The sequence below is a fragment of the Pseudoalteromonas luteoviolacea NCIMB 1944 genome (assembly GCF_001625565.1).
GTDB classification, from domain to species: domain Bacteria; phylum Pseudomonadota; class Gammaproteobacteria; order Enterobacterales; family Alteromonadaceae; genus Pseudoalteromonas; species Pseudoalteromonas luteoviolacea_F.
The window spans coordinates 1-48,130 of sequence record NZ_AUXS01000023.1; the positions used below are offsets into that span (position 1 = coordinate 1).

At 44.2% G+C, this 48,130-nt stretch carries 35 protein-coding genes; 15 read left to right on the forward strand and 20 right to left on the reverse strand.

The genetic code is table 11. The annotated features are described in order from the left end of the window. Nucleotides 1-278 precede the first annotated feature (278 nt). From N483_RS08795 to N483_RS08815, 5 genes are all read right to left on the reverse strand, one after another. A complete protein-coding gene (locus N483_RS08795; RefSeq protein ID WP_023400250.1) occupies nucleotides 279-3,419 on the reverse strand; it encodes an efflux RND transporter permease subunit in 3,141 nt (1,046 codons plus the stop codon). Between the two features lie 16 nt (nucleotides 3,420-3,435). Then, the gene (locus tag N483_RS08800) at nucleotides 3,436-4,602 is read right to left on the reverse strand and encodes an efflux RND transporter periplasmic adaptor subunit (RefSeq protein WP_023400251.1); all 1,167 of its coding nucleotides are present in this window, start codon (nucleotides 4,600-4,602) and stop codon (nucleotides 3,436-3,438) included. Between the two features lie 89 nt (nucleotides 4,603-4,691). Then, the gene (locus tag N483_RS08805; RefSeq protein ID WP_023400252.1) at nucleotides 4,692-7,094 is read right to left on the reverse strand and encodes an ABC transporter permease; all 2,403 of its coding nucleotides are present in this window, start codon (nucleotides 7,092-7,094) and stop codon (nucleotides 4,692-4,694) included. 14 nt (nucleotides 7,095-7,108) lie between these two features. Next, on the reverse strand, nucleotides 7,109-7,825 hold the full coding sequence (locus N483_RS08810) for an ABC transporter ATP-binding protein (RefSeq protein ID WP_052027399.1): 717 nt from the start codon (nucleotides 7,823-7,825) through the stop codon (nucleotides 7,109-7,111). A gap of 17 nt (nucleotides 7,826-7,842) precedes the next feature. Continuing rightward, the gene (locus tag N483_RS08815) at nucleotides 7,843-9,090 is read right to left on the reverse strand and encodes an efflux RND transporter periplasmic adaptor subunit (protein WP_023400254.1); all 1,248 of its coding nucleotides are present in this window, start codon (nucleotides 9,088-9,090) and stop codon (nucleotides 7,843-7,845) included. A gap of 655 nt (nucleotides 9,091-9,745) precedes the next feature. Between N483_RS08815 and N483_RS08820 the strand changes: the two genes are divergently transcribed. Continuing rightward, on the forward strand, nucleotides 9,746-11,557 hold the full coding sequence (locus N483_RS08820; protein WP_023400255.1) for a PKD domain-containing protein: 1,812 nt from the start codon (nucleotides 9,746-9,748) through the stop codon (nucleotides 11,555-11,557). A gap of 73 nt (nucleotides 11,558-11,630) precedes the next feature. On the opposite strand, the gene N483_RS08825 is transcribed toward N483_RS08820, so the two are convergent. The 6 genes from N483_RS08825 to N483_RS08850 all read right to left on the reverse strand — a co-directional run bounded on the left by N483_RS08825 (nucleotide 11,631) and on the right by N483_RS08850 (nucleotide 20,546). Then, a complete protein-coding gene (locus N483_RS08825; protein WP_023400256.1) occupies nucleotides 11,631-14,468 on the reverse strand; it encodes a TolB family protein in 2,838 nt (945 codons plus the stop codon). A gap of 65 nt (nucleotides 14,469-14,533) precedes the next feature. After that, entirely contained in the window at nucleotides 14,534-14,776 is a 243-nt protein-coding gene (locus tag N483_RS08830) for a hypothetical protein (RefSeq protein ID WP_023400257.1), read from the reverse strand. A 102-nt stretch (nucleotides 14,777-14,878) separates the two neighbouring features. Further along, nucleotides 14,879-16,162: a sensor histidine kinase gene (locus tag N483_RS08835; RefSeq protein WP_023400258.1), complete on the reverse strand. Its 1,284-nt coding sequence runs from the start codon at nucleotides 16,160-16,162 to the stop codon at nucleotides 14,879-14,881. Beyond that, on the reverse strand, nucleotides 16,152-17,543 hold the full coding sequence (locus N483_RS08840; protein WP_023400259.1) for a sigma-54-dependent transcriptional regulator: 1,392 nt from the start codon (nucleotides 17,541-17,543) through the stop codon (nucleotides 16,152-16,154). The genes N483_RS08835 and N483_RS08840 overlap by 11 nt, the downstream gene beginning before the upstream one ends. A 59-nt stretch (nucleotides 17,544-17,602) precedes the next feature. Then, entirely contained in the window at nucleotides 17,603-18,454 is an 852-nt protein-coding gene (locus N483_RS08845) for a D-hexose-6-phosphate mutarotase (protein ID WP_023400260.1), read from the reverse strand. A 133-nt stretch (nucleotides 18,455-18,587) separates the two neighbouring features. Next, on the reverse strand, nucleotides 18,588-20,546 hold the full coding sequence (locus N483_RS08850) for a methyl-accepting chemotaxis protein (protein WP_023400261.1): 1,959 nt from the start codon (nucleotides 20,544-20,546) through the stop codon (nucleotides 18,588-18,590). A gap of 161 nt (nucleotides 20,547-20,707) precedes the next feature. On the opposite strand from N483_RS08850, the gene N483_RS08855 reads away from it, so the two are divergent. The 3 genes from N483_RS08855 to N483_RS08865 all read left to right on the forward strand — a co-directional run bounded on the left by N483_RS08855 (nucleotide 20,708) and on the right by N483_RS08865 (nucleotide 24,144). Next, entirely contained in the window at nucleotides 20,708-21,946 is a 1,239-nt protein-coding gene (locus tag N483_RS08855) for a hypothetical protein (protein ID WP_023400262.1), read from the forward strand. Between the two features lie 359 nt (nucleotides 21,947-22,305). Beyond that, nucleotides 22,306-23,547 (forward strand): carbohydrate porin, encoded by a 1,242-nt coding sequence (locus N483_RS08860; RefSeq protein WP_023400263.1) that lies wholly within the window; start codon nucleotides 22,306-22,308, stop codon nucleotides 23,545-23,547. A 207-nt stretch (nucleotides 23,548-23,754) separates the two neighbouring features. After that, nucleotides 23,755-24,144, forward strand: coding sequence for a YbaN family protein (locus tag N483_RS08865; RefSeq protein WP_023400264.1), 390 nt, complete (start codon nucleotides 23,755-23,757; stop codon nucleotides 24,142-24,144). A 42-nt stretch (nucleotides 24,145-24,186) separates the two neighbouring features. Here the strand turns inward: N483_RS08865 and N483_RS08870 are convergent, their stop codons facing one another. Beyond that, entirely contained in the window at nucleotides 24,187-26,427 is a 2,241-nt protein-coding gene (locus N483_RS08870; protein WP_023400265.1) for a TonB-dependent receptor domain-containing protein, read from the reverse strand. Between the two features lie 216 nt (nucleotides 26,428-26,643). Between N483_RS08870 and N483_RS08875 the strand changes: the two genes are divergently transcribed. From N483_RS08875 to N483_RS08885, 3 genes are all read left to right on the forward strand, one after another. Continuing rightward, nucleotides 26,644-27,084, forward strand: a complete 441-nt coding sequence (locus N483_RS08875; protein ID WP_023400266.1) for a DUF4920 domain-containing protein — start codon at nucleotides 26,644-26,646, stop codon at nucleotides 27,082-27,084. A gap of 8 nt (nucleotides 27,085-27,092) precedes the next feature. Continuing rightward, nucleotides 27,093-27,647, forward strand: a complete 555-nt coding sequence (locus N483_RS08880) for a PepSY-associated TM helix domain-containing protein (RefSeq protein ID WP_023400267.1) — start codon at nucleotides 27,093-27,095, stop codon at nucleotides 27,645-27,647. Between the two features lie 144 nt (nucleotides 27,648-27,791). Next, nucleotides 27,792-28,253, forward strand: a complete 462-nt coding sequence (locus N483_RS08885; RefSeq protein ID WP_023400268.1) for a DUF1842 domain-containing protein — start codon at nucleotides 27,792-27,794, stop codon at nucleotides 28,251-28,253. Here N483_RS08885 and N483_RS08890 read toward each other — a convergent pair. The 5 genes from N483_RS08890 to N483_RS08910 all read right to left on the reverse strand — a co-directional run bounded on the left by N483_RS08890 (nucleotide 28,243) and on the right by N483_RS08910 (nucleotide 33,209). Next, nucleotides 28,243-28,662 (reverse strand): carboxymuconolactone decarboxylase family protein, encoded by a 420-nt coding sequence (locus N483_RS08890; RefSeq protein WP_023400269.1) that lies wholly within the window; start codon nucleotides 28,660-28,662, stop codon nucleotides 28,243-28,245. The genes N483_RS08885 and N483_RS08890 overlap by 11 nt on opposite strands. Before the next feature lie 106 nt (nucleotides 28,663-28,768). Further along, on the reverse strand, nucleotides 28,769-29,260 hold the full coding sequence (gene lspA, locus N483_RS08895; RefSeq protein ID WP_023400270.1) for a signal peptidase II: 492 nt from the start codon (nucleotides 29,258-29,260) through the stop codon (nucleotides 28,769-28,771). A gap of 81 nt (nucleotides 29,261-29,341) precedes the next feature. Further along, nucleotides 29,342-31,036, reverse strand: coding sequence for a methyl-accepting chemotaxis protein (locus N483_RS08900; RefSeq protein ID WP_023400271.1), 1,695 nt, complete (start codon nucleotides 31,034-31,036; stop codon nucleotides 29,342-29,344). 39 nt (nucleotides 31,037-31,075) lie between these two features. After that, nucleotides 31,076-31,492 (reverse strand): BLUF domain-containing protein, encoded by a 417-nt coding sequence (locus N483_RS08905; RefSeq protein WP_052027397.1) that lies wholly within the window; start codon nucleotides 31,490-31,492, stop codon nucleotides 31,076-31,078. A 73-nt stretch (nucleotides 31,493-31,565) separates the two neighbouring features. Then, nucleotides 31,566-33,209, reverse strand: coding sequence for a methyl-accepting chemotaxis protein (locus N483_RS08910; RefSeq protein ID WP_023400273.1), 1,644 nt, complete (start codon nucleotides 33,207-33,209; stop codon nucleotides 31,566-31,568). A 222-nt stretch (nucleotides 33,210-33,431) separates the two neighbouring features. On the opposite strand from N483_RS08910, the gene N483_RS08915 reads away from it, so the two are divergent. Together N483_RS08915 and N483_RS08920 are read left to right on the forward strand one after the other, a co-directional pair. Beyond that, nucleotides 33,432-35,546, forward strand: a complete 2,115-nt coding sequence (locus N483_RS08915; RefSeq protein WP_023400274.1) for a TonB-dependent receptor plug domain-containing protein — start codon at nucleotides 33,432-33,434, stop codon at nucleotides 35,544-35,546. After that, nucleotides 35,536-36,051 carry a TlpA family protein disulfide reductase gene (locus N483_RS08920; RefSeq protein WP_023400275.1) on the forward strand — a complete coding sequence of 172 codons (516 nt, stop codon included), beginning with the start codon at nucleotides 35,536-35,538 and terminating at the stop codon, nucleotides 36,049-36,051. Before N483_RS08915 ends, N483_RS08920 begins: the two co-directional genes overlap by 11 nt. Here the strand turns inward: N483_RS08920 and N483_RS27230 are convergent. After that, the gene (locus N483_RS27230) at nucleotides 36,048-36,218 is read right to left on the reverse strand and encodes a hypothetical protein (protein WP_023400276.1); all 171 of its coding nucleotides are present in this window, start codon (nucleotides 36,216-36,218) and stop codon (nucleotides 36,048-36,050) included. The genes N483_RS08920 and N483_RS27230 overlap by 4 nt on opposite strands. A gap of 463 nt (nucleotides 36,219-36,681) precedes the next feature. Here N483_RS27230 and N483_RS08925 point away from each other — a divergent pair, with 463 nt between their 5' ends. Further along, nucleotides 36,682-38,214, forward strand: coding sequence for a PAS domain-containing hybrid sensor histidine kinase/response regulator (locus N483_RS08925; protein ID WP_023400277.1), 1,533 nt, complete (start codon nucleotides 36,682-36,684; stop codon nucleotides 38,212-38,214). Nucleotides 38,215-38,226: 12 nt separating this feature from the next. Further along, a complete protein-coding gene (locus tag N483_RS08930) occupies nucleotides 38,227-38,994 on the forward strand; it encodes a substrate-binding periplasmic protein (RefSeq protein ID WP_023400278.1) in 768 nt (255 codons plus the stop codon). A 127-nt stretch (nucleotides 38,995-39,121) separates the two neighbouring features. Here the strand turns inward: N483_RS08930 and N483_RS08935 are convergent, their stop codons facing one another. Next, nucleotides 39,122-42,760, reverse strand: coding sequence for a LamG-like jellyroll fold domain-containing protein (locus tag N483_RS08935; protein WP_023400279.1), 3,639 nt, complete (start codon nucleotides 42,758-42,760; stop codon nucleotides 39,122-39,124). Nucleotides 42,761-43,097: 337 nt separating this feature from the next. On the opposite strand from N483_RS08935, the gene N483_RS08940 reads away from it, so the two are divergent. Continuing rightward, nucleotides 43,098-43,970: a DUF417 family protein gene (locus N483_RS08940; protein WP_023400280.1), complete on the forward strand. Its 873-nt coding sequence runs from the start codon at nucleotides 43,098-43,100 to the stop codon at nucleotides 43,968-43,970. Here the strand turns inward: N483_RS08940 and N483_RS08945 are convergent. Next, nucleotides 43,933-45,546, reverse strand: a complete 1,614-nt coding sequence (locus tag N483_RS08945; RefSeq protein ID WP_023400281.1) for a diguanylate cyclase domain-containing protein — start codon at nucleotides 45,544-45,546, stop codon at nucleotides 43,933-43,935. The two genes, N483_RS08940 and N483_RS08945, sit on opposite strands and share 38 nt — an antisense overlap. A 223-nt stretch (nucleotides 45,547-45,769) precedes the next feature. Between N483_RS08945 and N483_RS08950 the strand changes: the two genes are divergently transcribed. The 3 genes from N483_RS08950 to N483_RS27675 all read left to right on the forward strand — a co-directional run bounded on the left by N483_RS08950 (nucleotide 45,770) and on the right by N483_RS27675 (nucleotide 47,679). Beyond that, on the forward strand, nucleotides 45,770-47,167 hold the full coding sequence (locus N483_RS08950) for a DEAD/DEAH box helicase (protein ID WP_023400282.1): 1,398 nt from the start codon (nucleotides 45,770-45,772) through the stop codon (nucleotides 47,165-47,167). A 268-nt stretch (nucleotides 47,168-47,435) separates the two neighbouring features. Then, complete coding sequence (locus N483_RS27670) at nucleotides 47,436-47,519, forward strand: transposase (protein WP_080672626.1); 84 nt, start codon at nucleotides 47,436-47,438, stop codon at nucleotides 47,517-47,519. Beyond that, on the forward strand, nucleotides 47,488-47,679 hold the full coding sequence (locus tag N483_RS27675) for a hypothetical protein (RefSeq protein WP_023400283.1): 192 nt from the start codon (nucleotides 47,488-47,490) through the stop codon (nucleotides 47,677-47,679). The genes N483_RS27670 and N483_RS27675 overlap by 32 nt, the downstream gene beginning before the upstream one ends. Nucleotides 47,680-48,130 lie beyond the last annotated feature (451 nt).

A 48,130-nucleotide genomic window follows, 5' to 3' on the forward strand; every position in this document is an offset into this window, starting at 1 on the left:
GTCAAAGTGTCAAAGTGTCAACATGGCTTGGTTCATACGGTGCAATAACATGCTTGTAGAAACGTTTATATTATAGTGCCGCCACAAAGTCAGCCATAACTGCCACCCCTTGGGTCTGGAAATATAGTGGCTTTATACCAACTCAAATTTAACATGCTGAAAAATTAAAAATATAATTTTTGACCACAATAGGAACAAAGGCCGTAATCATATTTTTGGGCAGAACACACAAACAAAAAAGCCCAGCATCAAGCTGGGCTTTACCATCACATTTCAATTTATGTAATTGGCTGAGTTGAGTCTTTCTTAAAGCGCTTAAGCTTACGGAACAACTTTGCAAACACACTCTTAATATCAACCAGAATAATGTACAAACACGGTACCAATACCAAGGTGATCACAGTTGCGAATAGCACTGCAAAACCAAGTGAAATCGCCATCGGGATAACAAACTTCGCCTGCAAACTAGTTTCAAAGATAATAGGGGTTACACCTGCAAATGTGGTGATAGAGGTCAAGGTGATCGCTCTAAAGCGCGCACACCCAGCTTCAATAACCGCATCCTTTAAAGCCACACCTTCTTTTCGCACTTGGTTGACATAATCGGTCATGACAAGCGAGTCATTGATCACAACCCCCGCGGCCGCAATTAAACCAAAGGTCGACATCATGCTCATATCCAAACCATTAAACCAGTGGCCCCAAATGGCGCCAATCAAGCTAAATGGAATAACCGACATGATGATCAGAGGTTGTGAATAACTCTTCAAAGGCACTGCCAGCAAAATATAAACTATCATCATACCAGCAACAAAGAAGAGCTTTTGCTCATCCGCTTGGGCCTGAGTTTCCTCCACTGAACCTCCTAGCTCAGACTTAATTCCTGGAAATTGACTTTGTAAATCTGGTAGTAACTTTTTGCGGATATTATCAACCACAACAGAAGGTTCAATGACTTGCTCATCAATACTACCGTAGACGTATACGGTGCGATAACCGCCTTCACGTCGAATAAAACTAACGCCTGGTTTTTCAGTGAATTCAACCACATCACCAAGAACAACTTCTTTCCCTTGCGGCGTCTTCACTAACGCATACTTAAGAGAGGCAATCGCTTCTCGGTCAAGTTCAGGGTAGCGCACCATAACACGGATTTCTTCACCATCTCGAAGCACGCGCTGGGCTTCACCACCATAAAAGCTATTACCTATTTGATTTGCGATATCAGCAAGGTTTAGCCCCAAGTCATAAGCCACTGGTTTCAGCGTTAACTGAACTTCTTTGCTCGGCGGGTCGATAGTCGAACTGATATCAAACAGGCCTTTCTCTTGCTGCAACATAGAAATAAACTGCCTGCCTGCGGCATTCAAGGTGTCAATATCAGGACCATAAAGTAAATAGCCAAACTCACCATCACCAGCGCCAAAATCATTCACATCATCGATCACTAGTAAAGATTTCACACCGGCAATGGTTGGCATGTTTTCACGCCATCTACGAGAAAGTTCAAACGCGTCAAACGGACGAAGATCTTCATCAACCAATACTGCGAGTACAGACCCTTCACTGCGCCCTTCATTCCAAACAAGAACATCTTTTAGCATTTTTTGCCCATATTCTTGTTCAATCTCTCTGTCTACTTCGAGCATCATTTGTTCAACTTTCGTCACCGCAGATAAAGTTTGCTCATCAGATACATTGTCATTAAGCAAAATTTTAACCATTGGAAAGTCATGAGGCACTTTAGGGAGTGGAATAAATCGCACTTGGCTCGTCGTAATAAGTGACATACTGATCAGGAACACAGCGATAAAGCCAGAGAACACAGTCCAGCGCCACTCCACACACTTTTCTACAGTACGGCGATATGGACCATTCACAAATTCAAAAAAGCGTTTGTTAAATTCCGCTCGCCAGCTGTTTTCGCGCATTGGCTTAAATTTGGTGTGTGCAAGGTGAGCAGGCAAAATCCACTTAGACTCGATCAAACTAAATACCAAGCACAAAATAACCACAATAGAAATGGATTTAAAGAAAGCGCCCTGGGGACCTGTAGACATGACCATAGGTGCAAATACCGCCATGGTTGTCAAAACACCGAAAGTTGCAGGGGTAGCAACACGCTTTGCCCCTCGCACAACGCTATCTACACTAGGGCCACTGCGCTCCACCTCTGTATAGGAGGACTCTCCTATGACAATGGCGTCATCGACGACTATCCCCAGTACCATAATAAATGCGAACAAAGATACAATATTGATGCTAATACCAAACACCGGCATCAACATAATCGCGCCAAGGAAACACACAGGTAAACCTATCATTACCCACAATGCCAACTTGAAACGCAGGAAAATAGACAGCATGATGGCAACAAGAAAGGCCCCTTGCAGCATATTCTTTTTCATCATTTCTAATCGCGCATCTAGGTAGTAAGTCATATCAACAATGGGCGTTAACGTTACACCTGCGGGTAAAGTACTATTTTTTGCTTCAATGTAGGCATGAACCGTGTTTGCTATTGGGATCATGTTTTGGTCTTTAGTTGCTTTCACAGATAGAAAAGCAGCATTGACACCATTTTGTTTAAAGTAGAATTCACCTTCAACAAATTCATCTTTGATCACCGCAACATCTTGGAGGTAAACTTTTGCACCATTATCACCGACCTTGACTGGAATACGTTTAAACTCATCACCACTGTACTTTTGATTTTCGACACGGACAGAAATGATGCCAGCTTCAGTTCGGATCTGACCTGCCGACATATTGGCAGAATAACGCTGAATCGAATTACTGATGTCGTTTATAGTTAAGTCATAGCGTCTAAGCGTATCAGGATCTATCTCAATGGCGATTTCATACTCTGGAGTATTGCGTTCAACCAAAGACACATTGGATAGCTGCAGCAGTTCGTCTTCAATTTCTTTTGCCAGAGGCTTAAGTTCCGTAAGTGGAATATCCGCTGCCAACGCCATCTGAATGACATCTTGACGAAACTCTCTCAATTGGACTCGAACAGGCTCCATATCGCCCGGAAAGGTGGCAATACCGTTAACTCTTGTCCTGACTTTTTCAGTCACTTCATTTAGGTCAGCGTCAACATCAATATCTAACACCACACTGCCACTGCCGCGAGTAGCACGATATACACCTTTGTCGATTTCAGTAACGTCTTTAATCGCTTCTTCAATCTTAATTAAAATACTCTCCTCAATCTCTTGGGGAGATGCACCTGGGTATACAGCACTCACTGATATTTTATTAATTTCCTGACTAGGAAACATCTGTCGCTGGATTGTCATATAACTCACAACCCCCATGATCAAGATAAATATCATCATCAAGTTTGCAGCGACAGGATTATGCGCAAAGTATGCGATTAACCCTTTTTGGGAAGTTCTTATTTGCTCACTCATAGTTCATTCCCTGCTGTTACAGCTTTCCCACGTTGTCAGAATCTCCATCTGCATCTTCAGAGCCAGCAACCTTTACAGCCATGCCGCGCTGCGGGTACTCTGGTAGGGTTACAACAACTTTATCATTGTTGGATAGCCCTTCTCCGACCAAGTAATATGTGCCTTCTTCACGGATCACTTGCACAGGGCGAGGCTCGAGCTCCGCTTCCTCATTTAGTAGCCAAACCGTTTGATTGTTCACTAGCTCCTGAGGTAGACGATAGATTTGACGAAGTGTTTTGCCTTGAAACTGCACTTGTACATAAGTGCCAAACTTAATCGCAGGTGCATTGCTTATCAGTCCATATGGGTCTTCAATTCTAACCACTAGGCTACTCATCCGCGTTTGCTGATCAACGATACCTAAATCGCGATGAATGACAGCTTCGCGAGTAAAGCCATTAACGCCTCTTTGTGTCAAAGTTGCCTTAAGTCCAGAAACTTGTTCAGGTAGGAAAATAGAGTCAAAACCCGCGATAGGAATTACAATTTCTGCTTGCTCAATATTATTTAATTGTGCAACCGGACTACCAGTGCTGACAAACTGACCAAGACCCACTTCTCTCGATACGATCAATGCATTAAAAGGTGCAACAACTTCACAGTTATCAAGATCACGCTGCGCCCTTTTAAGTGCCGCTTTGGCCGATTTCACCGCAGCTTTAGCACTCATCAGCTGAGGCTTTCGCAAGAATAAGTCAGTATGCTTTTTATTGGGGAAACGCTTTGCTTCATCAGCGGCCACATCAGCCAGCGCTTGCTCTTCAATCAATTTAGCCTGCGCACTCGATAGTGACGCTTCCGCTTGCAGTACTGCCGCTTGGTAATTGTCTTTTTCAATACGCAGCAGAACATCGCCTTTGCTTACCACGCCACCTGTGACAAATTTAGGGTGCCAATATTCAATTTCACCAGAAACTTGCACGGAAAGCATGGTTTGTTCAAGCGGTGTGACTTCACCATAACTATTGATTAAAACCTGATGATCTTGCGCTTGCAGCGCTTCGACTTCTACAATGGGACGAGTATCCACTGCACTAGAATCATCGTCGTTTTTGGCCACGGCATTAATGCCCTTAAACCCAATGATCCCTATACCCAACGCGACGAAGGGTATTATCCACTTCAGTATTCTTGCTTGCATGACTGTACCTATTGATAATTTCCTAGCGCTATATTATCAAGATTTCTCATCCCTAGGGTGTGACATTTGTAAGAATCTGTTACAACTTCTCAATAATTTTTCAACTGCCCGTAAAGGTGATAAATATCTATAATAAACAACACTATAAACAAGACAGAAACAGAGAATAAGTAACAGAGCAACAAAGTATAGGTCACGGTGGGTAATAAACTTACCAAACCTAGGATTACACTTGTTGCGATTAAGAGCGCTCCAGTAAAATGAACTAGTCTAAATCGAACTTGTTCCTTTATCAGTTGCTTTCGTGTGGCACCAACTTGCTGCTTAATCAGCAATAGTGGCTTTTGCATTAAAGCGATGTTGCCCAAAAGCCCATACAGCCCCACCAGCACTTGCATCGTCATTAAAAAGCTTAGTCCAAGGCCGCAATAAAAGCTCAATACCGCTACTTTATTCAATTGTGCCAAATCCGCATCCAAAAACGCCACATCTTGAATTCTCTGTGTACTCGCTTGCTGCTGTAATACTTCGCTTAGCTCCTGCTTGTCCATTGTTTGCCCGGGCTTAAACTTGATCACCATATTGCACTCGTAAAAATCATGGGGGTAGTAAATGGTAGCGGGGGTCCCCTGCGCATGGCTGTAGATGTTTTCCACGATACCCACCAATTTGATTGGCAGAGCGTCTCGTCCGTACAAAGTCATGCCTATATCATCTAGATCAATTCCAAGCTTAGTTGCCGCTTGTCGATTAATGATGACCGATTGACGAGTATCGCTATCCGCAGTGACAAATGCCTTGCCTGCCAACAAATGCAAACCCAAAAGTGAAAAGTAATCTTCCCCCACCAGCTGAGATTGCATTGTCTGTTGCACCTCAGCGTCCGGTTGAGTGCCTATCACAGCCAAATAGCTTGTATCCAATGGACTAATGCTACTTAAAGACACCGATGCAATTTTTGGGTGTGCTAGGAGCGCTTGTTTATTAGATAAAAAAAGCTGTTTGCGAGCTGAAACAGCCTGTTCATCATGCAGCCAAGAGGTTTGATGACGGGTAACAAATACAACTTCTTTAGCATTCAAACCCGAGGGCATGCCCAGTTTGTTACCAAAATATATCGCGGTCCACAGGCCAATACATAAGACGACCAACCCGACACTAAGCTGGGTGATCAAAACCGAGGTGCTGAACCACTGTGGAAGCTGTTTTGCTTGACCTTTACCTGAGCTCTGTAAATTTTGATAGAGGCTGGAAAAAGAGAGTTGTTTAAATCCAAAAGCTGCAAACCCTCTGGCAAAAAGCAGCGCAATACCCGCAACCATCAAATAGTGAACAATATGCAGTTCTAACCAATCAAGGTGTGCCACTTCTTGTTTGCCAAAGCGCTGAATTGCTGCCACTCCCAGCTCAGCCAAAACCAGTGCGAACATTGCCGACAACAAAAAGAGCGCACTCAATTGCCAGCGATGTGCAGTTCGTAAGGTATCCAATTGCGCCCCCAACACCGTTTTCAACACCCATTGCGCCTGCTGCTTTTTTATATCTAACAAGTAAAAGGTCAGTAAGTTAACCAGTGTGATCAACAAAAAGGCCACACCACTTAACAACAACCATCGACTTGTCTGTTGCAAATCACCCTTAAGATATTGCTGTAACGGTATGTACTCAAAGTGCAGCTGATTGCTGATCGCACTACCAAAATCTGTTATGCCTGCGCTAAATTGTTCATTCAAATACACTGAAATACCTGCTGCCATCACAGTAGCAAGAGATTCGCTTCTAGTTCGTCCAACCAAAAAGGTGTTGTAGCGCACAGTAATATGCTCTCGCAATAGGTCGGTGTTATCAATCGCATGTGCAAATGACACAAATACATCTGTATGGCGGTTTGGCATATACAGTTGTGGCTCTGTGCGGTCACATGCCACAACCCCAACAACATGAAAGACTTGCTGATCAAGCTCCAAACTATATGGCAGGCTTGAGGTCAGTGCGCTCTGAGCTAATAGCGCTGGTATATAGCGTTCGACAAAACATTGACTGACTACCACTTCGGGCGCTGTTACGCCATCTTGCTGCTGTTCGCTAAAATATCTTCCCTGTATCAGTGTTTGCCCAAACAAGTTAAAAAACTCATTAGAGGTGTAAGTCATATTCAGCTTGGGTTGCTGCACATGATCCATATATAGCGCTTCCCCATAGTAAATCGGAGCCGCCATGGAAAGAGCAGAGTCCTGACTGGCTATGTGCTGTGCCGCAATGTTAGATAGCGCATTGCCCATCACTTGTTCGCCTTTTTGATTTGTCATGCTGCCACGTAACCACACCAATGATTCATCTTGTGCATAGGGTAACGGGGCATAGGCATGCCAAGTAATCAAGCCAACAAGGGTGCCGCCAGCCAGCGCACTGGCCAACAACACCACAAACAACACTGTAAATTTTGTCTTTTTAAATAGCTCTGAAATCGAGCTGAAGTTTTCTTTCCACATCAATGTCACTTCCGCTACAAGGGTCCATACATGCTTATCTCAGTCTGTGGCGCTGTATAACCACAACCCAGTAACTCGCCATCAAACAGTTTCACTTGGCGTGATGCCATATCTGCATAACGCGGATCGTGGGTAACCATGCAAATGGTGGTGCCCTGTTGATGTAGCTCACCAATTAAACCCATTACGGCATCACCGCTTTTAGAGTCCAAGTTTCCGGTTGCCTCATCGACCAATAAAATACTTGGTTGCGTCACAAGCGCACGCGCAATGGCCACCCTTTGTTGTTGACCACCAGACAATTGGCCGGGAAGATGCTGAACGCGATGAGAAAGACCCACCTTTTCTAAACACAACATGACTCTTTGTCGGGTCTCCTGCGCGCTGAGCTTGGGCACGCGATAACGCAGCGGTAGCGCCACGTTATCAAATACCGACATCGCATCTACCAAGTTAAAAGATTGAAATATAAACCCAATATGTAAGTTTCTTAGCGCCGCAGCTTGGTCAAATGTTAAATTATCCACCGGTTGTCCAGCCAACCAATAGCGTCCTGTCGACGCTGGCTCTAGCAAGCCCATAATCGACAACAAGGTAGACTTCCCGCATCCAGATGGGCCTGAGATGGATACAAACTCACCTTGCTCTATTGAGATATTGATATTTCTCAAAGCATGAGTTTGAAAGTCCTGTGTTTCGAATACCTTTCCAATCTCCTGCATTTCAATCATATTTTGCATCTTCACTCCTATTGAATAACCACGGCTTGTGCCTGTTGCGCATAACTACTGAGATCAGATATGACTACGGAGTCTCCGACCTTTAACCCACTTTTTATTTCGATGTAGCGACCACTTTGTTGACCGAATTTGACATCAACCAACTCGGTTTTCCCCCCCTCTAATACGCGGTACAAAGTTGCCTTTTTGGCTACCTCTCCAACAGGGCTTCGCACATAAAGTGCGTCTTCTATGGTATCGACGACAATTGACGCTCTAATACTTTGCATTGGCCTCAGTTCTGTATCACCCAATTTTACTAAGCTGACCTCCACTATCACATTATGCGCGGTAATGACTGGGTCAATACGTGTTACTTTACCGCGCAGCACTTGCGCCGCAGCAAATACCTTGACCCACTGACCCACTTGTATATTTGCCGCCTGAGATTGGTTCACTTTTAGCTCAGCCTTCAAAGCATGCTGGCTGCCAATTGTTGCGACATGCGCGCCTCTTTCAACTCGAGCACCTAACTCAAGTGGCATCACCTCTATCACTCCCTGCTCGGCGGCGACAATGGCAAGTTGCGCAACCTTTGCGGCCAATAGTGCCTGCTCCTGTCTTGCTAACTCAACCTTTTCTTGCGCAAGTGCTGTGGCACTTAAGTGCAGTGCATGCAATTGCTCAATGCGTTTTTTTGCATGCGCGACTCGCGTTTGCAAACTACCTAGCTGCGCTTGAGTTTCAAGAAAAGATAACTCTGAAATAATACCGCGATCCGCCAAATTTTTTTGCGCTTGAAATCGAAAAGATAAAGTTGCCAACTCTCCTTCCAATTCACCCAATCCTGACTGCTCTAACAAGCGCTCACGTTGCTGCCGCAAATTCAATTGCAGCTTGTCTGCTTTAGCTTCAATGAGTTGCTGCTGTGACCGCTTAAATTCCAATGAGAGATCCGGATTTTCCATCTTTGCAATCACCGTACCCACCTCAACTACACTGCCTGCTTTGTTGACTACCTCAGTGACAATACCAGCACTGGCAGCGGTAATGATGTGTCGCTGTGCACTTTGCAACTTACCAAATGCATCCACTTCAATGTCTAACGCGCCTGCTTTTACTGTTGCAATCGTTATGTCACTCCGTGGCAACTGCGTTGCCAGCCCAATATCCAACTGCATTAACAACCAGATCATCAATAAACAGGCGATAACACCCAAGCTCTTATGGCGTTTAAAGAAAGGTTGCCTGATAGGCTTTGGTACTTGAATATCCATCTATGCTTCTCGTTACTTGTTACTTTCTCGTATCAAGGATGACACGGGCCTAACTCCCTGTGAGCGAAATACATGCCAATCAAATAAAAGATTAATAATCAATAACTTGATAATTTTACAATGAAAATAAATAACCAGAATCGGAAAGATCTTGTGTCAATTCCGGAATCGGAATGCAAGGCTATTGCGCTTCGTAAAGATAATTTGGGTATTTTTCACAATGACACAGTGTTGCCATTAATGGTGCTATTGGGCGGGTTTGAATACCGCCACTAACCATTTAATTCCGCTGGCTATTGATGTATTTGGACACTTCGGACTACTCACTATTTTGCTAAGCCAGTTAAAGTTATAAGCTATTTAAAATCATAGCCTTGATGTATTATTAACGACAAAAACCCAAGCACCTAAAACAGCTTCAGGGGCAAAATAGGGATCTATCAATTAGCACCAGCAAGAAACAAGCTTGGCACGATACGGCACTCATCCCATGTAGCGTTGATTTGTATTGAATAATCGAAAAGTCACTCCAATGGTCAAAACTTAAACGTTGTAAAATATTTAATTATCATTTTCTTTACAATTACGTTATATACGATTACCTTGTTTCTTGTTGTTTATATTTTACTCAACACAAAACTAACAAGGAACATAAATGAAAACTCGTTATATATTACCAGCACTAGGACTTGTCTCAGCAAGCTGTTTTGCGCAAACCACCGCGCTTACAGAAGCGCAAATGATGCAATATACTAGCAAAACAAGTATGGCCACAATTGGTAAACGCGCTGAGCTGAACCTTGTGATTCAACCTCAAGCAATGGCGGCATTCTCAGCCAACAACGCCAGCAATGTCATCACACAAACCGTGACACACCCCAACGCCAGCTATATAAAACTGCATTTTAAAAACATTAATTTAGCCGGTGGTGGCAAACTAGTTGTACGTTCAGAAGATGGCAGCGAGCGCTATGAGTACACTGAACACAACATGCGCGCAGCAACACTTAGCCAAAGTGACGACGGCGTAACAAGCTTCTCTGCCATGTCTATTTCTGCTGAAACAGCAGTAGTAGAATACACACCTGGCAGCCAAGTTAGTACAAGCCAAAACGCCATCATAGATTATTATGATCACGGCACTGAAAATGAACCACAAATGGCACCTGCTACGGATGTTGGGATCAGCTCTACGTGTGGTGCGATGGAGCGAAAAGACGTACAGTGCTGGGCAAACAGCAACCCTACTGAGTTTGAACGCAGCCGCCCTGTTGCACGTCTACTCATGAACGGTAGCGGACTATGTACCGGCTGGCGTGTTGGCCCTGATAACCGCATGTTTACCAATAACCACTGCGTAGAATCTGCATCCGAATTATCCAACACAGAAGTATGGTTCAACTACCAACACACTTCATGTAATGGCTCTACCTTAGAGACCGTAGTAAAAGTTACCGGTAAAGACTTCCTTTCGACAGATTATACCCTTGATTATACGCTATTCACGATTAATGACTTCGCCAAAGCCCAGCCATTTGGCTACTTTGGATTAGACGTTCGTGATGCAACTCAAGGTGAACGTATCTATATCCCGCAGCACGGCTCAGGCAATCCAAAAGAATTGTCCATTGAATCCGATCGCGACACGGATGGATTGTGTTCAGTCAATAACGCGAACGCCAATGGTAGAGGCACAGGTACAGATCTTGGCTACTACTGTGACACCATAGGTGGTTCATCTGGCTCTCCTGTACTTGCGGCATCTAGCAATAAGGTCATCGCACTACATCACTTGGGTGGCTGTCACAACAAAGGGGCAAAAGTCAGCTTGATCTGGCCAAAAGTAGCAAGCCATTTCAACAATCAAATTCCGGATGGCGATAACAACAGCGATCCATTGCCAGTCGCGCAATTCACAGCTTCATGCACAGCGTTAAGCTGTAGCTTTGACGGAAGTGCTTCAAGCTCACCTAACGGGTCTATCAGCCAATACGAGTGGAGCTATGGAGACACTTCAAGCAATGGCTTTGGTGCCAACGTAACTCATAGTTATGCAGCTTATGGCTCATACAACGTATCACTGACAGTCACAGATGCCAGCGGCGCATCAGCAACGACAACAAAACAAATACTGTTGACCGATCCAAACGAAGATCCAGCCAAGCTCATCAACGGTGTGGCGAAAGAAGGACTGCAAGGCGATAGATTGGCGACCGCATTTTACTATTTAGACTTGCCAGCAGGTGCTTCGAATGTCCAAGTGAGTATTTCTGGCGGTTCAGGTGATGCGGATCTGTATGTGAGAAAAGGCAGTAAGCCAACAACTTCAACTTACGACTGTCGCCCTTACAGATGGGGAAATAGCGAATCATGTAACATCACTGGTGGCGCAGGCAAGTACTGGGTCATGTTACGCGGCTATAGCGCTTATTCTAACGTGACACTGGTTGCGACCTATACTGAATAAGATCTCATTTTTATCAAACCAACCAATTGCACAAGGCGGGTGACCACTCGCCTTTTTCCTAAAGAGCACAAATTTACCAGGGGTGCCAAAGCCCGAACCAAGTGCGCCATTCATCTTCCCGGGCGTCACGAGAAAGACGAGAAAATCCCACATCTAGATACATATTGGAGATCCCTGCCGGCGCGTATTTAGCCGCACTACCAAGCACTTTTTGGCTTAAGTTCACTTGCCATTTTATACCCCAACTCTTTGCAAAGTTTTGGCTGTCCATTTGGTGACGTGCATAAAATAAACGCGGTTGCCCTGCACGCCAGCTAGTTGCAAACTCATAACCTAAGTAATGGGCACCCGATGTAAACATAAAAGGTAACTCAGCAACATGCTGCTGACTCCCACCCACACCACTGTATATACTGTTGGTCGCAAATCCACCAACGCTAAGCGCCTGTTCGGTACGGTAACGGTTACTCACATTGATGTACATAGGCCATTGCCACAACGCCACAGCCCCCTTGAGCATCATCTCATGGCCCGCGTTGTGCCCCCATATTTTCGCGCCATCCATCACAACATCCACAGAATATTGCTGCTGATCATGGTGATAAGAGACCTGATTGCCCGCCCAATAGCTATGCTCAAGATCTTGATAGCGTTGATCGGCCATATGCCAACCAACATAGGGCCGCCAGCGCCACTTTTGGCTGTGCTGTGCAAATGAAATATCCAATGTGTTGGACCAGGATTTTCGCACAGCTTGAAAATTGCCAAACTCATCTCGCTGTACAGAGGTATCTAATTCACTCGCCTTTAGTTCGTTGCGAACGTCAAAGTTCCCCCACCGGTATGCCATATCCAGATATCCACCTTGCAATACGTCATCGAAAAGAGATTGACTCACCCCCGCTTGCCAGCTCCAATGCTTGAGTATATCTGCGCCTGTGATACCGACACTGAGCACTTCTGTGCTTGCTAAAGCACCCTGTACAGACACAGCAAAAGACCAGTCTTGCAAGGTAGGGTCGTAATTTGCCACAGTTTGTGCAAAGCCAATGGGTAGGGCCTGTGCCTTTCGCTTGTCATCACTGTGTGTTGTCTCTTGAGTATCAAGTACCGTGACTTGCTGCACGTGTGCGTTCAAATTAGAGATCGCCATGAGTCTTGAGCCATATGGCGTACTCTCTAAAAAGAGTAACTGGTTGTTAAACTCACCTAATACCTCTTCATATACATGCTCCGCATCGCTTATTTGTTTTAATTCGTCCCTTTGCAGATGATAGTAATAGATGCCCAAGGCGCCTTTGCGCCCCATCACAAAATAGATCCCCGCACCGGTTTTGTCCCAGCGTGGCGACGCGATGTATTGGCTGTCGTCAAGTAATGGAACTTCCTTAGCCACCAATGTCGAGTCAGCCAAATCAGCAATATATAAACGCCACCCACGACCTTGAGCTGCTTTTAAATAAGCCAATTGCTTACCACTTGGGCTGATCACAGGATGGTCGTAAACAGAGTTTAAGTCTCTCGAAAACAAAGGTATAACTTGCTGATCGGAGAGACTAATCTGAACCAATTGAGAAAAGCCATGCTCGGTGCGCTCTGCTATCACTAGAGACTCATTGATAATACTAAAACGCCGGACCCCAATGCTGTTAGATAAACGCGTGACCTTGTCAGTGGGAATATGCCATTTGAAAAGCGCATTTGCCCAACCATGCTCCACCCTTTGCCGCGCGACAAAATAAACAGTTTCCTCATCTAGCCATTGCGGATGGTAAATCCCGTTGAAGTCCACAGCCGCCAAAGTTGCTAATTTTTCATGTCGGAAGGACGCCGGATATTTGTCTGGTATATCGTCGGGATCGCGGGCCAATATCGCCGCTTGGCGCTGCTCAAATTGCTCAACCGCTTTGTGGTTTTTTTCACTGGCATAAACAACCAGTGATACTTGACCAGACTGAGTAGACTCCACAGCCAAAAATTGCTGTTTGTTTGCGGACAGTTGTATATCTCGAGCAGCAAACGTAAATTGCATGAATTCATACTGTTCAAGCACAGTACGCTGAGAAACTGACTGAATAGCCTGGTGGGTATACTCGGCTATAAAGCGTCGATATAGTTGTATTGCAGATTTGCCAAAGGCACCTTGAAATGCCGCTTCGAAGCTTCGACTCTCCACCCCATTTACTCTCGTCCATACAGCATCTAAAGTAGCCTCATCATATTCTTGCTCAAGCCAAGCCAAAAATCTTGCCCCTAATAAATACGCCATCGCGCTGGCACGAAAGCTTCCGTCTCCATGACTTAGGGCATGATAGGGCAGCAAAGCACCTTGGCGAGCAAAAGTTTGCAATAGCGCTTCAGAGTAGTTGTCATATAAACGGCCCTGACCCGTCAGCTTAGATTCCTGCAACGTCGCGTAACCCTCAGCAACCCAGCGCGGCAACACAGCATCTGCCAAATCAAAACTATCGCTCACATCTCGTAACCACTGTCGAGCAGGGTGTCTGTTTGGCTGCGATAAATGTACTAAGTGAATATATTCGTGAAGTACCAATAACTTTAACCAACTAGGGTTGTATGCTATTGCCGTATCTGATTGCGGTGGTGTGACATACAAGGCCATAAACGGGCTATCAGAACTTGGTAAAGCAAACCCATTTGGCAAATTGAAAGGGTCGATCACTATGGCGTCAATAATGACCTCGAGCGCCCGACCTTGCTGACTTAATACCTCACTGCGAACTCGTTCCAGCTCCTTTACTGACGCTTCAGCCCAAACTGAGTAAGGCGGTTGGTAATGCACTCGAAAATGAGGGCTTTGAATGGTCTTCCAATCACTTTTTCCCGCCTGAGAAGGTGTCGCAAAGAGCCACACAGACACCATTAGAATAAGTTGTATACTGACGCGCATTGAATATCCTTGGTACTACCATATTGATAGTAAACCTTATGCCAATTTTTGGCGTCAAGGAAGGGCTAATCATGTCGTGCCAGCGCACCCAAGGAAGTGAACAAGGTCAAAATTGCACCCACAACCACAAATGCAATCATTGAAAATGGCGCGCTCAGCCCAAGGGCAAATTTAGCACTCGCCATCGCCGCAGCGACAGCCCACACACTCAACCGGCTCAGCCAACGCTTGGTATGACTAGGCAATTGAATATGCTTTAGGGCAAAACTCATCACAAGAAAAGCGATAAACGGATATAACACCAACACAATACACTCCTCGCTGAATACTTAAGTCAAATTCAGAAACTTCCCGGTTAGAATGTCACTGACTCTCGTTGAGCGTTAATTATATGGTAATGATAATTATTATCAACTAGGGAGTGTAATTTTCACTTCCGCCCCGTGTAAACCATTGCTTACTGTTAGGCTCCCTTCATGCTGCTCGATAATACGTCGGCTTAGCGTTAAGCCAATCCCTTGCCCTGTGCTCTTGGTGGTATAAAACGGCGTCATGGCATTTTCTATATTGGCAAATCCACCGCCCTGATCTGTAATGGTTATCACAACATGGGCTGCCTGATAGCCCGCTTGAATGCTGACTGTTTTGCCTTGTGGGCCTTGTTTTGCATTCGCCTCGGCGGCATTACTCAGTAAATTAATTAACGCTTGCTCTAATAACTGAGGATCACACTGACAAACCCGTACTGTGCAATCCAATAGCAGGGTTTGATCTTGATATATCTGTGCGATAAGTGCTTTGACAGACATCAATAAATCTTTGAGCACCACCTGTTTTGTGTGTAACTCAAGTGGCTTGGAGAGCTCACTGAAACGACCCACAAATTGCTGTAAGTGATAACAACGCTGATCAATAACCGACAGCGCTTGCTGATCTCTTGGCAAGGTCATTTTACTCTGTAAGCTTTGCGCTAAAGAACTAACGGGCGTTAAGGTGTTATTTATCTCGTGGCTGATAACTCGAATCAAGTTCTGCCATGCTGTCAGCTCTTGGTGACGTAGTGCTTTTCTGATATCCATGGCAATAAGCAAGCTATAACGCTTGCCCTGTTCATAAAATTCACTGCTGCTTATTGTCCAACTCGTGTTTAGTGTTCGATTTAAAAACTGCCAGTGATCGTTATCTCGAGCCAGCCCTAGTACCTGAGCGTCACGCCCTTTCTCTAACTGCCAAGACCTGTGGTATATCACCTCAAAAGCAGGGTTTGCATAACTAAGTTTATTGTCTTCGTCAAACACCAGGATAGGGCTTGGCAGCTTATCTATGAGCTGATAAATAACATAAATATGGCTATTGTAGCGCGCTTTTTGGCTGTGTAGCTCATCGCTCAGTGCCACTAATTCACGTTCAAATTTCGCTACTGCGCCACTGCGATAATGCGGCTTGAGCTGGTAAGTAAAATCAGCTTGTTGCAGCGCTTCTATTTGAATACTTGCGCGCTTAAAAACGCCGCTAAGGCGACCCAATAATAAATTAGAAACGCTCTGAAGGCAGGCAAATATGAGTATCGCAACTAGGATAGTGACCCACGACGCAAAGAGCCATTCCTTGACAAAAAAGCCACCGAGTACACTCACTAACCCATTGAGCAGCATAAAATATAGGGCTAGCACTCGCTCAAAATTAGCCGACATCTTTTAGACCATATTTATCCAAACGGCGATATAGCGAAGACTTGGTTAACCCTAACCGCTGTGCAGCTTGGCTGATCACGCCACACTCTTCTTCCAACACTTGCATGATCAGGTTTTTTTCCATATCAGCCAAAGTGCACGAGGTGTCTTCTAATCGAGTCTGAACACCTTTTGAAGCGGCAGGCTGCTTTGCCAATCGCAATTGACAATCCTCCACGCAGATCTGCTGCCCTTCACTCATTAATAGCGCGCGCTCCATTACATGGCTAAGCTCGCGAATGTTGCCTGGCCAAGGATAAGCTTTCAGTGCGCTTTTGACCTCAACTGCCAACTCTTTATCAGTGATCCCATAACGCTTCGCATGCTGTGCAAGCAAATGTTTAGCCAATGGAACAATATCCGCCTCGCGTTCACGTAAAGGGGGCAACTCAAACACCAAGGTATTAATACGGTAAAATAAGTCTCTGCGAAAAGTACCTTGTTCGATACAGGTGGGCAAATTAGCATTGGTTGCGCAAATTAAACGGATATCGCTGCGGGTCGTTTGGCTGCTTCCCAACGCCTCGTATTCACCCGTTTCTAACACTCGCAGTAATTTTGCTTGTAAAGGCAAAGATAAAGTCGCTATTTCATCCATAAAGAGCGTACCGCCTGACGCTTTGGTAAAGCGGCCAGTCCGATTCTGCTTCGCGTCAGTAAACGCCCCTTTCACATGGCCAAACAGTTCACTTTCAAATAATGATTCGGCCAATGCCCCCATATTCACACTGACAAGTGGCCCGTGTGCTCGCAGGGAATGACGATGAAGCCATGAAACAATATGACTTTTACCTACACCACTTTCGCCACAAAGTAAGATGCTGGCATCAGACCTCGCAACCCTTTCAAGCTTTTTTTGCAGTGCTCGCATGCTCGCGGATTGCCAAACAAACTCAGTGACTGGCTGCGACGTTCGGGTCTCTTGGTTGGCAATATGAGATAACTGGGTTTGCTGTCGAGTTTGTAGCTTGAGCTGCTGCTGAATTGAAGTTAAAAGCGCTGTGTTTTGCCACGGCTTCTCTATAAAGTCACTGGCCCCGAGCTGCAGTGCCCTAACCGCAAGATTGATGTTTCCCCAACCGGTAATACACAGCACGGCAGGTGCATTATCTTGCTCTTTCAACCAAGTCAAAAAGTCCAGTCCTTCTTGTCCTGAGGTTGTATCCTTAGAAAAGTTCATATCCAGCAAAATAATGGCAACAGCTTTTACACTGAGCAGCTGTTTAGCTATATCTGGGGAATCGGCTTCCAATACTTTGAAGCCTTGATCTTCAAGAAAGTAAGCTGCGCTTAGTCGCACCTCAATATTATCATCGATGATCAGAATGGTTGGCACTGACATAAATGTACCCTAACGTTCACTTCACGTTAGGATACGTCAATCAAGCTAATTGGAAAAGTTTAACACCAGCGTATTGTTGTAGTTAACGTGTGACTTTGACCAGGTTCGACAGTTGCAATATCTTCCAGTACATTAGCAGCTTCTAAACACAGCATGCTCAAGTACTCTTCGTCTTGAAAATTGCTTAGACGCTTAGATTTGTCAATCCAAGGGTTCCACAGTACACAAGATGTCGAGTTTTCACGGCCAACTTCAATAGTGCCTTCTGGCGTATGGATAAACTGAACTGGCGCCGCTTGCGTGTAAACCATATCGGTTTCTCGTGCAAACCCAACCTGCTCTGATTGCGCAAAAGGCCCTTCACCAAACTCGATATATTTTGCCCCTTGCAAACCGTCAACTGTGGTGTTTTTAATATTGGAGGTTGGAAAATAGGTATGTAGCGCTTGTGTCAATGAAAAAGGTGATTGACCTAAGTTAGTGTTCGTCAGCCTTACCTCTAATTGTTCACTCAAAATAAATTCGACTTCCAATTTAGATTCATGTGGCCAATACTCCCTGCCAACTTGCATCATGGGTAGCGACAGTGAAATGCGCACAGCTTCCGATGTTTCAGTCACTTGCTCAGCACGCCACACAATTTTTCGTGCAAATCCATGAGCTGGCCAGTCTGCGTTTTCATGCACGCCAAACCAAGGCCAACAAATTGGGATACCGCCGCGTACAGATTTTCCTTCTTGATAATCCTCATCTGCCGACACCCACAGTAAGTCGCTCTTACCATTCGGGGTAAACTCTGTAATTTGCGCACCTTGTAAAAATATTTTTGCCTGACACAGGGGGCTATTAACCTCAAAATACTCTAGCCCGGTATCAGTTCTTGCTAATTTTACTGAGTCGGAAAATTCCATGATCCACCTTTAAATTTTATTCAACTGTCCTTACATTACCGAGCCGTCTCCACAGAGTAAACATGAATTGCTCACTATGAATGATCTTCAACAATTTTGTATAAAATAACAGCACGTTAGCATAATTTATCAACTAAACTTTAAACTTGCCTACTAACTCGGTAAGTTGCTTAGAAAGGCCCGTCATTTTATCACCATTGTCACAGGTATCGCTGGCTATCATAGAGACACTGTCGGCGGCGTTTTTAATCTCGACCACGTTACGATTGATATCTTCCGCTACATGCTGCTGTTCTTCTGCCGCAGTTGCGATCTGGGTATTGAGATCACTGATATTTTGAATGGACTGCGTAATTTCAACGAATTGATTTTGCGCAGAGTGAGTCAGTTCAACTGTTTTTTCAGTTGTTTCTAGGCTATTTGTCATGTCTGACGACACGCCTTCTGTCATTTTACGCAGTTTATCCAACTGAGAGGCGATTTCCTCTGTTGATTCAGAAGTACGCTGTGACAATGCCCGCACCTCGTCTGCGACCACAGCGAAACCACGACCATGCTCTCCGGCTCTTGCCGCTTCAATCGCCGCATTTAATGCCAACAAATTTGTTTGCTCTGCTATCCCGCGTATTACACTCAAAATCGACATAATATTTTCACTTTCACTATCGAGTTTGGTGATATCTGAGGTTGCGCGGTTTATTACACCGGATAACTCTGCGACACTGTCCACCGTTTGTGTGATCACGGTTTGGCCGAGTTCGGAAGCGTGCTGAGTTTGTGTCGCCAATTCAGCCGCATTGGCACAACTTGATGCCACTTCATTAGCCGTTGCCGCCATTTCATTGATGGCTGTCGCCGCCATTTCTAAAGACTGCTGCTGGGCACTGGTTGACCCTGTCAGTTCATCCGCCTGTCCTGCGGTTGTCAACGCAGTTTGATTCACCTGCTGAGCACAGTGATTGATTTGCTGTACCAGTTGCGCAATTAAATTTAAAAACTGGTTAAAGCTCTCTGCTAATTTTCCAGTCTCATCTTGTGTGGACACTTGCAATCGTTTGGTCAGATCCCCTCCACCTTGGGAAATAGCAGTTAGGCCGTCACTCACATTGACAATTGGCCCAGACAGCAAATTCGCGATATAGGTTGCAAGGGCAATAAAAATTGCCACCAAGATCCCACTGATCACCAAGATGGTCACTTTCATTTTGTTGGCTGTGCTCATCACCTCTTGTTGCTCAACAAATGCGATAAACTTCCACCCCAGTGTTTTCGAGGTATAGATATTGGAAAAGAAATCCACTCCGTCTATAGAAATTTCAAACAGCCCATCAGGGGCACGATTTAGTTCGGTGTAGAGGCCATTTTCAACCTCATCAATATGTTTGAAAGTATATTCTGGATGTTTAGCATTCACCAAGATAGTACCGCTATCCTCTTCCAACATAAGATAGCCTGTCTCACCTAACCGAATACTCTTGATGATGTCCGTCAAGCCTTTAAGTGATACATCCATTCCTTGCACACCAATCAATTCACCGCCCGACTGCACAGCCTTAACCGTTGAAATAATTGCCGTGTCATCTGGTTCCCAATAATAAGCTTTGGTCAGTGCCGTTTGACCACCGCTGGCTTTACCTGTGGTGTACCAAGGCCGCACACGAGGGTCATATCTTGCACTCACTTGACCTTTTGGCCACTGAATATACCCGCCTTGAGGGTTGCCAAAATAAATATAAGAAATGCCAGGATGTGAAGAGCCAAATTGCCTGTAGAGCTCATACAGGCGACGCTCCACTGAGGTTCCTGTATCCGGTGACATCTGCTCAGCACTGCCATTGTCTATATAAATCGACACTTGATCACCCCCTTGCAATACATCTGGGTGACTGGCCAGGTAGGTCACATTTTTGGCCACTTCCTCAAATAACATGCTAATCCCATTGTCAATTTGCTGTGCTTCTCTGCTACTCATTTCTACAAATTTATCCACTGCAAGCTGCCTCGTTTGAGAAATAACGATGACGGCAATAATCAGCAGTGGCACCACAATCGCGGTGATGAATGCAAGGCGTAACTTTTGAGAAATAGTCATAATGAAACTTCCTGTGGGCATTCAAAAAATATAGTTGTTGATCTTCAACTATACAAAAAGATTAAAAAATTCCTGTCACGTTGCACACCAAGGCAATGGACAGCATCAAATACTCAACTACGCTTTATGTCAGATACGCCTGCTTTTAAGGATATACCCCAATGTCGCTCACAAATTGTAAACGCCTCGCAGCTAGCTGCCTTTTGCTGCTGACGCCAGCACTGGCTGCAGCGTCAGACGCTGAACTTGCCGAGCTCAAACAGCAACTACTAAAATTGCAAAAGAAAATTGAGAAACTGGAAGCACAACAAAAGCGTAAAACCAAAGAGAAAAAGCCAGCTTCCACTATCAAGGTCGGTGGTGCCGTGAGGACCACTCTCAGCCACACCTCATATGATGACGACAATAAAAATCGCGGTGGCGATTTCGAACTCGATGTATTTCGTCTGAACTTTTCCGGCAATATAGGTGGCTTTGGACTTAATGCAGAGTGGCGATATTTTGATTACATGACAGCGGTGAAGTACGCCTATTTATATTATGACTTTGCAAAAGATTGGCAGGCCCAAGTGGGCATGACCAAAGTGCCATTTGGGAATTGGCCATATAATTCACATAGCTGGTTTTTTGGTACCACTTATTATGTCGGCTTAGAAGACGATCACGACATGGGCATACTCTTCAAGCGTAAGCTGGCCGATAATTGGCAGCTGGATGTAGGCTTTTTCAAAAACGATGAGCTCGGTGGCGTTGATGGCTATGTTGAGTCGCGAAGCGATCGTTACTCCTATGATATCGTGGGTGCAAGAGGCGCAAGTGAAGGGATCTACGATGATCCAACTCAGCCGCTGGGCGAGTACAATACGTTTTCAGGTAGATATGGCTACCATTTTAAACACAAAGGCGGCACAACGGAGTTAGGTGTCTCAGGCCTCATGGGCGATTTGCACAACGGAATTGAAAAAGCAGGAGAATATCAAGCATGGGCGCTGCACCTAAATGCCAACATTGGTAAATGGAATCTGCAAATGCAACATGGTGAATATGAGTACGATATCGCAGGTATCAACCGCATTGCCGTGGGTGCTTATGCGTTTTATGACTCTATTGCTGCTGAGGCAACCATGTCTAACTTTAATGTCGCATATAACATGAAAGTAAAGATTGGCCCGATCAATGCGCTGCAGTTTTACAATGATTTCGGCATCATCTACGACAAATCAGATAATAGCAGCGACACTTGGATGAATGTCACGGGAGTGTCCATGTCCGCAGGGGCATTTTTTTCTTATCTAGATTTTGTTAATGCCAAGAACCAGCCCTTTGTCGGCGGTTCTATTGCTGGGGACAGTGACGACACAGAGCGTCGCTTTAATCTCAATTTTGGATACTACTTCTAGACAGTCGTTTGTCGCGTGGCCAAATATCTCGATTTGGCCAAAAAAGTAATAAAAACTGATTTTTTTAAAAGTACAAAACACGTCTAGCGAAATATTGATGATTCGTTTACAAAGAACACAGCAACACATTGATAGAAATAAATAAATTTGTGAACAAAGTAACACCTAGAACGTTCTAAATAGACCGTAAAGGTAACAAAATTTAAGCAATAACCTGACAACCCCCAATCCTTTTTACCACTGCGATACAATCCGATTACAAACCATGAAAATTTGCAATTTCCGCCAATTTGCACACATAAATATTGTGGGTTAGTCTTGCGCCTTTGTTAATTCTCACCCTCTGGATAGTCTAATCAATGTCAAGAAGTACTAGACAAGTAATCGCCTTAGGTGGCGCGCTATTAGTGACCACGCCTCATGCATTTTCGGCCAATAGTGAACTGTCAGCGTTGAAACAACAGCTCGCACAATTAGAGCAAAAAATACACCAATTAGAAAATAATCAAGCAGCTGAAGAGGAAGCTAAAGACAATTCAGAGTCCGGTATCAAAGTTGGCGGTGCTATCCGTGTCAACTACTCAACAAACTCCTATGACGAGGATACTAAAAACCGCGGTGGAGATTTAGACTTTGATGTATTTCGCTTTAACGTGTCTGGTGAGATTGCCAACATCGGTGTCAATGCGGAGATTCGCTTCTTTGACTATATGAGTGTTGTTAAATATGCCTACCTTGATTACGACATCACTCCTCAGTGGCAAACACAGCTCGGCTTAACACAAGTGCCATTTGGTAATGACCCTTACAACTCTCACAGTTTTTTTATGAGTCCAAATTATTATTTGGGCCTGGAAGACGACTATGACATGGGTCTCGTGATGCGAAGAAAAGTCGCCGATAATTGGCAACTAGACTTAGGCTTTTTCAAAAATGATGAGCTGGGAGGGATTGACGGCTATGTGGAAGACCGCAAAGACAGATACTCTATCGATATTGTCGGTATTCGCGCCGATGATGAAGGTATCTATGACGCTCCAGCCTCTAAATTAGCTGAACAAAACACCTTTGTCGCGCGCTACGCATACCATCTAGAACACCGAACAGGCTCAACAGCAATCGGGGTATCTGCTTTATCTGGTGGCTTACATGATGGCAATTATAGTGCTGGTGATTATCAAGCGTGGGCTGTGCACCTGAACAGCAACCTTGGCAATTGGAACCTGCAATTGCAACATGGCCAATACGACTATCAACTCGATGCAACGCAGCGTATTGCGATAGCAGCTAATGCAACCTATGACACCATGCCAACCGAAGCAACCTCGAGCAGTGTAAATATAGCCTACAACTTATCAGTTAACTATGGCCCTATCACACACCTTCAGCTGTATAACGATTTTGGTGCCATCTACAACAAGTCGGATGAATCAAATAATTCATGGATGAATGTGACTGGGGTCGCTGTCACCGCAGGCCCTATCTTCTCGTACGTTGACTTGGTTCACGCTAAAAACCAACCTTTTGTAGGCGGTACACTTTCAGGACAAAGTGACGACGTAGAAAGACGCTTTAATATCAACATAGGTTACTACTTCTAAGATATCTTCAAAGGCCATGAAAACAAACGCTATTTTTATGGCCTTTCAAAATAATATTCTCTTTTAATTAGGATAATTAACTACGTTTTTCGTCTATAATGGAGAGACGTCTGCTGTTAAAATACTGCATAACCACTTCGGTATTTAGGCAATCAGGCCGAATATTGTTTTAAATCGGCGCATACAACCAAGGAGAAACAGCTATTTATGAAGAAGCTTTTTAACCGCTGTTTCTGGTTGCACGCAGCAGGCATCATTTTTGTAGGATTGGGATTTATTGGCATGGCCTTGCCCGTGATGCCTACTACCATCTTTTTTATCCTAGCACTTGCCTGCTTTTCACGCTCATCACCAAAATTCGAAAACTGGCTGCTAACACATCCCAAATTTGGTCCTTCCCTTGTCGCATGGCGAGAATATCAAGTAGTCCCTCCCAAGGGGAAATGGGGAGCAGGTATCGGTATGCTGATAGGCTATATTGCACTGTGTTTTAGTACCGCTCCTTGGTATGTGTTGATAATAGTGGCTGTCATTGAAATACTGGCTTTGACCTACATTCTCACACGTCCCTCACAGCCACCCGTTACCAGCAATTAAACTCTCCGAGTCGATCCGCCTACAAATATCAGCAGATTTCAATTAGAAGGTATAGTTCAAAGTCAACTTGTAGTTTCGTCCTAATTCACTCGGGTCATTCGCTTCCCCCGCTGGTGCTCTTAAATAGCGCTCATCTGTCACATTATCGATACCTGCACGGACAACCAGATCAGAGAAATAACCTGTGCCTTGGAACTTTGCAGTCAAGTTATACACTTGGTAAGAGTCCGTGCCATAACCGCGTTCAAGATATGCTTCAGTTAAACGCTGCTGAGCCCGATAAGCCAGCATTTGTGCACCAAGCTCTAAAGAATCGAACAAAGCATACTGGATGCTTAAATTGAGTTTGTCCGCAGGTGCTTCTGAATAGGGTTGTTTGTCAGTCTCTATCGTGCCTAAAAAGAAGTTTGGAACACCATACGCATCCATATTAATTGTTGAATATCCCAGGTAGGTACGCAGCGCTCCCAGCTCATAATGAAGTTCTACTTCCCACCCACGACTCACTAATTTGCCAATGTTTTTTGCACTATAATCACGGTGCGTCGCCACAGGAATACCATTTGCTGGCTTAGGGCCTGGTGACCCTTGCTGTTTTTCCCCCTGCGCATCGACGTAATACATAAAGGGGACATTGTCGATAAAATTCGTGATATTGTTATCAAAGTGAAGTACTTTCAGTTCAAACTTATCACCCCAATTAAGGTCATCTAAGAAGATACCAAAGCCGCCCTCTAAATTTTCCGATTCTTCTGGTTTTAAGTCGGGTTGAGGCTCGTTGTAGCAGAATTTGCCACCGATATGGCAGCGCCACTCACGCTTTTTATACAGCTCTTGTACCGATGGCGCGCGAAATGCTTCGGCATATTTCACATAGATGTTGAAATAATCGGTTAGCTTTAATGTCACACCGAGTTCATTGGAAAGTTCATCATCGTCATGATCATCATATTGGGTGTACACGTCACTGCTGCGTTTATACCCATCATACCGTATGCCCGCCGTGATCAATATGGAGTCGTCAACCAATGACACTTGATCTATCACTGACAGAGAAATATTTTGAGCATCACTGTCACCGTATTCAGATGTTTGAATTTGCTCAGCATCGAATTCTGTTTGGCTAAACTTTTCAAAATCATAATTCAACTCGACGGCCACCTGATGGTCAAAAGCATCGGTTAAGTCAAATAGGTTAGCCAGTCTTGCACCATAGCGTTTAGTGCTGCCAAATTCACTGCCCGAAAAGTCGATTTGCTGTCCGCGACGCGTGATATAGCCCATTGTTTTTTCTTCGTAGTCTTTATCTGAGTACACCAATTGAGCATCAAAATCTACATAGCGACTGTCAGGCTGATATACATATGTTGAAGCGACTTCTAAGTAGTCATTATTGAAATCTTTTGACAACATTGGGTATCTAAGACCTAAACTGGCATCTAAGTTATAAGGTTGATCATCAGAGCGGGTTTTAGACCAGTCAATTTTACTTTGCACACTATGTGCTTCACCAATAAACCACGTATTTTTTAAAGCAATATTTTGTCGCTCAGAATCGTTTTTAATGGTGTCCAATTTGGCGGCGTCGGCAATCTCTTGCTCATCACTGCCCAGATTTTCACTGCCCACCACATCGATATCGGAATAGCGCACAGTACTGACGTGCAATACGGTATCCATATTATTTGACAGTGCGAAAAGAGCGCCTGTGTTCTGATTACTGTCACCATTTGTTTGATGAGTAATGCTAACGTGGGAACCCACCCCTTTTGCACCATCTAAGTAGTCACTGGCATCCTTGGTCGTCAATCGAATACTACCACCAATTGCCCCTGACCCCACTGTGAGCGAATCAGCACCACGTAAAACTTGCACTTGCTTTAGCTGACTTGGATCAACACCTAAGCTATTGATCGACGCCAAGTTACGGCCACCATCCGATTCTATTTTTCTCTTTACGTTGTCAACTGATATGTGGATCCGCTCTCCATAAAGGCCTCGGATACTGGGTTGTGCAGCTAATGGTGCCGCACTACCTGTTAACTCAACGCTGGGGATCTCACGTAATATTTGGGTCAGTTCAGCTTGTTGACGACGCGCCATAGCCTCACTGTCCATTGCAGTCACAGAGCCAGCTGCGTCTTTATTTAATACTGATAATTTATGCCCGTGAATTTCAATCACATCATCAATGTTATTGGGTTTTGAGGAGTTGGCAAACGTCTGTGTCGAAACTGCCGCGCTAAGTAAACTAAATGGCAGCACTGAGAGTGTAAATTTCATGTCCTTATATACCTCCAAATGATAATAATTATAAATCGCATTTGAAATGCGCAGCTAGAATAATTAAACTAATCACTGAAAGCAATAACCAAATAACTAAAAGTTATAATAAAACCAATACCAATTACCTAGTAAGTTAGTGTGAGCACTGTTCCAATATGTTGCTCTTTGTCGTAACTTATTGTTCCATATATACACTTAGATTAAGGAAAAGATATGAAAGCGGGTACAACTCTGGCCATGATGGTCTGTGCATTAATGTTTAGCCAATTGGCTATCGGTAAAACTTATAACGGTGGTGCGGACAAAAGTAAATTGGTGAGCATTTCTCAGTTACTGAGCGATGCGCAAAGGTATACAACTCAAACTGCTACGATCCAAGGTACTATCACGAGAGTCTGCAAAAAACGTGGTTGCTGGATGCAACTTGCCAGCGATCAAAAGTTTCAATCTTTAAGAGTGAAAGTGCGCGATGGAGACATGGTTTTTCCAATGACAGCGCAAGGAAAAACAGCCTACGCTACCGGTACATTGAAAATAAAGCCACTGACCCTTGAACAAACCAACCAAAAGCGCACTGCACAAAACCTAAGCCCAGTTGATACTCCAGAGGTAATGCACCTTTTCATTCCTACAGCAGTGACCATTGAGGACTAACCTGCATAATGTCATGGTTCAAACTCAATCGCAGCTTGCACAGAGATATTGGCTATTTTTGTATTGGCATGACCCTCGTATTTGCAATCTCAGGAATAGCACTCAATCATATCCATCAGTTCAATTCCAACTATCAAGTTTCGCGCACAACTCACTCTGTGCAACTAAAAAATTCAGAGTTAGAGAGTCAGTCTTTTGAATCCCGACTACTGCAAAAATTGGCATTGGACGACACCATCAAAGCCCGTTTCTGGCAAGATCAGACGACGTATAAGTTGTTTTTACAGGAGTCTACTCTATACCTTTACCCGAACCAAAATAAGGTGATCGTGGAGCAAGTCAAGCCGCGTCTTTTACTTCGGCAACTAAACGCATTACACCTCAATGAGGCGCGTGCCGCTTGGATGTGGTTTTCAGATTTTTATGCAATCTTGCTCATTTACTTAGCATTGTCGTCTTTATTTATGATCAAAGGTAAACGCGGAGTGCTAGGACCTCGGGGATGGTTAGTGATTGCCGGGTTTGCCGCACCCGCTGCATTTATCTATGTTTACGCTCTATAAGTTTGTAAATACACACTTACATAAATAATACTGTAATTAGCTGTAATGGCATAAACCCACTGCCCAATCTAGAGTAACAATAATTGAATAGACTGCAGCAATATGTGCAGCAGTCTAGATAGTAAACTCAGTTAAGGGGCTGGCATGCTGTCAACATCTTGCGGTATTAACGGACTTTTTCTAGCCAATTATATACTTGGTAATGATACGGCTAAGCCAATTTGCCAAATCTCTCTGCTTGTTTACGTAGGAGATAAAACCATTTCTGGGCGCGCTAAAGTACACCTTACACAAAGTGATTATACCGACCTCATGTTTCACCTTAATGGTGAATTTCACTATCAGCAGTCGTCAGGTTCACAGTGTATCGCTATCACTTTACTTGGCCAGCAACCTCAGGTATGTACACCACGTCAAGGCGTATCATGTCACTATATCAAACTGGATATGCTGCTGAATGACAACTGGCGAACTGGCCAAGCTAGTTTTAGCTATAAAGATCTCAGCAGCAACACTTGGTGCCATTTAAATCCGCTCAAAATTAAACAGGTTTATAACAACAACATTTCTGATCTAGCCCAGTTGTCATTGCAGGTTAAAGATTAAGGCCTATCGCGATACGATTCCAATTGTTAATTTGCAATGCTAAGCCAATAATCGCCAACTGCTGTGATTCACTCAATAGTTGTTGAAAGCATTTATCAAGCTCACAGGAGGACGCCGAAGTCACTCTGTTTGCCAACAACAACGCAGCTTGGTCAAACGCCTCTAGGGACGATAAATCAGAATTCGATAACGCTACTTTGTATCGTTCATACAACTTCGAAGGTGCACTTTTTTTGAGTGCTTCGTCATGCATCTCTTGGCAAAATTGACACCCATTGATGTTCGATACATAGAGTCGAATTAGGTGAACCGTAGCTTCAGGAAGAGACTGCTCGGCAGGCTCTCCCAGCTGGGCTAACGCGGTGTGAATAAATGGATAGTTAGAATATAGTTGTGTACGTGAAATCATCGCTTACTCCTTATTTTTTCGACAACAAGAGCTTACGATGAAACAACAAAGAAAAAATTGGACATTTACGACAGTGCAAAACAGATGACTGCGATGCCGTCAAGTATCACTTTAGCTGCGCAGATTGAAAGGGGGTACACAATATAATCATCATCGCCCCAATCAAAATAACAACATCAGCGATGTTAAAAATTCCCGTACGGATAGAGCCAATCCCTAAATTGATAAAATCAATCACCGCACCGTGATTAAAAATACGGTCAAGCAAGTTACCAATACCACCAGCAAAAATTAAAGACAAAGAAGTTAATTGCAACTTGGACAGATCTCGGCTTTCAACCATATAACTCAGTAATGCCAATAAAAATAGACCGACTACACCAATAAATAGCACCATTCGCTGCTCAGGAGAGAAACCAGCGCCTACCGACAAAAAGACACCTAGGTTTTCGGTGTAACCAATGCGCACCATATCGCCTAAGTAACTGGTCATTTGCCAAGCTACAAGGTTGTCACTGGCCCACCACTTTGAGCCTTGATCTAGTAGTAAGCAAACGATGCATACCAATGCAATATGGCCCGCTTTGCTGTCATTCATTGTTCAAATTCCTACATTGCTTTTTTTCACTATAAAAAGCGCTTGGTGAATATAAAATGACAAATCGATAAATTTTCCTGCCTAGTCGGTGACAAAGCGATTAAAATTGGTATGCAAGTCAATAATACGCTTGGCTATATTGTGATTCGCGTCGGCGGTTTCACTTGCCCCCTGCGCGGTTTCCTTTGCCAATTCATTGATATTGTTTATATTTTTATCAATATCAACTGCCACCATCGATTGCTGCTCAGTCGCTGTTGCAATTTGAGTATTTAAATCATTGATTTGCTCTATTGCATCTGAAGCTGAGTCCAACATTTGCTGTGTCTGCTCACTTTTTTGATAGCAGTTATGCGCGCTCGTTTTGCCTTTTTCCATACTGCTCACGACTTTATTAGCCTCTGTTTTGAGTCGTTCAAGTAAATCTTGAATATCGGCTGTTGACGACTGAGTGCGTGTTGCCAAGGTCCGAACTTCATCCGCAACGACCGCAAAACCACGCCCTGTTTCACCCGCCCTGGCAGCTTCAATCGCCGCGTTAAGTGCCAATAAATTGGTTTGCTCTGAAATACTTTGTATCGCTTCTAATACCGAGCTTATGTTGTTGGTCTCTTCGACTAATTCACCGATGTCATCGGAAGCTAAATTAAGCTCAGTCACTAGATTCTCAATAATTTGATTGGTCTGAGTGGCAATACTCTTACCGGCATTCACTTTTTCACGCACTTGTGCTGTTGCTTCAGCGGCGTGGGCCGTGCTTTTTGACATGTCTTGGGTGGTGGTGGTCATCTCGTATACAGCCGCGGCAACCATCTCTGTTTGCTGCTTTTGCTCCGTGACACTTTGCTCAGTTTGACGCATCACATTCATTGCCAGCTCCGATGAGCTACCCAAACTTTTCACCACTTCATTGGTACTTTGAATGGTTTCCCTTAGACCTGAGACAAATTTGTTAAACTCTTTGGCCATAACGCCAGTCTCATCTTTTGCTGAGTCATCCAACATCACGGTCAGATCGCCGTCACCGCTGGCAATTGACTTTAACCTTACAATCAATGCCGCTAACGGCTGTGTGATAGAGCGACCTATCAGCAGTGCGGAGGCTATGGCCACAACAATGGCAAATACAGCTGCAACAGAAATCAATTTAATGGCCAAAATTTCGTCGTGCTCCGCTTGTAGCGTCGCTTTTTGAGTGAACTCCTGAACATCTGCCAACACGGCTATCAATTCATCTTTTAACTGATCTTCTTCTGCCTCGATTTGCTTCACCAAAGGCATAAGTTCAATCAAAGGCTGCTGTGTTAGCTGTTGCATTAACGCAGTTATATCTCTGCTAGCTTGCGCATAATGCTTGTTTATGACATCAAGCTCCTGTTGTACCTGCTGAAATTTCTTGGCCGCTTCTTGTGAGTGCGCCAAAGTAATTGCTTTGGTGGCAAAAGCCCGTGTATCTTTGATTTCTTTATCGACCTTTTCCACTGAATCAGACAATTTTAATGACAATTGCTGAACTTTTGTGTCATACCCTGGGTGATTGGCATCAGCCAAAGATTTATATAACAACATGCGCTCTAATAAAATGGCCTGCTCTAATTGATGTTCCGTTATCTGCGTAAGGAAGTTATTTAAGGGGATGTCTTCCTCCGCTATATCAATTAGCTCATAGCCAATTTTAGCCATTTGCACTAAAGCTATTCCACTCACCAACAACAACATCGCAAGCTGAATAGCACTCATGAAATATATTCTATGTGCAATTTTTAGTTGATTCATAATCAACACCTTTTAGTTTGTTAAGCAATATCAGCCTCATCAACACTGTTTAAAATAGTGGAGTAACTGAATAGAAAACTCGGGGTTATGCTCTAAATAACCGTAACTGTCTTGTTGATTCAAAAACTCTGACATACCTTCGTGTTTATCAATGTCACAACTTTCAACACACCTGAAACCCATTTGCCACTGCGCAAACAGACGTTGTTCAACATACTGCTCATGTAACTTGTTTACTCTTTCATGGCGTGGGTCTCGGCAAATGCACGCATATAGTGCACTCACAGACGCGGCCTCCCCCTCCAACAATTGGACAAAGGTGCCTTTGCCGTCATACAGCAGCAACCCAGTAATACCATTGGCTGCATTGCGTTGACGAAACTGTGACATCATCTTCAACAGCTCCTGTTCAGTAAATCGCTTTTTCGCCTTGCTGATGTAGACAAGTTGAAACATGTTACCTGACTCTCCAAACCGAATAAGACTCGCAAGCGCAACCGCCTTTTTGCACTCATAAACTCAAATATGACTAACGCACTTTAAAAAAGCCGATGGCACTGCGCATACCTGCCGATAACGCATCCAGTTTTTGTGTTGCATCTCGATTGGTTTCAGTCACTTCAATGGCGTTATCAGACATCGCCGCGATAGAATTCATCGCCTCTGATACTTCAGAGATTGCGCCCACTTGCTCGGTACTTGCTTGTACGACTTCTCGAACTCGCTGCAATGAATCACTGGCTTGGGCATCAATACTTTGCAACAACTCAGTAGCTTGCTGGATCAAGGCTTTACCATTTTCGACTTGAGGCTGGGTCTGCTCCATGGCTTCAACAGAAGCTGATGTTTCTTTTTGGATTTCCCCTATCATGGCCTCTATTTGTGCCGTTGCTTCCCCGGTGCGTTTGGCAAGCTGTCTGACTTCATCCGCCACCACAGCAAAACCGCGCCCTGATTCTCCGGCACGCGCAGCTTCAATGGCAGCATTGAGTGCCAATAAGTTGGTTTGTTCTGAAATACCACTGATCACATTGGCGATACCACCAATTTGTTCTGTATTGGCCTCTAGTTTTTTAATTTGTGCAACCGTGCCATTGACGGTTTCGGCAATCTTCACAATCTCTGCTGCACTCGCTGCTATCGCATCACGACCTTTGTCTGCAAACTCAACGGTCGACTCCGAGTTTTCTTCCGTTTTTGTCGTCAACTCACTGACATGATCGATACTGCTACGTAAATTCTCCAGCCGTACAACAGTCTGCTGCGTCAATGACGCTTGCTGCTGCGCCGCAGCATAAATATTATCAGAGCCCGTAGAAACCACCTTGGCTTGCTCTGCTAAGTCAGCCGATCCACCTACAATCTTTGATACGATTTCCGTTAGTTGCAGTTTCATATCAAACAATTTAGACAACATACTGTTGGGGTAATCCGTCGACATGCTCTGAGTAAGGTCACCTTGCGAAATCGCAGAAAGCGCCTTTTCAGCCTGACGCACCTCTCCTCCGAGTGCTTCACGAATACTTTTGGCAATCATTAAGCCAATAAACACACTCACCGCGATTGCCAGTAAAGTAGCGCCAACCATAAACTGGCCAAAGCCCCCGGCCACTGCACGCGCTTCTGGCGTTGCAATTTGATTGGCCTCTTCTTGATAGTCAATAAACTCATTAATGCGTGCTAGCCAGGTTATAAAAGCGGGGCGCGCTTGCTGTAAAACCACCTCATCGACATTGTCACCCGCACGTTTGTCAGCAATAATTTGCGCAACCAAGGGGCGCGTCGTGACTTTGATATCTGAGATGCTTTTCAATATTCGCCGCTCATTATCGTTAAATGGCACACCCTGAGATTTCATCTGTGCCATGTTGTTTTCCGCGTCGACGTAAAAGCGTTCTAGTTCTGCGATTTCTCGTTCGAACTGGCTTAATTCAGCATCGGAGTTAGTAATAGCCACATCGCGAATGGCAATCGCCGTATCGTGCACGCTGCCTCTAAAATTAATTGCATAACGTTGCTTTACCGAATTGACATCGGTCATTTGTGCCAAGGTATCATCAATAAAGTTGACATCCTTAATACCTATCCCAGTCAATATGATCATCAAACATAAAATTGCGCCATATCCAACTGAAAGTCGCTGTCGTATCGTCAGCCCCGCTAAAAAGTTCATTCATTCACCTTTTCGTCACATCCGCTTAGTAAATTTAGGGCTTAAATTGTGCCAACGCCAATTTAAGTCCAGTAAAAAATACGGATTTTTCTGTTTTTATGCTTATCTAGACCTACAAAAGAACATTCTAATCACAACAATAAAATAAATTATTGCTTGCAGTCTAAAGTGATAAAAGCTTAATATAAATGATAATCATTATCATGCATAAAATAACAACACGTGAATTATCTGTATCCTTCTCTCTTGGCGACCACCCTGCTAAGCAGTCCTGCTGCATTGGCAAAATCAACTGATCAAAATGCTCTTGAGCACATTGAAGTACAGGGCGTACAAGCACGCCTTCAATCACGCGGTATACTGAAAGACAGCATCGCGAAAACAGAACTGATTGATGCTGAGCAATTAAAAAATATGCAGGCTTCGAATTTAACGGAAGCAATAGATAAAGCGCTCGGGATACGAGTATCAAACGAGTGCTCAATGTGTGGCGCAAAGCGCGTTATGATCAACGGTATGAAAGGCGAGCACACCAATGTTCTTGTCGATGGTGTTCCCATGCATACCATGCTGTCTGGTTTTTACGGTATGGACAGTGTTGCTACGGCGGGGATTGGCACCATTGAAATCGCGCGAGGCGCAGGTGCATCGCTCACCGCGCCTGAAGCAATAGGCGGTACAGTCAATTTAGTCTCGCAAAAACCCAGTAAAAATGCGGCTGAGCTGGAAATGGCAACAGGTAATCAGGGATACAGAAAAGTTTCCATGGTTGCAATGGGCATCAGTGAAGATGAACACAGTGCCATCAGTGCCATTGCTCAACAGGACACTCGCGATCAATTTGATGGAGACAACAATGGCGTCAGCGAATCACCGTTACTCGACAACCAATCTATAGCCATTACCCTAAGTCATGACCTGTCTTTAGATACTTCTATCAAAATCCGCTATGGGCGCAGTATCTCCGAAGTCTTTGGCGGCCCTGTACTAGGCGATACCACCAGCTCAATTGCAGAAACACTTGCCAGTGTAACTCGCGGCGAAGCGGCAAACTTATTCTCTGATAACACTGTGGATGGCCGATATACTGGCCACCCTTGGGAAACCGCAGAGTGGGTCGATACGCAAAGAGAGGAGTGGCTGTTTTCCATTTTACACAGCATCAATGATCAGCTGACGCTGGATATCAGCTATGCCAACGTTGAACACATCCAAGATTCTTTTTATGAAAGCATCGACTATTGGGCCAAAGATGATATGCAGTTTTTCGCGGCAAAATTATACTATGCCATAAACGATCAGCACCTTATCACCGTAGGTATGGATAACCGCGATGAGCAAATGCGCAGCCACAGTGCCGCGCTCGCAGATAACCCACTGTATATGTCTGATAGTTTCGATTACACCGTGTCTGGTTTGTACATCCAAGAGACATACACTCCCTCCATTGATTTTGAGCTAGCGCTGGCAGTTAGATTTGATCGCATCACCGCGGATTTTATCGCTAACCAAACCAGCGATGACGAAATAGATGAAACGCTGGTTTCACCGCGTATCGATATGCGCTGGTTTCATCACGAAAATTGGATTTCTCGCTTGTCTATAGGCCAAGGCTATCGCGCCCCTTTGTCTTTCTTTGAAAGTGATCATGGAATTTTAGATGCCGAAAAAGGATACCTCGTGGATGTACACGAGGTTGAACGCTCAACTGGCTACAACTATTCACTCAACCACAGCGCAGATAAGATCAACGCAACTCTGTCTGTGGCATATACCCAAGTAGATAACTTGGCATCACTCTCCCACAATGAGGCGGGCACACCTGTGCTTGGACAGCTGACGGAACAAGCAGATGTGTGGGCTTGGGATCTCGCTGTGAGCTATCAGTTACTGGAGCAACTGCAACTGGGCGCCAGTATTGAAAACTATCGCTACAATGACGCCTTTAAGTCGTCTTTTGGCATTGCGCCAACAGAAAAGCGCGCCAGCATGAATCTTGAATTTGCACAGGCAAATTGGACTGTGAACGCAAACTACCTTTTTGTACCGAGTCGCAATTTGAGTGACTATGGGTATGAAGGGTTTAATGATACACAAGCGCAACACGCTAAAAAAACTGACGTATCAAGTTACGGCATATTGGATTTTAAAGTCAGCTATGCACTTTCTGAGGATATTAAACTCTATGTAGGTATGAACAATGCGCTTGATTACAACCAAGCAGCCGACGAAGAGTCACCGCTTTTGTTTGATAGCGAAGGGGGTTATGACGTCACCTTTATCTACGCTCCGATGCGAGGTCGGCTTGCGTATTTAGGGTTTGATTATGACTTTTAAACACCTTTGTGTGTTGGTGATATTGCTGTTGGCACCAATGGGCGCCATGGCATCAAGCCCTTTCTATCAGCTTAAACTCACCCCGATAACACCGAACGCACCTTCAACGCTGGCAGCATATCGCGGTCAAGTTTTAGCTCTCTTACTGGTGCAACCTCAGTGTAGCTGGTGTAAAAAGCAGCATAAGTTAATCGCTCGTATGATTGAGCAACAACCAAAACACTGTCAGAAATTCGCAGCCATGATGATGGCAACTGGCGGTGACAAACATTCATTGAAAAGAGAAATGAAGCGCTACCAGAGCCCGTTTGCCATAACCACTTTTCCAAGTAGGTTATCTCAGTCTCTGACGGTGAAAAGTACACCCCAATTATTTATTTTGGATAGCGAAGGTACGCTCGTGACCTATCATATTGGCTTTATGCCTGAAACCGCTTTGCGAAAAACCATAAATGGCTTGTTGGATACAACACAGTGCCAACAAAGCAAGGGTTTGCTGGGTTAGTTCGCGCTACCCAGCCAGTTTAGAAAGCCTTTTGCATCGGCAGAATTGGCAAAATCAATATAGCTTAAGCCATCTTGATGTTTAACAGCCATGCGGCATTTATTCATAGAAATTGAATGGACCGGCAACGTGATCGCTACCTGCTGTCCTTGGTATAAGTAAGACATAATAAAACGCTCATTTTTAACTTTAATATCTCATTGCAGGGTATTGCTGCACGGATATTTATTTACATGATGCCTTATTAAGGTCTGCTGAATCGTTGCCCCACTTGGTGGCGGCATTTATAACCATGGCATTGCATGATTGCACAATTGATAATTTCAAAACAGACGCAGTAAGGCGCTAACTTTAAAACTATGACTGACTGGATCAAGGTAAGACATATTACTGCTTATTTTTGTGAGTTTCATAAGCAAGTTGGTCAGCATACTTTAATAAAGCCCACTGTACAAGAGAAAAATGATATTTATATGGCAGTTTTACGCAAATTTCCTTGTAATCAGCCAACATGCAATATATTGAGGTGAGGCCCGGTCTCACTGTATATTAAACATGCAATAGTCACGCAGCCAAATTATGTTGTGACTATACTAGTACTAGCAACTAGTCTAACTTTGGAGGGGCCTTGTGCACAGACTAGAAAAGGAACTGTACGCAAAGCTACAAAAACACCCAGAAATTTTCGATTTTGTGGCTGGATCAGCTCTTGATGGCTTTTGGTATTGGGATCTTGAAAACCCGGTAGAAGAATGGATGAGCCCAAAACTCTGGCAAACCTTAGGATATGACCCAAACACCAAAAAACATGAAGTATCTGAATGGCAAAATATCATCAACCAAGACGACCTCAAGTTAGCACTTGAAAACTTCGAAAAGCACAAAGCCGACCCCAGCTACCCCTACGACCAAATCGTTCGTTATACACATGCAACAGGAAAAACAATTTGGATCCGTTGTCGTGGCCTTATCATACGAGATGACAACAATCACCCAATTAGAATGATCGGGGCGCATATTGATATCACAGAAATTAAAGAAAGCGAGCGCCGTGCAATAGAAGCACTTGAAGCCAGAGAGCGTTTTTTTGCTCGTATGTCTCACGAGATCCGCACTCCGCTATTTGGCATTTTAGGTATCGCAGGCACCCTTAAAAGTGCAGTTAACAACGAAAAAATAGCACAAGATATTAGCACCATATTAAGCTGTGGTGAGCAACTACAATCCTTGCTCAATGACATTTTAACACTGGCAAAACTAGATGCTGAAAAGCTCTCAACAAGCATAGAAAAAGTCGCTTTAGGTAGCGTATTTAGTCATATCCATGAGTTATACGATGCAGCAGCCAAAGAGAAAAACTTAACACTGGAAATCGATACCAATAACGCCCAACATGTCTTTGTAAAAACAGACAAAGTGCGTCTAACACAGGTTTTGAGCAACTTGGTCAGCAACGCAATCAAATACACCAAGTCAGGGTCAGTGACGTTAAGTGCTACGCTAAAAGCACATACTTGCACTATTTCCGTCATTGATACCGGAGTCGGCATCAAAGACGTCGACACCATTTTTCAAGCATACAAGCAAGAAGTTAACTCTTATGAAGACATGGTAAGTGGCAGTGGATTAGGGCTTGAGGTCGTCGCGCAACTGTGTGAACTATTAAACTATCAACTGAAATTTGAGTCTCAGCTAGGAGTAGGCACGCAAGTACATATCACCATGCCAGCTGATAAAATGCAGCCACAACAGGAACCTGCCCCCACTCTGTCAGAGTTTAATATGCCCACTATTGAACGGGTGCTCGTGGTTGATGACAACGCTCTAAACTTGGTCATTACCAACAAAATGCTTGCTGCATTCTGCACTACAATTGAGCAAGCTTCCGATGGCTATGAAGCGCTTCAAGTAATTAATAAATCTGAACAATTCGACTTGATTTTGCTCGATATTAATATGCCAAAAATGAATGGTTACGAAGTACTCGCCTTGCTAAATACCATGTCGCTCACAGAGTCAACTCGGATCATCATGTTGTCCGCTGATGCGTACGAAGCCACTCAGCAAAAGTGCCTTGAATTAGGCGCTGATGGGTATTTAACCAAACCGTTTACACAACAAGACTTAATGGCAGCACTCACTGCAACCAACCCAAACACATAGCGTATTCAACTTATGATGAAAATAAAGCGACAAACACGCCCTTTGATCCTCGCTATTTTAGTCTATTTTGCAGGCTGCCATACAAGCTATGCGCAAACATTGACGATCACCATAGGTGAGTACCCGCCTTATTCAGGGGCTCAACTTGTCGAACAAGGGCTCGTGCCGCAAATCATTCGCAAAGCGTTTGCGCAGCAGGGGATAAAAGTGAAGTTTGTATTTATGCCGTGGGCGCGCAGTTTCAAAGAGTCAGAGAAAGTGCGCTATGATGCATCTGCATATTGGTTCTGTACCACTGAAAGACAGCGCGACTATCTGTGCAGCACAGCTCTATATGAAGAAACAGCGGTCTTTTTTTATAATAAAAACAATCCAATACCGCCATGGCAAAGGCTAGAAGAGTTAGATAAATATCGCATTGGTGCTACCCGAGGCTACAGCTATACACAAGAATTTTGGCAGCTTGCCAGTACTGGACTACTCAATATCAGCATCATGACACGCGATGAGCAAAACCTGTCCATGCTGATAAAAGGCCGAATTGACTTGTTTCCAATGGGCCTGCTCCCAGCCAATTATTTGTTGGAGCAAGAATATCCCAATGATAAACACGTACTCAGTTATCACTCCACCCCGCTAATGACTGGAACGCTACATCTGCTATTTCCCAGAACTAAACCGACCTCTGAAAAGCTCCTGAAGATCTTTAACGATGGCATGCAAAAAATAATACACAGCGGCGAATATCAAACGATATTGAATAGCACAAAAACTAAATGACAGAACCGCTTAAGTAATTAAATCTTCATAACTTAACCCCCTAAACAGCACTTCCGTTTTCGCTTGGGTATGATCAAAAAAACGCGGCAAGCGCCGCGTTCTATCAGATTATATTGCCTTTATTTGTTTAGCAAAAGATATGGCAAATGAAATGTTTGGCACCATTGTAAGCATCTTTGGCTGTATCTTCAGCCTTATCTTTGGCGCTATCAAATGCCGTTCCAGCAAAGTCTCCTGCCTTCGCGCCATAGTTATTGACGGCGTCATCAACGCTGATAATGCCGCTAAATACGGCTTGCTGCGCGGAGACACCATACTGCCCCATCGCTTGATCAAGTGGCAACATATTGGTCTGTACAAACCGAATAGCTGGCACGTAATACTGCGTAACTGCTTGGTCCACGGTAAGCATATTGGAGTTAACTGCTTCTAGCCCTCCAATGACACCATTGCCAACTAAGTCAGCCGTATCTGCCACCGAGTTGGTATCAATGACCACATTGACATCCACATCAAGGCCAATCAATACCGCAAGTTCACCTGACACACCCACGGTTAATTCACCGTCTTCATATCCCGCAGTTGCTCCTGCGTTGATCCCAACACCAAGGCCAGCTTCTACACCCCCTTCAGCATTACCACCAACGCCAGCTAAAGAGCCGCTTGCATACCCAGAAGCGGTGGCCATTATCCCAGCTTCCGCACCAGCAGAGCCAGAAATACCATAACACCCATCGCCGTAGCAAAGCTGGCTATCGCCCTCGACATTTGCATAAGCCGTCAATGCCGCAGTCCCTTCAGTCGTCGCACTTGTGCCCGGCACAAAATCCACTTCGACTTCTAGCGTACTTGTGGCTGATACTGTTGCCTGCGTGCCCAATTTAACATGTTGAGAGATCTGGGTTTTATCAATCGTTAATTGCGCTTCAATTTCTGCATCAACCGTAACTTCTGCGCTGTACTCTTGCGACGCTGAACCCACTCCGTCGACTTCAACAGAGCCACCAGCTGTCGCAACCGCGCCAGCACCAATATAGCTTCTTGCTTCTGCATTTACACCATCGGGCCCCACTGAAAACGACAGCTCAGCATCCGCTTCAGCATACGCTTTTGCATTTGCATAACCATTAATACGCGCACCACCAATCAACTCCTTACTCACAGAGGTTTCAGCAGTCACCCCCACTTTCAGTTCAACCGCTTTGTCCACCTCAACAGTTGGAAAATCAATTGAAAAAGCACCAGATTGGATTTCATCACCAATTAATGCAAATACTCCGTTACCCATAGCAACTGAGTTATTCACCACGGCACCAGCAGGCACTCCCGCTATCATTACAATGTTACCGGGGCTAGTATTGACAGACGCTGGCAACTGGTAAGTCTTATAATAGTCAGCGATGGCCACTACGTTGTCGGTAAAACGAATGTAGTCTACATCGGTCATCAATAAGCGTGTTACACGAGTAGAGTCATAACGGTACGTCAACACCAGTGAGTTACCTACTCTCTCAACTGTATAGTTATTTCTGCTGCCGGCTACTTGGAAGACAGTCCCGCCACTAACGCTGCGCTCTAACTCAGCGTCATCAATAAAAACCTTTTGCTGTGTCGATATTGGGTTGCCGTCATAGCGTGTATTTAGCTCAACATTGACATAAAAATCATGATGGGCTTTCGTCACATCTAACTTTAGACCTGTAGCATCATCCGCACTCAGATCTATGCTGCCCCCCTGAATTAAATACTGATTATTTTTATCCAGTAAAACCACATCGTGAGGTAGTCCAGAAATGGTCACAGTCGCATCTTTGCGTACTTTTGGATTGACGATCACATTTAATGGAACGGCCTTTCCAACACCAAAGCTACTTTTGATATCACGGTATTTTCCTTGCACTAAATACCAAGGTTGATCTGCACTCCCCCTCACATAGCGGTCATTTTTTTCGGTAACAACCCATACCCGACCATCGTTATCAACGGCTATTTCTTTCGCTTTGGCACTTAATTCATATTCACCACCATAACTGGGAATATAGTTCGGATCATTCACTGGTACGGCTTTACTCGTGTCACCAAATACATCGGTTGTGGGATCAAAAGGTGCGTTGTCATCAAATGATTTTACTTTCTTAGGATCAATCGCATCCGAAGGCGTAAAGTACCATGGAGCTGAGATACCAAAACGATTTTTTACGTATCCAGCGGCATCAATACCCCAAACCTGGCCATCTGCGCCAACAGCCAGTTTTTTCATAAAGCCATCTTGCGTCAACCAGTCCCCGGATGATTTTTTACCATGTAACTTAATTTCACCTTTAAGGCCATTTCTTACATAGACTTCTCCATTTTGATTGGTTGCCGCAGCCCAAACATAACCATTAGGCTGTACTGCTAACTGCGGGAAAAAGCCATCAACTTGTTGCCATGGCGAATCAAAACGGTCTCGAAAGTATACTCTTCCATCATCCGTACCCGCCCAAACACCTCCGTCTTTATCACTGCCAATGCTGACAAACCGCATCCCTTGATCAACGTCTGTATCTACTTTCCATTCGGTATTTTTGGCACGACTATAAACGACGCCGCGTTTGTTAATACCCCAGTAGATATCACTATGATGCGTTACTTGTTCAATTGGCTCGCCAAAGTCGATACTGCCACTTTTGGCAAACAGTAAGTCATCGTCTTTTGGCGGCACAATGTAAACAAAATTATGCTGCTGAACAGGTTTCACGGCATAGGGTTTTATGCTGCCTGCGTGAACTTCCACCTGGAGTGAGAATTTACCGAAAAAACCTTGTGGAATGTTGAGTAACAGTGCCCCATTTTTCAATGCATTTAAATCGACTACCTGCATATAGGTGCCATTTTTATTTTTCTTAGGTAGCAAAGCATTGCCTTTAATACTCACCCCTTTTGGCAACCCAGATACCGTGACTGCACGATAATCTTGTGGCACGCTTAGCTGTGGTACGGTAAACGGGTAGTCTGCTGACGTAGTGCGAGCTGTGCCAGCTTGCGCACCATGCAGGTGTAGGTAATCTCCGCCCGTTGCATGATCTCGCACACTACCGCCCATCATATCGCTCATATTTAACGGATAATTGGCGATCAACCCCGCAGTGCCAGCCTCAAATACGGCGCGGTTATTTGCGATAATTTGCTTTTGACTACGCACAACATTCCACACCCTAAAGTCATGTATCGCACCTTTAAATAACGCATCTCCATTCCAAGCGCTGCGTCCGATATAACGATGCCGACGACTTTGAGAGCTCGGCACATTCATATTGTTGTTGGTGGCGACCAGCTCCCCATTAATGTATAAATTGGCTGTTTTTGTCTCTCGCTCAAAGGTTGCCGCTAGATGCGTCCAATGGCCAATTGATATTGCCTTAGGTGAATCAACAACTGTTTCATGGCCATCGCGATAAATACTAAAACGAGGTTTGCCTGTTTTAGCGATAGACGTCGCAAAAATTATATTGTCGCTACCAGTTTGATTGAAAAAGTCCAGTAATCGCGAAAAATGCGTTACTTTGTCGACCTTTACCCAAGCTTCAATCGTAAAACTGCCGCCAAAGTCGACATTTTTGTCACTCACCAGTTCCGCATAGTCATCTTGCCCATCGAAAACAACGGATGACGCTACGTCGCGCTCTAGCACGCGATACTCGTCAGCTGCAATCGTTTGCGAAAATATGCCAAACAAGACAACAACCGCATATTGAGTGAATCGCCCAATACAGTGTTTTAACATTATCAATTACCCTTTCTTTATTAATGCGCTTCAATCACATGAATTGATTAGCACATTCGAGATATGCAATACCTAATAACCAAAATATCTAGAATGAAATATTCCGAAGGCTGGGAGGTTATCATGTTAATCAACATAAAGTGGTGTGAAGAGCGCATAAAAACCAGACTAAAGGAGTGATTTTGAAATGAATCATTTGATTTAGCGAGCTTTTTCACCTTTAAAAAAGTTATGGTTAAAGTATCTGGTGAACTCTCAACTCTGTTTTTCAAAAAATATTGAAATATATATGTATGGCATGCGGTCTTTAAGTCTAATCAATTTTCCTGGAGTTCGTATGCAACATAAAATGATTCTTAATATCGTCACTGGATTAACCGCATTCAGCCTGTTTGTTTTTGGACTGTCTATGATGCTCGGTGGAAATGACCGCTATGTGCACGCTCTACTGCAATTCTACACCCTAGATCTTGCGATTTCCGATATGCTGTCTGCGCAACTGTTAGGTGGCATTATTGTTATCACCAGTGCTTTGGTCGTTCTACAGCAACCGATGTTCAAAAAAGCGGCACTGATAAGCATTGTAGTTATTGCGATTGCCTTTTTAGTCACTCTTTTTGGTGAAGCGAGATGGATCCAAGCACATGGTGGATTCCCAGTGATCGGCTCAGGGCAAGGGATCATTAAATACTTTGCTTTGTTACCTATCGTGGCTTACTTATTCTGCCGTGAGAGATTCAGTGCAGCTCAACACATCTGGCTTAATTTCTTTCCTGTTGCATTAGTTTTACTGTGGATAGGCGGCATGAAGTTTATGGAACTAGAAGCCAAAGGTATTGAGCCACTGGTCAGTAACTCTCCATTTATGTCGTGGATGTATCAACTTTTTTCGATACAAATGGCCTCTAACTTAATCGGTATTTATGACATACTCTTTGTCGTGTTACTTATGACGGCCATCATTTTACGCCACACCTTGCTCTTAAAAATAGCGGTACTTGGCTGTGGTGCGGTGTTCTTGATGACACAAACCTTCTTGTTTACCACACCTGGTGCATTAAGCGCGACAACGATACTCACTGGTACTGGACAGTTCGTTATAAAAGATATTTGGTTCATTTGTAATCTATTAATATTAAGCTTTTTGGTGTTATCTCAGTCAAATAAACCCTCTATTCAACCGCACTCATTGACACCTGCGGTGGACTAGGCTTAACAAGGTTAATCACTTTAGCGCAATTACGGCCTATTTCTTTGGCCGTATACATTGCCCTATCAGCGTGATTTAGCAATACTTCTTCACTTTCTCCATTGCTAGGGCGCATAACACATGCGCCAACACTCACAGAGACATATTTAAACACTGATGAACCTTGATGGCGTAACTTAAGCGCCTGAACCGCCGCTAGGCACTTGTCGCAAAAAGCATCTACTTTTTCCGTATCAGGTAAAATAAACACAAACTCTTCACCTCCTACACGGGCGAATACATCACAAGGTCGCTGTGCGAGCTCGTTCAGTGCTTGTGCCACACTACGTAAGCATTCATCTCCCATCACGTGACCATAGTGGTCGTTGTATTCTTTAAAGTAATCAATATCGATCACCAACAAGCTAATTGGGCTGGCAATACGCGCGGCACGGCGCCATTCTTTCTGTAGCTGCAAGTCAAAATAGCGGCGATTGGACACCTGTGTTAGACCATCAATTTGCGTCAATACCTGCAATTGAGCATTGGCTTTGTCTAGTTCATACGTTTTAACTCTCACAGCACGCTGAATAGCAAGCTGTCTTCGATATAACAAACGTACATACAGGAAAGTCAATGCCGTCAAGAAAAAACCAATTACGATTATGATATACGGCAGCGCAGAGGTTCTATTCTGGATAAATTGAGTCGAAGGCACTGCGCTGATAGCCCAGTCTCGGCCCCACACTTGCAACCACGCAGTGTTTGGTGCAAGCTGCGTTTGCATTTGACCATGGCGATGCAGTATTTGTGGCGCTTTGGCTTTTGTCACATCCTCCAGTACAAACTCTATATCACCTTCGCTTTTACCCAATTTCGAGTTTGCAATCAGTGTCTGTATTTTAAATACACCGACCACAAACCCCAAAATATGCGCGCGTTTTTCCAATACCGTGACTGGCTGGTTTAGATATACAGGCCGCATAGCCAAAAAAGCACTATGCCCTTTGGGGTCTTGCACTAACTTAATCCCCGACGTTGCCAAAGGTAGAGCTAAGTCTCTTGACGCTTCAATTATCGTTTGTCGACGACTATCAGACAGCAGGTCAAAGCCAAGTGCAATTTCATTGCCATACAGCGGCTCAACAAATTGTACAGGGTAATACTCGGCCCGCTGTAGTGCACGTTGCATCACTCCTGATTGCTCGCGCTCGGTCACCGAAAAGTGAGAGTAATGACTTAACCCTTGCTGTTCAAATGCGGCGCGATCTTGGTGCAATACGCGTGGTGCCCACTCTAAAGCTTGGATACCTGGGTGATTGATAAGTAAACCAGCAGATACTTGTCTGAATAACGATTTACTCACCTGTGGTTGAGTCTCAAATAAAATTGCCAGGCTATGTAAGGTCGCTAACCGACTCAACACACTTTGCTTGAATGAATCGACGCGCAATAAATATTCTTTATTAAACTCTTGGGAAATGAGCCGTTGTTGTTCAGCATAGAGCATAAAGCCCAATACCCCGGTAAAACCAAAGCCAAACAAAACAACTAACCCTTGAAGTAGTTTAGCGGAGTGACGGTGTGTTAAATCCATACTTATTCCCTCTCATCCTTGCCACATGAAAGTATAGATAAAAGTCGCAAATCCGCTGCATTCTAGTAAGAAAAGAATGTGCCAGCTTAATTTTCCCAGCCAATAATTCATTCGGCAGAAAACCACAACTCTGCTATGATCGCTCTCTCATGGTGTCACTATCGCCTCAAACTAGTCAAAGCAAAGGTCGAGCAGTATCCCGACCAAAAAGAAGAGAACTTGCATGAATTTTTCCCAACTTGGGCTATCTCAAGTATTGCTAAATACACTCCAATCGAAAGGTTACCAATCACCAACCCCTATTCAGCAGCAAGCAATTCCAGCAGTTCTTGCGGGGAAAGATGTCATGGCTGCAGCACAGACGGGGACTGGTAAAACCGCTGCATTCACCTTACCGCTTATCGAGCAGCTACTTGAGGCGCAACAACCCCATGCAAACCAAGCACGTATTCTGGTATTGGCACCAACTCGAGAGCTTGCGATACAAATTGCAGAAAATGTAGAAACGTATAGCGCTGGAACCCGAATTCGCAGCACTGTTGTCTACGGTGGTGTAAAAATAAACCCGCAAATGATGCGCCTTAGAAAAGGGGTTGATATTTTAATTGCCACTCCGGGTAGACTCCTTGATCTGTACCAGCAAAATGCAGTCAAATTTACAGAATTAAGCGCTTTGGTACTCGATGAAGCCGATCGCATGCTGGATATGGGCTTTATTCACGATTTGAAAAAAATCATTAGCCTGTTACCTAAAAAACGTCAAAATTTACTTTTCTCTGCAACTTTCTCAGAACCAATTAGAGCACTCGCGAAAGGACTTTTTTCTGCCCCTGTCGAAATCTCTGTCGCGGCTGAAAATACTGCCGCGAAGAGTGTTAATCAAAGTGCCTATGCGTTAGATAAGTCTCAAAAAAATAAACTTCTTAGTCATTTCATTTTGAATAAGCAATGGCGACAAGTGTTGGTTTTTTGTCGAACAAAACATGGTGCAAACCGATTGGTCACGTACCTTGAGAAAAACCATATCAGCGCGGCAGCGATACATGGGAATAAATCACAAGGAGCCAGGGTTAAAGCGCTAAACGGTTTCAAAAGCGGCGAAGTCAATGTCCTAGTTGCCACCGATATTGTCGCGCGAGGATTAGACATCAGTGAACTTCCTTATGTTGTGAATTATGACTTACCGAATACCTATGAGGACTATGTACACAGAATTGGACGCACAGGTCGTGCAGGCAGTGAAGGAGTTGCGGTTTCTTTTGTGACATTAGCTGATGCTGATGATTTGTACGGAATTGAGCGTTTCATTGGGGCGTTGATACCGCGAGCTGAAGAACCTGGATTTACACCACAAAACCCGGTGCCAGAAAAGGCGCTAGATACACGCCCAATCAAACCTAAAAAGCCTAAGAAGCCGAAAAAAAAGCAGCAACCACAAGCTGAAACGGTGCAGGATACAGCAACCAATAAAGACCCCAAAAAAGGTCAAAAGCCACAAAGACAACAGCGTGCTACAAAAACGCATGAAAACCGCAGTGGCAAGCCTGCATCTAGGCCCAATAAAAAACGACATTCAGCGCACAATAAGCCAAAAAGTGGTGGCCACTCTAAACCTAGTTAATCACGCTCATCGTTTACTGTGAAGCGCAAGTCAAATTGACACTTCACAGTAAACCCTATTTTGCCTTATGAGGGCCTGAGTCGTAATTTACGCATGGCTGCTAAGCCTACATACCACGTTTTTACCACCAGCAAAACAGCTGTAAAATTAATCAGCTGAGTGTAACTCCCCCATTAACTGAAACAGTTCATAAGTAGAACTTCTATCGATATAAGAAGGTACTTTTACGGTGTGAAAAAGTAAGTTCACTGAAACACAGATCGTGCGCATGATCAAAGAAGCTGAATCAGGAGTGCCTGTACTGGAAATATGTCGTAATCATGGGGTTGATCAAAGTACACTTTATAAGTGACGTTCTAAATTATGGTGGGATGGAAGCCTCTGATGTAAAACGTTTAAAAGAGCTTGAAGATGAAAACCGAAAGCTAAAAGATATGTTTAAGATCAGTGTGGTATTTGCTTATGGTGCAGCTGGTTTGAGTCGTAGAATGGGCTATCTTGAGGCAGCATAGTTCTACTAATGAGCTGTACTAAAACTGGGGCAGTTACATATAGCGCTATTACTTTGTTTACTTTACTAATATTTATTACAAACGGTAACAGAAAGGTGGTTATGAAATCAGCTAGTAAAAAGAATAAAAGCCAGTACTGCACTCCTTGCAGTTATTTGGCAATCCCTCTTGATAAGGAATAACACAAACTCGGCAGCCTTCCTTGAATTAGCAAACATTCCCAGATTCAACTCTCAGTAACACCCTGTTTAGGAATAACTGTCTTTCTCACATACTTGTGAGAAGGGAAATAAACTTTTCTCGTTTTAAGCTGGCTTTTTCTTTTATTTCTACTCGCTTTCGAGGCTTTTGCCTTTTAGCTAAACTACAACATATTAGGCCTTAAGGTATCTTAACGACCTTACAGCATCCTAGCTGATTCTCTTCAGCATCCTGGCTGATTCTCTTCAGC

Coding starts and splice junctions, on each gene's coding strand:
- N483_RS08885 (WP_023400268.1), top strand. CDS start 27,792: ATGCTGTCAACATCTTGCGGTATTAACGGACTTTTTCTAGCCAATTAT.
- N483_RS27230 (WP_023400276.1), bottom strand. CDS start 36,218: ATGTCTTACTTATACCAAGGACAGCAGGTAGCGATCACGTTGCCGGTC.
- N483_RS08905 (WP_052027397.1), bottom strand. CDS start 31,492: ATGTTTCAACTTGTCTACATCAGCAAGGCGAAAAAGCGATTTACTGAA.
- N483_RS27670 (WP_080672626.1), top strand. CDS start 47,436: ATGATCAAAGAAGCTGAATCAGGAGTGCCTGTACTGGAAATATGTCGT.
- N483_RS08900 (WP_023400271.1), bottom strand. CDS start 31,036: ATGAATCAACTAAAAATTGCACATAGAATATATTTCATGAGTGCTATT.
- N483_RS08910 (WP_023400273.1), bottom strand. CDS start 33,209: ATGAACTTTTTAGCGGGGCTGACGATACGACAGCGACTTTCAGTTGGA.
- N483_RS08835 (WP_023400258.1), bottom strand. CDS start 16,162: ATGTCGGCTAATTTTGAGCGAGTGCTAGCCCTATATTTTATGCTGCTC.
- N483_RS08950 (WP_023400282.1), top strand. CDS start 45,770: ATGAATTTTTCCCAACTTGGGCTATCTCAAGTATTGCTAAATACACTC.
- N483_RS08815 (WP_023400254.1), bottom strand. CDS start 9,090: ATGGATATTCAAGTACCAAAGCCTATCAGGCAACCTTTCTTTAAACGC.
- N483_RS08810 (WP_052027399.1), bottom strand. CDS start 7,825: ATGATTGAAATGCAGGAGATTGGAAAGGTATTCGAAACACAGGACTTT.
- N483_RS08865 (WP_023400264.1), top strand. CDS start 23,755: ATGAAGAAGCTTTTTAACCGCTGTTTCTGGTTGCACGCAGCAGGCATC.
- lspA (WP_023400270.1), bottom strand. CDS start 29,260: ATGAATGACAGCAAAGCGGGCCATATTGCATTGGTATGCATCGTTTGC.
- N483_RS08880 (WP_023400267.1), top strand. CDS start 27,093: ATGTCATGGTTCAAACTCAATCGCAGCTTGCACAGAGATATTGGCTAT.
- N483_RS08945 (WP_023400281.1), bottom strand. CDS start 45,546: ATGGATTTAACACACCGTCACTCCGCTAAACTACTTCAAGGGTTAGTT.
- N483_RS08825 (WP_023400256.1), bottom strand. CDS start 14,468: ATGCGCGTCAGTATACAACTTATTCTAATGGTGTCTGTGTGGCTCTTT.
- N483_RS08820 (WP_023400255.1), top strand. CDS start 9,746: ATGAAAACTCGTTATATATTACCAGCACTAGGACTTGTCTCAGCAAGC.
- N483_RS08870 (WP_023400265.1), bottom strand. CDS start 26,427: ATGAAATTTACACTCTCAGTGCTGCCATTTAGTTTACTTAGCGCGGCA.
- N483_RS27675 (WP_023400283.1), top strand. CDS start 47,488: ATGGGGTTGATCAAAGTACACTTTATAAGTGACGTTCTAAATTATGGT.
- N483_RS08850 (WP_023400261.1), bottom strand. CDS start 20,546: ATGACTATTTCTCAAAAGTTACGCCTTGCATTCATCACCGCGATTGTG.
- N483_RS08940 (WP_023400280.1), top strand. CDS start 43,098: ATGCAACATAAAATGATTCTTAATATCGTCACTGGATTAACCGCATTC.
- N483_RS08935 (WP_023400279.1), bottom strand. CDS start 42,760: ATGTTAAAACACTGTATTGGGCGATTCACTCAATATGCGGTTGTTGTC.
- N483_RS08795 (WP_023400250.1), bottom strand. CDS start 3,419: ATGAGTGAGCAAATAAGAACTTCCCAAAAAGGGTTAATCGCATACTTT.
- N483_RS08920 (WP_023400275.1), top strand. CDS start 35,536: ATGACTTTTAAACACCTTTGTGTGTTGGTGATATTGCTGTTGGCACCA.
- N483_RS08875 (WP_023400266.1), top strand. CDS start 26,644: ATGAAAGCGGGTACAACTCTGGCCATGATGGTCTGTGCATTAATGTTT.
- N483_RS08930 (WP_023400278.1), top strand. CDS start 38,227: ATGATGAAAATAAAGCGACAAACACGCCCTTTGATCCTCGCTATTTTA.
- N483_RS08840 (WP_023400259.1), bottom strand. CDS start 17,543: ATGTCAGTGCCAACCATTCTGATCATCGATGATAATATTGAGGTGCGA.
- N483_RS08890 (WP_023400269.1), bottom strand. CDS start 28,662: ATGATTTCACGTACACAACTATATTCTAACTATCCATTTATTCACACC.
- N483_RS08860 (WP_023400263.1), top strand. CDS start 22,306: ATGTCAAGAAGTACTAGACAAGTAATCGCCTTAGGTGGCGCGCTATTA.
- N483_RS08845 (WP_023400260.1), bottom strand. CDS start 18,454: ATGGAATTTTCCGACTCAGTAAAATTAGCAAGAACTGATACCGGGCTA.
- N483_RS08805 (WP_023400252.1), bottom strand. CDS start 7,094: ATGTGGAAAGAAAACTTCAGCTCGATTTCAGAGCTATTTAAAAAGACA.
- N483_RS08855 (WP_023400262.1), top strand. CDS start 20,708: ATGTCGCTCACAAATTGTAAACGCCTCGCAGCTAGCTGCCTTTTGCTG.
- N483_RS08800 (WP_023400251.1), bottom strand. CDS start 4,602: ATGCAAGCAAGAATACTGAAGTGGATAATACCCTTCGTCGCGTTGGGT.